The sequence below is a fragment of the Chryseobacillus diguaensis genome, from assembly GCF_049220665.1.
Lineage (GTDB): Bacteria > Bacillota > Bacilli > Bacillales > Bacillaceae > Metabacillus_B.
The window spans coordinates 57,672-113,919 of sequence record NZ_JBMKNV010000012.1 but is presented as its reverse complement, the minus strand read 5'-3'; the positions used below and the strand labels follow the sequence as shown (position 1 = coordinate 113,919).

General features: G+C 41.6%; 64 protein-coding genes and 1 riboswitch (2 of these 65 only partly in view). Of the genes, 17 read left to right on the top strand and 47 right to left on the bottom strand.

Features of this window, described 5'->3' with window-relative positions; genetic code table 11:
- From ACOT8F_RS16890 to acpS, 14 genes are all read right to left on the bottom strand, one after another.
- Positions 1-1,664 carry the 5' portion of a Tex family protein gene (locus ACOT8F_RS16890; protein ID WP_421653087.1) on the bottom strand. Its footprint begins 499 nt before the window's first position, so 1,664 of the gene's 2,163 nt are visible here — the first part of the coding sequence; it begins with the start codon at positions 1,662-1,664; its stop codon lies off the left edge, out of view.
- A gap of 204 nt (positions 1,665-1,868) precedes the next feature.
- Positions 1,869-2,468, bottom strand: a complete 600-nt coding sequence (locus ACOT8F_RS16885; RefSeq protein WP_421653086.1) for a PP2C family serine/threonine-protein phosphatase — start codon at positions 2,466-2,468, stop codon at positions 1,869-1,871.
- Entirely contained in the window at positions 2,465-3,259 is a 795-nt protein-coding gene (sigB, locus tag ACOT8F_RS16880; protein ID WP_421653085.1) for an RNA polymerase sigma factor SigB, read from the bottom strand. The genes ACOT8F_RS16885 and sigB overlap by 4 nt, the downstream gene beginning before the upstream one ends.
- Positions 3,225-3,707 carry an anti-sigma B factor RsbW gene (rsbW, locus tag ACOT8F_RS16875; protein WP_421653084.1) on the bottom strand — a complete coding sequence of 161 codons (483 nt, stop codon included), beginning with the start codon at positions 3,705-3,707 and terminating at the stop codon, positions 3,225-3,227. The genes sigB and rsbW overlap by 35 nt, the downstream gene beginning before the upstream one ends.
- Entirely contained in the window at positions 3,704-4,036 is a 333-nt protein-coding gene (locus ACOT8F_RS16870) for an anti-sigma factor antagonist (protein WP_421653083.1), read from the bottom strand. The genes rsbW and ACOT8F_RS16870 overlap by 4 nt, the downstream gene beginning before the upstream one ends.
- A 68-nt stretch (positions 4,037-4,104) precedes the next feature.
- Positions 4,105-5,112 carry a PP2C family protein-serine/threonine phosphatase gene (locus ACOT8F_RS16865; protein WP_421653082.1) on the bottom strand — a complete coding sequence of 336 codons (1,008 nt, stop codon included), beginning with the start codon at positions 5,110-5,112 and terminating at the stop codon, positions 4,105-4,107.
- A 17-nt stretch (positions 5,113-5,129) separates the two neighbouring features.
- Complete coding sequence (locus ACOT8F_RS16860; protein ID WP_421653081.1) at positions 5,130-5,531, bottom strand: anti-sigma regulatory factor; 402 nt, start codon at positions 5,529-5,531, stop codon at positions 5,130-5,132.
- A gap of 3 nt (positions 5,532-5,534) precedes the next feature.
- Positions 5,535-5,900: an STAS domain-containing protein gene (locus ACOT8F_RS16855; protein ID WP_421653080.1), complete on the bottom strand. Its 366-nt coding sequence runs from the start codon at positions 5,898-5,900 to the stop codon at positions 5,535-5,537.
- Complete coding sequence (locus ACOT8F_RS16850) at positions 5,897-6,736, bottom strand: STAS domain-containing protein (protein ID WP_421653079.1); 840 nt, start codon at positions 6,734-6,736, stop codon at positions 5,897-5,899. The genes ACOT8F_RS16855 and ACOT8F_RS16850 overlap by 4 nt, the downstream gene beginning before the upstream one ends.
- A 265-nt stretch (positions 6,737-7,001) precedes the next feature.
- Entirely contained in the window at positions 7,002-7,352 is a 351-nt protein-coding gene (gene ndoA, locus ACOT8F_RS16845) for a type II toxin-antitoxin system endoribonuclease NdoA (protein WP_035404386.1), read from the bottom strand.
- A gap of 4 nt (positions 7,353-7,356) precedes the next feature.
- Positions 7,357-7,638, bottom strand: a complete 282-nt coding sequence (locus ACOT8F_RS16840; protein WP_421653078.1) for a CopG family ribbon-helix-helix protein — start codon at positions 7,636-7,638, stop codon at positions 7,357-7,359.
- A gap of 159 nt (positions 7,639-7,797) precedes the next feature.
- Positions 7,798-8,952, bottom strand: a complete 1,155-nt coding sequence (alr, locus tag ACOT8F_RS16835) for an alanine racemase (RefSeq protein WP_421653077.1) — start codon at positions 8,950-8,952, stop codon at positions 7,798-7,800.
- A 120-nt stretch (positions 8,953-9,072) separates the two neighbouring features.
- Positions 9,073-10,095 carry a LolA family protein gene (locus ACOT8F_RS16830; RefSeq protein WP_421653076.1) on the bottom strand — a complete coding sequence of 341 codons (1,023 nt, stop codon included), beginning with the start codon at positions 10,093-10,095 and terminating at the stop codon, positions 9,073-9,075.
- A gap of 113 nt (positions 10,096-10,208) precedes the next feature.
- On the bottom strand, positions 10,209-10,577 hold the full coding sequence (gene acpS, locus ACOT8F_RS16825; protein ID WP_421653075.1) for a holo-ACP synthase: 369 nt from the start codon (positions 10,575-10,577) through the stop codon (positions 10,209-10,211).
- Positions 10,578-10,666: 89 nt separating this feature from the next.
- Between acpS and ACOT8F_RS16820 the strand changes: the two genes are divergently transcribed.
- On the top strand, positions 10,667-11,260 hold the full coding sequence (locus ACOT8F_RS16820; RefSeq protein WP_421653074.1) for a rhomboid family intramembrane serine protease: 594 nt from the start codon (positions 10,667-10,669) through the stop codon (positions 11,258-11,260).
- On the opposite strand, the gene ACOT8F_RS16815 is transcribed toward ACOT8F_RS16820, so the two are convergent.
- The 8 genes from ACOT8F_RS16815 to ACOT8F_RS16780 form a co-directional block, all read right to left on the bottom strand.
- Complete coding sequence (locus ACOT8F_RS16815; RefSeq protein ID WP_421653073.1) at positions 11,208-12,725, bottom strand: PH domain-containing protein; 1,518 nt, start codon at positions 12,723-12,725, stop codon at positions 11,208-11,210. The genes ACOT8F_RS16820 and ACOT8F_RS16815 overlap by 53 nt on opposite strands.
- Positions 12,712-13,191, bottom strand: a complete 480-nt coding sequence (locus tag ACOT8F_RS16810; protein ID WP_421653072.1) for a PH domain-containing protein — start codon at positions 13,189-13,191, stop codon at positions 12,712-12,714. Before ACOT8F_RS16810 ends, ACOT8F_RS16815 begins: the two co-directional genes overlap by 14 nt.
- Positions 13,192-13,815: 624 nt before the next feature.
- Entirely contained in the window at positions 13,816-14,313 is a 498-nt protein-coding gene (locus ACOT8F_RS16805; protein ID WP_421653071.1) for a DinB family protein, read from the bottom strand.
- 337 nt (positions 14,314-14,650) lie between these two features.
- Positions 14,651-16,141, bottom strand: a complete 1,491-nt coding sequence (cshA, locus tag ACOT8F_RS16800) for a degradosome RNA helicase CshA (protein ID WP_421653070.1) — start codon at positions 16,139-16,141, stop codon at positions 14,651-14,653.
- A gap of 188 nt (positions 16,142-16,329) precedes the next feature.
- Complete coding sequence (locus ACOT8F_RS16795) at positions 16,330-17,025, bottom strand: alpha/beta hydrolase (RefSeq protein WP_421653069.1); 696 nt, start codon at positions 17,023-17,025, stop codon at positions 16,330-16,332.
- A gap of 91 nt (positions 17,026-17,116) precedes the next feature.
- Positions 17,117-17,218, bottom strand: a complete 102-nt coding sequence (locus ACOT8F_RS16790; protein ID WP_421653068.1) for a YdeI/OmpD-associated family protein — start codon at positions 17,216-17,218, stop codon at positions 17,117-17,119.
- Between the two features lie 185 nt (positions 17,219-17,403).
- Positions 17,404-18,777: a UDP-N-acetylmuramoyl-tripeptide--D-alanyl-D-alanine ligase gene (locus tag ACOT8F_RS16785; RefSeq protein ID WP_421653067.1), complete on the bottom strand. Its 1,374-nt coding sequence runs from the start codon at positions 18,775-18,777 to the stop codon at positions 17,404-17,406.
- Between the two features lie 117 nt (positions 18,778-18,894).
- Positions 18,895-19,980, bottom strand: coding sequence for a D-alanine--D-alanine ligase (locus tag ACOT8F_RS16780; protein ID WP_421653066.1), 1,086 nt, complete (start codon positions 19,978-19,980; stop codon positions 18,895-18,897).
- Positions 19,981-20,168: 188 nt separating this feature from the next.
- Here ACOT8F_RS16780 and ACOT8F_RS16775 point away from each other — a divergent pair, with 188 nt between their 5' ends.
- The 6 genes from ACOT8F_RS16775 (at position 20,169) to ACOT8F_RS16750 (ending at position 24,829) form a co-directional block, all read left to right on the top strand.
- Positions 20,169-20,489, top strand: a complete 321-nt coding sequence (locus tag ACOT8F_RS16775) for a thioredoxin family protein (RefSeq protein WP_421653065.1) — start codon at positions 20,169-20,171, stop codon at positions 20,487-20,489.
- An 85-nt stretch (positions 20,490-20,574) separates the two neighbouring features.
- Positions 20,575-20,681, top strand: a riboswitch (SAM riboswitch).
- Between the two features lie 306 nt (positions 20,682-20,987).
- Entirely contained in the window at positions 20,988-21,521 is a 534-nt protein-coding gene (gene msrA / locus ACOT8F_RS16770) for a peptide-methionine (S)-S-oxide reductase MsrA (protein WP_421653064.1), read from the top strand.
- A gap of 179 nt (positions 21,522-21,700) precedes the next feature.
- Positions 21,701-23,224 (top strand): FAD-dependent oxidoreductase, encoded by a 1,524-nt coding sequence (locus tag ACOT8F_RS16765; RefSeq protein ID WP_421653063.1) that lies wholly within the window; start codon positions 21,701-21,703, stop codon positions 23,222-23,224.
- Positions 23,225-23,289: 65 nt separating this feature from the next.
- Positions 23,290-24,069, top strand: coding sequence for an MBL fold metallo-hydrolase (locus ACOT8F_RS16760; protein ID WP_421653062.1), 780 nt, complete (start codon positions 23,290-23,292; stop codon positions 24,067-24,069).
- Positions 24,070-24,138: 69 nt separating this feature from the next.
- Entirely contained in the window at positions 24,139-24,564 is a 426-nt protein-coding gene (locus tag ACOT8F_RS16755; RefSeq protein WP_421653061.1) for an organic hydroperoxide resistance protein, read from the top strand.
- A gap of 88 nt (positions 24,565-24,652) precedes the next feature.
- On the top strand, positions 24,653-24,829 hold the full coding sequence (locus ACOT8F_RS16750; RefSeq protein WP_421653060.1) for a hypothetical protein: 177 nt from the start codon (positions 24,653-24,655) through the stop codon (positions 24,827-24,829).
- A 9-nt stretch (positions 24,830-24,838) separates the two neighbouring features.
- Here ACOT8F_RS16750 and ACOT8F_RS16745 read toward each other — a convergent pair whose 3' ends face one another.
- The 8 genes from ACOT8F_RS16745 to ACOT8F_RS16710 all read right to left on the bottom strand — a co-directional run bounded on the left by ACOT8F_RS16745 (position 24,839) and on the right by ACOT8F_RS16710 (position 29,938).
- The gene (locus tag ACOT8F_RS16745; RefSeq protein WP_421653059.1) at positions 24,839-25,339 is read right to left on the bottom strand and encodes a class I SAM-dependent methyltransferase; all 501 of its coding nucleotides are present in this window, start codon (positions 25,337-25,339) and stop codon (positions 24,839-24,841) included.
- Complete coding sequence (locus ACOT8F_RS16740; RefSeq protein ID WP_421653058.1) at positions 25,336-25,830, bottom strand: hypothetical protein; 495 nt, start codon at positions 25,828-25,830, stop codon at positions 25,336-25,338. Before ACOT8F_RS16740 ends, ACOT8F_RS16745 begins: the two co-directional genes overlap by 4 nt.
- Entirely contained in the window at positions 25,827-27,137 is a 1,311-nt protein-coding gene (locus ACOT8F_RS16735) for an FAD-dependent oxidoreductase (RefSeq protein ID WP_421653057.1), read from the bottom strand. Before ACOT8F_RS16735 ends, ACOT8F_RS16740 begins: the two co-directional genes overlap by 4 nt.
- A gap of 62 nt (positions 27,138-27,199) precedes the next feature.
- Positions 27,200-27,400: a hypothetical protein gene (locus ACOT8F_RS16730; protein ID WP_421653056.1), complete on the bottom strand. Its 201-nt coding sequence runs from the start codon at positions 27,398-27,400 to the stop codon at positions 27,200-27,202.
- 142 nt (positions 27,401-27,542) lie between these two features.
- Positions 27,543-28,148: a class I SAM-dependent methyltransferase gene (locus tag ACOT8F_RS16725; RefSeq protein WP_421653055.1), complete on the bottom strand. Its 606-nt coding sequence runs from the start codon at positions 28,146-28,148 to the stop codon at positions 27,543-27,545.
- A gap of 157 nt (positions 28,149-28,305) precedes the next feature.
- Positions 28,306-28,443 (bottom strand): hypothetical protein, encoded by a 138-nt coding sequence (locus ACOT8F_RS16720; RefSeq protein WP_421653054.1) that lies wholly within the window; start codon positions 28,441-28,443, stop codon positions 28,306-28,308.
- Positions 28,444-28,785: 342 nt separating this feature from the next.
- Positions 28,786-29,361 (bottom strand): UPF0175 family protein, encoded by a 576-nt coding sequence (locus tag ACOT8F_RS20990; RefSeq protein ID WP_489672232.1) that lies wholly within the window; start codon positions 29,359-29,361, stop codon positions 28,786-28,788.
- Between the two features lie 31 nt (positions 29,362-29,392).
- The gene (locus ACOT8F_RS16710) at positions 29,393-29,938 is read right to left on the bottom strand and encodes a DUF6155 family protein (protein ID WP_421653053.1); all 546 of its coding nucleotides are present in this window, start codon (positions 29,936-29,938) and stop codon (positions 29,393-29,395) included.
- A gap of 228 nt (positions 29,939-30,166) precedes the next feature.
- Between ACOT8F_RS16710 and ACOT8F_RS16705 the strand changes: the two genes are divergently transcribed.
- On the top strand, positions 30,167-30,496 hold the full coding sequence (locus ACOT8F_RS16705; protein ID WP_421653052.1) for a hypothetical protein: 330 nt from the start codon (positions 30,167-30,169) through the stop codon (positions 30,494-30,496).
- Between the two features lie 144 nt (positions 30,497-30,640).
- Here the strand turns inward: ACOT8F_RS16705 and lepB are convergent, their stop codons facing one another.
- The gene (lepB, locus tag ACOT8F_RS16700) at positions 30,641-31,195 is read right to left on the bottom strand and encodes a signal peptidase I (RefSeq protein WP_421653051.1); all 555 of its coding nucleotides are present in this window, start codon (positions 31,193-31,195) and stop codon (positions 30,641-30,643) included.
- A gap of 209 nt (positions 31,196-31,404) precedes the next feature.
- Here lepB and ACOT8F_RS16695 point away from each other — a divergent pair, with 209 nt between their 5' ends.
- The 4 genes from ACOT8F_RS16695 to ACOT8F_RS16680 all read left to right on the top strand — a co-directional run bounded on the left by ACOT8F_RS16695 (position 31,405) and on the right by ACOT8F_RS16680 (position 35,303).
- Positions 31,405-32,154 carry a YqcI/YcgG family protein gene (locus ACOT8F_RS16695; RefSeq protein WP_421653050.1) on the top strand — a complete coding sequence of 250 codons (750 nt, stop codon included), beginning with the start codon at positions 31,405-31,407 and terminating at the stop codon, positions 32,152-32,154.
- Between the two features lie 652 nt (positions 32,155-32,806).
- Positions 32,807-33,457: an FMN-binding protein gene (locus ACOT8F_RS16690; protein ID WP_421653049.1), complete on the top strand. Its 651-nt coding sequence runs from the start codon at positions 32,807-32,809 to the stop codon at positions 33,455-33,457.
- A 15-nt stretch (positions 33,458-33,472) separates the two neighbouring features.
- Entirely contained in the window at positions 33,473-34,411 is a 939-nt protein-coding gene (locus ACOT8F_RS16685) for an FAD:protein FMN transferase (RefSeq protein WP_421653048.1), read from the top strand.
- Positions 34,398-35,303, top strand: coding sequence for an RnfABCDGE type electron transport complex subunit D (locus ACOT8F_RS16680; protein WP_421653047.1), 906 nt, complete (start codon positions 34,398-34,400; stop codon positions 35,301-35,303). Before ACOT8F_RS16685 ends, ACOT8F_RS16680 begins: the two co-directional genes overlap by 14 nt.
- A 119-nt stretch (positions 35,304-35,422) precedes the next feature.
- On the opposite strand, the gene ACOT8F_RS16675 is transcribed toward ACOT8F_RS16680, so the two are convergent.
- The 7 genes from ACOT8F_RS16675 to hpaI all read right to left on the bottom strand — a co-directional run bounded on the left by ACOT8F_RS16675 (position 35,423) and on the right by hpaI (position 44,167).
- Positions 35,423-36,772 (bottom strand): MFS transporter, encoded by a 1,350-nt coding sequence (locus ACOT8F_RS16675; protein WP_421653046.1) that lies wholly within the window; start codon positions 36,770-36,772, stop codon positions 35,423-35,425.
- Positions 36,773-37,089: 317 nt separating this feature from the next.
- Entirely contained in the window at positions 37,090-38,337 is a 1,248-nt protein-coding gene (locus ACOT8F_RS16670; protein WP_421653045.1) for a sensor histidine kinase, read from the bottom strand.
- Complete coding sequence (locus tag ACOT8F_RS16665; RefSeq protein ID WP_421653044.1) at positions 38,330-39,013, bottom strand: response regulator transcription factor; 684 nt, start codon at positions 39,011-39,013, stop codon at positions 38,330-38,332. Before ACOT8F_RS16665 ends, ACOT8F_RS16670 begins: the two co-directional genes overlap by 8 nt.
- A gap of 191 nt (positions 39,014-39,204) precedes the next feature.
- Positions 39,205-40,188 (bottom strand): 3,4-dihydroxyphenylacetate 2,3-dioxygenase, encoded by a 984-nt coding sequence (hpaD, locus tag ACOT8F_RS16660; RefSeq protein WP_421653043.1) that lies wholly within the window; start codon positions 40,186-40,188, stop codon positions 39,205-39,207.
- A 15-nt stretch (positions 40,189-40,203) separates the two neighbouring features.
- Positions 40,204-41,679: a 4-hydroxyphenylacetate 3-monooxygenase, oxygenase component gene (gene hpaB / locus ACOT8F_RS16655; protein WP_421653042.1), complete on the bottom strand. Its 1,476-nt coding sequence runs from the start codon at positions 41,677-41,679 to the stop codon at positions 40,204-40,206.
- Positions 41,680-41,700: 21 nt separating this feature from the next.
- Positions 41,701-43,218 carry a 5-carboxymethyl-2-hydroxymuconate semialdehyde dehydrogenase gene (hpaE, locus tag ACOT8F_RS16650; protein WP_421653041.1) on the bottom strand — a complete coding sequence of 506 codons (1,518 nt, stop codon included), beginning with the start codon at positions 43,216-43,218 and terminating at the stop codon, positions 41,701-41,703.
- 25 nt (positions 43,219-43,243) lie between these two features.
- Positions 43,244-44,167, bottom strand: a complete 924-nt coding sequence (gene hpaI / locus ACOT8F_RS16645; RefSeq protein ID WP_421653040.1) for a 2,4-dihydroxyhept-2-ene-1,7-dioic acid aldolase — start codon at positions 44,165-44,167, stop codon at positions 43,244-43,246.
- A 152-nt stretch (positions 44,168-44,319) separates the two neighbouring features.
- Here hpaI and ACOT8F_RS16640 point away from each other — a divergent pair, with 152 nt between their 5' ends.
- The 4 genes from ACOT8F_RS16640 (at position 44,320) to ACOT8F_RS16625 (ending at position 47,226) form a co-directional block, all read left to right on the top strand.
- Entirely contained in the window at positions 44,320-45,210 is an 891-nt protein-coding gene (locus tag ACOT8F_RS16640; RefSeq protein ID WP_421653039.1) for a LysR family transcriptional regulator, read from the top strand.
- A gap of 100 nt (positions 45,211-45,310) precedes the next feature.
- Positions 45,311-46,081 (top strand): fumarylacetoacetate hydrolase family protein, encoded by a 771-nt coding sequence (locus ACOT8F_RS16635; protein ID WP_421653038.1) that lies wholly within the window; start codon positions 45,311-45,313, stop codon positions 46,079-46,081.
- Complete coding sequence (locus tag ACOT8F_RS16630) at positions 46,081-46,827, top strand: fumarylacetoacetate hydrolase family protein (protein ID WP_421653037.1); 747 nt, start codon at positions 46,081-46,083, stop codon at positions 46,825-46,827. The genes ACOT8F_RS16635 and ACOT8F_RS16630 overlap by 1 nt, the downstream gene beginning before the upstream one ends.
- A gap of 12 nt (positions 46,828-46,839) precedes the next feature.
- Positions 46,840-47,226 carry a 5-carboxymethyl-2-hydroxymuconate Delta-isomerase gene (locus tag ACOT8F_RS16625; protein WP_421653036.1) on the top strand — a complete coding sequence of 129 codons (387 nt, stop codon included), beginning with the start codon at positions 46,840-46,842 and terminating at the stop codon, positions 47,224-47,226.
- A gap of 164 nt (positions 47,227-47,390) precedes the next feature.
- Here ACOT8F_RS16625 and ACOT8F_RS16620 read toward each other — a convergent pair whose 3' ends face one another.
- Both ACOT8F_RS16620 and ACOT8F_RS16615 read right to left on the bottom strand, forming a co-directional pair.
- The gene (locus ACOT8F_RS16620; protein WP_421653035.1) at positions 47,391-48,290 is read right to left on the bottom strand and encodes an EamA family transporter; all 900 of its coding nucleotides are present in this window, start codon (positions 48,288-48,290) and stop codon (positions 47,391-47,393) included.
- A gap of 108 nt (positions 48,291-48,398) precedes the next feature.
- Complete coding sequence (locus tag ACOT8F_RS16615) at positions 48,399-49,088, bottom strand: helix-turn-helix transcriptional regulator (RefSeq protein WP_421653034.1); 690 nt, start codon at positions 49,086-49,088, stop codon at positions 48,399-48,401.
- A 286-nt stretch (positions 49,089-49,374) separates the two neighbouring features.
- Between ACOT8F_RS16615 and ACOT8F_RS16610 the strand changes: the two genes are divergently transcribed.
- Complete coding sequence (locus ACOT8F_RS16610; protein WP_421653033.1) at positions 49,375-50,262, top strand: LysR family transcriptional regulator; 888 nt, start codon at positions 49,375-49,377, stop codon at positions 50,260-50,262.
- A gap of 181 nt (positions 50,263-50,443) precedes the next feature.
- On the opposite strand, the gene ACOT8F_RS16605 is transcribed toward ACOT8F_RS16610, so the two are convergent.
- The 7 genes from ACOT8F_RS16605 to ACOT8F_RS16575 all read right to left on the bottom strand — a co-directional run.
- A complete protein-coding gene (locus ACOT8F_RS16605; protein WP_421653032.1) occupies positions 50,444-51,280 on the bottom strand; it encodes an MBL fold metallo-hydrolase in 837 nt (278 codons plus the stop codon).
- Between the two features lie 34 nt (positions 51,281-51,314).
- Entirely contained in the window at positions 51,315-51,608 is a 294-nt protein-coding gene (locus ACOT8F_RS16600) for a putative quinol monooxygenase (protein ID WP_421653031.1), read from the bottom strand.
- A gap of 467 nt (positions 51,609-52,075) precedes the next feature.
- Positions 52,076-52,822 (bottom strand): polyphosphate kinase 2 family protein, encoded by a 747-nt coding sequence (locus tag ACOT8F_RS16595; protein ID WP_421653030.1) that lies wholly within the window; start codon positions 52,820-52,822, stop codon positions 52,076-52,078.
- 364 nt (positions 52,823-53,186) lie between these two features.
- Entirely contained in the window at positions 53,187-53,675 is a 489-nt protein-coding gene (locus tag ACOT8F_RS16590) for a metal-dependent hydrolase (RefSeq protein ID WP_421653029.1), read from the bottom strand.
- A gap of 105 nt (positions 53,676-53,780) precedes the next feature.
- Positions 53,781-54,008, bottom strand: a complete 228-nt coding sequence (locus tag ACOT8F_RS16585) for a hypothetical protein (protein WP_421653028.1) — start codon at positions 54,006-54,008, stop codon at positions 53,781-53,783.
- A 44-nt stretch (positions 54,009-54,052) separates the two neighbouring features.
- Entirely contained in the window at positions 54,053-55,195 is a 1,143-nt protein-coding gene (locus tag ACOT8F_RS16580; RefSeq protein ID WP_421653027.1) for a mannitol-1-phosphate 5-dehydrogenase, read from the bottom strand.
- Positions 55,196-55,200: 5 nt separating this feature from the next.
- Positions 55,201-56,248 carry the 3' portion of a BglG family transcription antiterminator gene (locus ACOT8F_RS16575; RefSeq protein WP_421653026.1) on the bottom strand. Its footprint extends 1,043 nt past the window's final position, so 1,048 of the gene's 2,091 nt are visible here — the last part of the coding sequence; the start codon falls outside the window, past its right edge — the gene reads right to left on this strand; the stop codon is at positions 55,201-55,203.

Sequence of the window (56,248 nt, the reverse complement as noted above, 5' to 3'; positions counted from 1 at the left end):
TTACCATCTATAACCCTTAAGAACCCAATGCACTGTTCGTATGTTTTTGCTCCAAGGCGGGGAATCCCCTTCAATTGTTTTCTGTCACTGAATTTCCCCAGTTCTTCCCGTTTTTTCACTATATTGTTGGCAACTGTTTTGCTGAGTCCAGCTACATATTGGAGAAGTGCAGAAGATGCAGTATTCACATTAACCCCAACCTGGTTGACAACTGTTTCAACAACAAATGTTAATGAATTATTTAAATTTTTTTGGCTGACATCATGCTGATATTGTCCCACACCGACTGATTTAGGATCAATTTTAACTAGTTCTGCAAGCGGATCCTGCAGCCGCCTGGCTATGGAAACAGCACTCCTTTCTTCCACTTTAAAGTCTGGGAACTCTTCTCTGGCAATATCAGAAGCAGAATAAACACTGGCACCCGCTTCATTGACGATGAGATAAAACAACTCATTATCAACTTCCTTTATCGTATCAGCAATAAATTGCTCCGTTTCCCTGGATGCCGTTCCATTTCCTATAGCAATGACTTCAATCTTATATTTCACCAGTATGTCCTTAACAATTTGTTTTGCTTCAGACGATTTGTTAACAGGCGGGTGAGGATAGATAACTCCTATATGCAGGACCTTGCCTGTCTCATCGACTACAGCAAGCTTACAGCCTGTTCTATATGCAGGATCCACGCCGAGTACAATCTTTCCTTTAAGAGGGGGCTGCTGGAGCAAATTTCTCAGGTTTTCAGAGAAAATATGAATGGCCTGATTATCTGCTTTTTCTGTTAGTTCTTTGCGGATTTCTCTTTCTGCAGCTGGCTCAATCAATCGTTTATAAGCATCTTCAATTGCTTCAAGTATTCGGTCTTTTACAATGGTTTCCTTATGTTTTAATTCATTTCTTTCAAGGTAAGAAATAATCCTGTCAACAGGCGCCTGGATCGATACTTTGATGATTTCTTCTTTTTCTCCCCTGTTCATCGCAAGGATTCTGTGCGGAACTACTTTTTGAATCGGTTCTTCATATTCATAATACATCTCATAAACTTGCTTCTCATCTTTTTCTTTATTCTTTACAGAGGTTGCAATTTTACCATGTTTTCCTGTTTCCTCACGTATCCACTGACGGTACTTTGGAACATCAGAAATTTTTTCTGCAATGATCTCTTTAGCCCCCTGTATGGCTTCTTCTGCTGTATGAATTTCTTTTTCTTCGTTTATAAACTCTTCAGCTTTTTCTTGAAGGGAACCTGACTTAGGAAGAGAATGAATCCATTCTGCAAGCGGTTCAAGGCCTCTTTCTTTTGCGATTGTTGCTTTCGTTCTTCTCTTTTGTCTATATGGTCTGTATAAATCCTCAATCTGCTGCAGTTTCACAGCGCCAGAAATTTGGGCAGCCAACTCATCTGTCAGCTTTCCTTGTTCTTCAATGAGTCGCAGCACCTCTTCTTTTCTAGCCTTCAAATTTAGCTGATATTGCCATTTTTCTGATATATCTCTTATTTGAACTTCATCAAGAGCTCCTGTTTGCTCTTTGCGGTACCGGGCGATAAAAGGGACCGTGTTCCCCTCTTCCAAGAGGTGAATGACGTTTTTCACCTGTTTTAAACCGATTTTCATCTCTTCGGTTATTTGCTTCAAGATTAAAGCGTTTTGATCTTCCATTACAAAGCCTCCAGTCTCAGTTCCCTAACCTCCATTTTAACAGATATTGCACCTCTGTATTCAAGAAGGACCATTTAGAGGTGCGTGGCTTTGGATATTATCTGCAAAATTAATGGAAACATGGCACCTTTAGCTCCGTTTGTTGCTTTTTTCAAGAAGTTATTTTCAGGGCAGCCTAAAAATAAAAAGCCGCTCAACTTTTATTTATAAAAGCTGACCGACTATATAAGTTAAATCATCATATCTAGTGTGAGTGTAAATTTCCAGATGTTCTGATATGTCTTCAATTGTTTGGAAATCCCTTAAGATGGATTTAACTCCCGGGACCTGCAATCCATCTGTATAAAGGATGAACTTTGAGCCTTTCTCATATGGATAGGTATGGACTCTATATGTTTGAGGCTTACCTGACATATATCCCAAAACAGGCAAAGGATAAATAAATTTACCAGAAGGGCTATAAAGAACAAATTTGACATTACCGACTGAGGAGTAAGTAAATTGCTTTTTATTAAAATCTACTTTAAAAAGCGATACAGTGGCACCCCGTTTGTTTTTAAGCACTTCGTTTCCCCTTTGCATCAGGGAAGCTATATCTTCATGGTGATATTCATTTACGATCTGACTGATTGCCTCAGATGATTCGTTGGCAAGTTCACCGCTTCCTAACCCATCAGATAGTGCACACATAAAATATTCATCCGTTGTAACCATTGTAAAACTGTCTCCGCAAAGCGATTTCCCCAGCTTCTGCAGCTGAAATGCTAAGGCGTGCACGTGACTATTCGACTCAATATCGATCATTGGTAAAGCTCCATCGATTTATTATCAGCAGCCAAAGCTTCTCTCAGCTTATGAATGGCTCTTCTCTGCAATCTGGAAACATGCATTTGAGAAATCTCCAATTCTTCACCTGTTTCTTTTTGACTTTTGTTTTCAATGAATGTTAAATGAATGATCTGTTTTTCTCTTTCTGTAAGAACATGCAATACACTTTCCAGCATCATACGCTGATTAACTTTCTCATATCCTTCTTCTCTGGAACCAACAATATCCAGAATAGTTACAGTGCTTCCATCTGAATCAGCTTCAATGGAGTGGTCAACCGATAACGCTTGGTAACTCTTGCCCATTTCCATCGTTTCCAGAACTTCCTCTTCACTCACCTCAAGAAAATCCGCTATTTCGTATACTAACGGCGAGCGCTGAAGGCTATTTGTCAGTTCATCCACTGCTGCTTTAATTTTCGGTCCCAGTTCCTTAATCCTTCTTGGAACATGGACACTCCAGGTTTTATCCCTCAAGAAACGCTTGATTTCTCCAATAATCGTAGGAATTGCAAAAGCTTCAAATGATTTGCCGACAGTTGGGTCAAACCTGCGAATAGCTCCAAGCAAGCCGATCATGCCGACCTGCATGAGATCTTCATGAAAGCTCTTTCCTTTAGAATATTTTTTGGCCAGCGTCTCAACCAGGCTTGCATAATGTTTAACAAGTGAAGTTTGAGCGGCTTCATCTTGATGTAGCTGGAAATCCTGAATCAGATCATTTACTTCTTCTTTAGTTAGCTTCGTAGTTTGTGACAGCCGTGTCATTATTCACCCGCTCCCCGTTTAAAAGCTTAGTCAGATAGACTGTAACTCCTGAGTCTATTTGAACCCTAACCTCATCCATGAGTGCTTCCATCAAATATAAACCCAGCCCTCCTTCCGAGAGAGAGTCAACTGAGGAATTGGACGAATATGGTCCAAGCTCGCTTTTCTTTTGCTCGAAGTTAAAGCTTTCTCCTTTATCGGATACAATTACTTCGAGACGGTCCGGATATAGGCCAAAGCCAATTGTTACTTCTCCATTTTGAACATTTTTATATGCATGCTGTACCGCGTTGGTACACGCTTCGCTTGTCGCAATTTTTAAATCTTCAATCTCGTCATAGGAATAACCCATGCGGCTCGCAATGCCAGAAAGGGTCAAACGAACAATGCCAACATATTCCGGTTTGGCCGGAATTTTCATTTCAATATAGTCAACTAATTGATTCATTGTACACCATCCTCTGCTTTTGAAGAAATATCAATGATGTCATTTAGCCCTGTAATGCTGAACAGTCTGGCAAGCCTATCAGAAAGTTCCACCAGCTTCAGCTTGCCGCCATTTTTTCGCACAGCCTTCAAAAGTCCGACAAACACACCCAGGCCTGTACTATCCATATATGAAACATCTTTCAGATTGATGACCAAATTAGCATTTTCCTTTTCCGCAAGAGGCATGAGCTCTTCACGAAGCTTCGGAGCAGTAAAGGCATCTATTTCACCGGAAACATTAACAGTTATTTGTTCTTTATTCTCATTAGTAATGGTTTGTAAATTCATCTTTTCCTCACCTCAAAACGTTAAAATACGAAATAAGCTATTGGTTTCCTTCCCGCTTAGGGCAAAACCTAAACCTTTCTGCGGATTATTATAAAGGTAAAATCATCCCTTAATTGAAAATCCTGCATTTGAAGAAATTCCTGATAAATCTTTTCAACAATTTGCTGTGCAGGCAAATCAATATAGTCTTTAATCAGCTTTGTTATATATGAACGTTCAATAAATCCGTCCTGAGAGCGGGTTTCGGAAACGCCGTCAGAAAAAAGCACAACCATATCACCGCATTCGATTCTTTTCTCATACTGCTGATATTTGATGTTCTGGTCAATTCCAAGAACCAGTCCTTTTGCATCAAGATCTGAAAAACGATCCTCTTTATGCGAATAATAAAACCCTGGTTCATGGCCTGCAGATGCATAATTAAAAATGTGGCTTTCTGTATCGTATTTCCCATAGAACATCGTAATAAACATACTTGGGTCAACATTTTGCTCTACAACACTGTTTAAATTTTCCAGAACTTGATTCGGATACTTTCTCGACTCAGGCAAACTGTCCATTGCATACTTAATCATGGACATACATAGTGCAGCAGGGATTCCTTTTCCTATCACATCTGCAAGGGCAATGCTAATTCCATTGCTATCCTGAACAAAATGATAATAATCTCCGTTCATTTGCTTGGAAGGAATGCTGATTGCCCCTATATCAACTTCAGCAGAATCAGGAACAGAAGTCTCCAAGAGCGTTTGCTGAACGTTCGCTGCAATCTCAATCTCAGACTTGATCTCCCGCTGCTTATCCCTTAATATCTGATGCTCCTGATAAGCCAATCCGTATCCAATCATAACTTCTAGGAGAAAATCAAGGGAGTGAAGGATATCATCCTTTATATCAGGAAACAAGTCCTGAAGAACTTTTCTGTGAATACTGACGATTTCTTCTGGCGGAATTTGCTGCTCAATTGTTTTGCGGCTGAATTTTTGCCCTTGGTAAAGAGCCGTCTCAGTCAGCTCATTTATATAATTACTAACTAATTCCCTGTATTTTCGTTCGAAGATTTCTTGGAATTCCATTAAGCTTCCCCTTCCTCCTAGCGAAGCCATTTAACCGCTTGGATATCAGTACCCTCTCCTATTCCTGAATGAATATTAAATTCATCCATTAAGCGTTTTACTCCGGGTAGTCCTGCTCCAAGGCCTCCGGAAGTTGAAAATCCATCTTCCATCACCTTTCGAATATCCGGTATGCCCGGTCCGTTATCTATGGCTATAATTTTTAAACCCTGTTTTCCAAATTCGGTAATTCTTTCAATGCATATCTGGCCTTGTCCAGCATATAAATAGATGTTCCTTGCGAGTTCTGATATGGCTGTCGTAATTCTTGCCTGGTCAACGGTGCCAAACCCGAGCTCCTTTGCAACATTGCGCCCCAGCTGCCTGGCTGCTACAATGTCCCATTCAGTGACTATCTTTACACAGGATTGGTTATCCATAAGTTAGTCCCCCAATTCCTGCTGTAGTGACTCAAGCCCTTTTTCAAGATCTAGTGCAGTTTCAACTTCTTCCAGCTGTATACCAAGTTCAATCAATGTGATCGCTACTGCCGGTTGTATCCCAGTTAGTACAACCTTTGCCCCCATAAGCTTGGACATGCTGATCACATCACCTATAACTTTAGCAATAAACGAATCTATTACGTCTACTGATGTCAAATCGATAACAACCCCATATGCACCTGTTTCATGGATTTTCTGAAGTAGGTCTTCCTGGAATTGCAATGCTGTTTGATCATCAAGCTCCCATTGAATGGAAACGAGCAGACAGTTTTTTAATTTTAATATTGGTATTCTCGGAGTTCTCACCGGTATTCCCCCATAGATACAATTTTCCTATTAGTCATTTCCAAAGCACTTTCTATCCCTTTTTGCAGTGTATTCTTTGTTGTTACTTTATTCAGGTTAATTCCCAAGTTAACAATAGTCTGGGCAATCTCCGGACGGATGCCGACAAGCAGGCACTTTGCTCCTACCATCCTGACCGCTTCCGAGGCTTGAATAATGTGATGAGCGACCATTGTATCTACTACCGGTACACCTGTGATGTCAATTAAAACTACTTCCGCTCTATGCTTGACAACACCATGAAGCAGATTTTCCATTATTCTTTTTGCCCGTTCTGTGTCTATCGTACCAACGAGAGGCATAACCGTAATATTATCAAATACCGGGATAAGCGGTGCGGATAACTCCTGCAGCGCCATCTTCTGAATAGATACCGTTCTCTCCCATGAAGAACCGTAGTGGTGAATTACCTCATAGCTCATAGGCGATACACATTCTTCAAATAGAAAAACAAGTTCAACCTTTTCCTGATCGGTCGATTCTTCAGTCATTTTTTCAAAAATGATTTTGCTCAGTTCCTTCATTCCAGAAATGATGAAGTGAAGCGTCCAGCCGATCTGCACAATTTTCAGAGAGAAATCATTCAGCCTTTCTTCCTGCTTGTCTTCCGGATTACTCAAGTGATGCATCAGGATTCCAATAAATTCACGGCATACCTGGTCATAAACCGAGGACGAAATGACATTGGAAACCTTTCGATCATCTGTATCTTTTAATATACGGGTCCACTCTTGTATAAGATCTTCCTGATGTTTCACTAAAAAATCCAGAATAGGATTTCTGGATGACCGGCTCATGGCGGTTACCCCCTTAAACTGCGATAATAATATCTGCTTACTATTATACCTATTAATGTAAACAAAAAAAAGAATTCTGGTGTTATTCCTTGCTTCCTTATACTGGACGTAAAAAGGGGGTTGCATCGTGCAACCCCCGCTTTATTATCTAATATTTTTTTAAAAATGGCCTTCCGCACGCACGAAAGTTGTATTCGTAACAGCTAAAAGAATGCAAGCCTGCGCATTACAAACTCTACAGCAGTAGGCAAAAAGAAATGAGCTTTTAAAAATCAATAAGGCCCAAGCTTATTTGTAACGCTTCATCGACTTTATCCATCATTTCATCATCGAGATGAGTGATTTTATCAGTCAATCTTTGTTTGTCAATTGTTCGAATCTGTTCCAGTAAGATAACGGAGTCTCTTTCAAATCCGTATCGCTTAGCGTCAATTTCTACATGTGTAGGCAGCTTTGCTTTCTGAATTTGAGCGGTTATCGCAGCAACAATGACAGTCGGACTGAACCTGTTACCTATATCATTTTGAATGATTAAAACCGGACGTACGCCTCCTTGTTCAGAGCCGACAACAGGAGATAAATCTGCAAAATAAACGTCGCCGCGCTTAACTATCAACGGATTACCCCCCGCTGACTAAGCGGTCAACAGTGTGGTCAGCCTCGGATTCTGCCAAAAAAGCTTCGGAAGCAATGTTAAGATTAATCTTGGACATTTCCATGTATCCTCTTCTCATGGATTCACGAATCTGTCGCTTTTTTCGCTCACGAATATACATTTTGGTTGCTTGATAAATTAGCTCGCTTCGATTTCCGTTTTCTTGTTTCACAAGACCGTCCAATTCTGAGACTAATGTCTGCGGTAAGCGGATCAAAATTTCAGTAGTTGCGCTGGATTCAGACACAAACATACACCTCCAACAAACTTGCACACCCGTTATTCATTCCTGTTTAATCATAACATTTATAAAACAAGAAGCAAAGCCATTTTTCGCAATAATTCTTCAATATTATAGACATGTTGGTGTCTTTTTTATTCAATAATTTATATGGTTGCGCAGATACTAACTCAAAAGGGAATTTTTCACTTTCACAATTCTGCCGTTTTCCATATATATTCGGGGCACTCTCGTCCCTATTATGCATGTGACTTCATAGTTAATGGTTTCAAGCCTTGAAGCCACTTCATCTACAGGAATTTCCGAATTCTCCTGCTTTCCGATCAGTGTAACTTCCGTGCCCGAAGACATTTCTTCAGGCAATAAAACCATACATTGATCCATGCAGATCCGTCCAATAATTGGCACTCTTTTGCCTTCTATTAGCACATCGGAATTTTTCAATTTCCTGATCCAGCCATCAGCATATCCAATAGGAAGCGTGCCGACCCACTCATCTTTCTCAGCTTTGAAAGTGGCCCCATAGCTGACACTGTCTCCTTTATGAATTTTTTTGACTTGGACAAGCTTTGTACGAAGAGAGAATGCTTCTTCGAGCTTATACGGAAGTTCCTTCTTCATTTCTTCTGATGGCGACAAACCGTACATGGAAATCCCCAGCCTTACTGCATTAAAAAGCTTTTCCGGAAAACGGAGGCCTGTTGCACTGTTCCCGCAGTGAACCATCCAATCCTCCGAAGGAAGACCTTCAATCATCTCATTAAAACGTTTGAATTGCTTTTCAAAGTAGCCTGTTTCAAGCTCGTCAGCTGTCGCAAAATGAGTATAGATCCCTTTAATGGCAACTTTCTCTTCTGAATTTGAATAAGAAATAAACTCCATGAGCTTCTCTTTCTCTGTAAAACCGAGACGGCCCATTCCTGTATCCACTTTAATATGGCAGAAAAGTGTCCCTTTCTCCAATTCATTCATTGCTTCTTTTAGCCAATCCAGTGAAAATACCGTCAGTGTAATATGATGGTCGACCGCTGTCTGCACATCGGCCGCTCTTGATCCCCCAAGCACCAAAATGGGTGCAGTAATTCCTTTTTCACGCAAAGAAAGGGCTTCATCCAGAAAGGCAACGGCAAGCATGCTTGCTCCAGAGGAGAGCGCTGCCTCAGCTGTTTCGGAATCACCATGGCCATATGCATTCGCTTTAACAACCGCAATGACCTTCGTTTGCTCTCCCACATGCTTTTTCATGTTTCTCACGTTTTGTTTTATCGCATCCAGGTTAATTTCTACCCACGTGTCCCGGTAAAATGATCCCTGATTCATAGTGACACTTCCTCGCTAAAGTTTATACAAATATGATTATCAAACTTTACTGCAAGAATTGTCAAATGTTCCAGGATACCGAGCAAAAAAATTCCGGATGGCGCCGCCATCCGGTTTGGTCTACTTGGCAGACTGCCCTTGAACAGAACGTGCAACCGAAATCATTTCATCGGGGCTCAAATCGTCAGAGGCAATCATATAATCAACATCGTTATTCGTCCATGAAATGGACTTCTTTGTCAGCGCTCCAATGGTGAATCCAAGATCTGCCGGAACCCCGCTGACAGGTGTGGCGGTATCTGAAGGAGGCGACTGAGTAGCCCGTTCCTGGATCATTGTGAACGATTTTTTCCCGCCAAAGGTCATGATAATCCTTTTGCCGTTAGCCGTTTTCACTTCTTTTTGATTCTTCAGCTTCACTTTATCCGGAACATCCAATGGATATTTCACAGCGAATGGCTCTTTGCTGGCAGGTGCATTTGCAGGAACATCCAAAAGGGCAAAGGACATGTTTTTATGCATATCAAAAGAATCCTTGTCAAAAGAAGTATTAAACTGGAATTTCTTAAATTCTACTGTAACGAGAGGATTGCGGTCTGGATCCATAACCTTCACAACAGATGGAGAAAGATCATTTTTGTTAAATGAAATTTCCTGAAAAGGAAGCATCTTGTTGTTTTGATAATTGGTTTTTGTTTCGAATACATAATGGGTATTCGTTGATTTAAACACTGATTTTTTGTCGTCCATGATGTCTTTTACCAATGATTCAAATAAATAGGCCTGACTGCTGTTTTTTGGCCAGTCGCTTTGAAAGCGGAAGCTCTTGTTCAAAGCAGGAGTCAGCACATAAACTCCTTCGTCATTCCGAAGAATCATCTGGCTTTGATCTTTATTTTGGCTTTTCAGGCTGACACGGTAATAGGAAGGCTGCTTGTGCCAGATTTCCACATCATAAACCTGCGGTTCGCTTCCGGTCTGGAGGGTCATTTTGGCTTCTGCCTTATAGCCGTTTAAATCTTCTACTTTTTTATCGAGCCCTTTTACCACATCCGTCTGGGATTTATTCCCGCATGCTGCCATTACCAGTACTGCAATCAGCACTGTCACAATCAGAGCGAAGCTTTTTTTCAACCTTTCCAACCCCTTTGTCTCATACTGACCTAAAAAAGAGAGATGATGAACAAAGCCTTCAAAATGACTTGTCTCCCTTATCGCTCTACAAATATATGAGACAGGGTTTTATAATATGCAGACTAGCTTGACGAGCTTTCGATCAGCACTTGTGCAGCTGCATATTCTTTTGTATGGGTAATGGAAAGGTGAAGCTTATCTTCTTCATTGCTTGTTTTGCAGATGATGGCCGGCTTCCCTGCTGAATCATTAAATATCTCTAGATCCTGAAAGCTTAGAAAAGTGCCTATTCCCAACCCGCACGCCTTCGCATAAGCCTCCTTTGCCGCAAAACGGCCTGAAAGGTATTCATCCTGCCTTCTTCCTGATAATCGCAAATATTTTTCTTGTTCTTTCACAGTCAATATTCTTTTATAAAATCGCGGCTGCCTTGCTGCTGTTCTTTTGATCCGATCAACTTCCACCAGATCAAGCCCTATTCCTTTTATCATTTGACCACCTGCTTTTTTAAACTTGTACTAATTTGGAGTGTACAGCCGTAGGATGAACTATTCCTATTAATCATAAAGGAGGAACCCATTTGTTTACCAGAACAGAGAGCCTCGGCGTTTACATCTCACGCTATCCAATTGTTTCAGCACTATGTGCTGTTCATCTCTTACTATGGCTGTTATTTCTGATTCCGGTTCAATCCATTATGTTTTTGTTTACATGGCTCGACGGATATAACTTAGGGATTGCAGAGGGAGAGTGGTGGCGCCTCATAACACCTATTTTTCTTCATGCCAGCTTTAGCCATCTGTTTTTCAACACTATATCACTGATTTTATTTACTCCTCCTCTTGAAAAGCTTTTAAAGAAAGGCAAATTTTTATTGATTTACTTTCTTTGCGGATTCCTTGCGAATGCGGCAACCTTTTTTCTCGAGCCGCTTGAGTATTCTCACATTGGAGCATCCGGAGCCATTTTCGGCTTGTTCGGCGTTTATTTATATATGTCCTTTTTTAGAAAAGATCTGATCAGCAGGGCAAATTCCCAAATCATTCTTATCATACTGATCGTCGGCTTTCTTACTTCCTTTATGTCAGATGATATTAATATCATTGCCCACTTGTTCGGTTTTATGGTTGGGATGGGAACTGCTCCTCTTCTATTGAAGAAGGTTTATCCATAGGCCTTCTGGGAGGAATGGTTCTTCTGGAAAACCAGTTTTCGATTTTCAGGGCTTGCTTGGCGTCCAAGCCTATTAAAGAAATATGAGCCCCTGTAAATCCTGAAATGATCGACGTGTTAATTGTTGTCAGGTCCCTTCTCTTTTGAAAAAACGATTGGTCCACTCTGAAAGTCTGCATATGCTGCTTAAGAACGAGAACAGTTGTTTTTGAAAATACCCGTGATGACAGTGAGAGCTGTTTACCTTTAAGGCTCCATCCAGCATCCTTATGAGCCTGAAGCCCAAGGAACACCGCTGCAATGAAAAAAACAAGTGACAAATAACCCCACGGGCGCAGGAATATACACAAGGGAATGATCAGAATAAGAGCTGGCAGCACTTGGCCAAAAATGTATCTTGCGCGCGCCTTAGGCGACACCTTGATTAACTCTGACGACAGTGTATAGCTTGGAGCAAATTCCATCAGCAGAGAAGGTATTTGCGATTTTTTTACAAAAGGAAAAAGCGTTGCTGAAAACTTCTCTCCTTTTGTTCCTCCTCCCGCAATGAACAGGTGAACCGAAGCGTAACCAAATGGCTGTCTAAGAATGCCTTCTGAAATTTTGACTGCCTGGATTCGGGCAAGCGGAATGGTTAATTGGTTTTTCTCAAGGAGACCTCTTGAAATGATTAGTTCCTTCTCGTTCTTTACGATAGTAAAAGAGGCGTATTTCAAAATAACTCCGAGCATACTTACAATCCATGCTAATACAAAGCCAATAAATACGGCAAAGGCATAGAGGGCCAGGCTCGCATTTGAAAGGAATTCAAATTTAGAAAATATGCTTTGCCAGGGAATAATGTCATCAATCTGTGAAGCAAAAGCAGCGGCTGCAGATAATACAACGCCTATTCCGCTTGAAGTTGCAGCGCCAAATAATAAATCTCTCCCGCTTAATTTGTATATTGCTTCCTTTTTGGACAGAGACAATCTATCAGCTGGCTTCTCTAAAACAAGTTCTGCATTTTCAATCTCTTGCTTTTTCCTGTAAAGCACTGCCCAGATTTCCTCTGCCTTTTTTTTATGAATAGCCTCAAGCACCACTTCTGCTTCCTTGCCGCCGCCTGCAGTTTCCGCCTGCAGCCGGACGAGGCCAAATGCTTGTTGAACAAGGCCCGCATTTACATGGACGGTTTGGATCCTCTCAACAGGTATGTATCTTTTCTTATTAACGAAAATTCCGTTTTCGACTCTTAATTCTCCGTTCTCGATTCGATAGGTGAATTTCAGCCATGACAGCACACTAAAGATTACCAAGATCAGAATAAATACGCCAACACCGGCATATTTCCAGCCAGCTGGCATACTTCTTGCCCCATTAAAAAATAAGAAAACGACAAGCGGAATGATCATATCCTTTACTCTTTTAATAAAGTTTAATATAACAACGACCGGATGAAGCCGATTTGGTTCACTCATCATCATCTGTCACCCTTGCAAGCCTTGATATGTAATCACGGAGCTGATCTGCTTCATGAACATCAAGAGCAGGAATATGATGCTTTGTGGCAGCAGTGGTAATTTCAATGGTTGCGAGCTGATATTTCCTTAAAAGCGGTCCCTGCTGGGTATCCACATGCTGCACACGCACCATTGGAATTAAAACCCGCCTCACTGTAAACATCCCATATTGCAGATCAATTTCTTGTTCATGAATTTCGTATCTCCACACCCTGTGACGGAGCATGGGCTTTAACCAGGCTGAGTAAATCAAATGGATGATCCATGAGCAAAAAAGTGCAATAACAATCCATATTGGCCATTCTTTAAAATAAAATAATACACTTACTCCAATAAGCACAAATAAATAGAACAGGCTCGAAAGCAGTGCAGAAATCCTCCACATTGTCAGAGCTTTTCCGCTGATTCGATTTTCAGGTGCTTCTCTCAAGTTGTTTCCCCTCCCCAAAATACCACGCTTTTCAAAAAAAGCCTTTATGTATGGTGAAGCGGGCGAAAATGCCCCGCCAGCCTTCGTTTTCCAGTATATACAAATAAGAGGTATATGAATAGGTTGTGTTAAAGGTTCGTCGAATGACCTTTTTTTCAAATAAGTCTGTTTTCGCAAAAGTTGTTGCTATTCGTATATGTAAACTAATTTGGTTTGGAAATTACTTATTTCGATGAAGAAAGAAAGGCTGTTTTCGCAGAGCTTGTTGTTTTTCGTACATGCATTTATCACGCATTTAGACTAGCATCGGGGCATCTTTTCTTAAAGGTTTTTGCCATCCCATTGGTTTCGAGGACTATATATAGGGTCATGAGCAACAAAGTTTAAGAAAAGAGCATTAAATAAAAAAAGCTGTTCAAAAGCTCATTGGCAAGAGAACAGCTTTTCCTCTATTTATTTTTTCCCGGCAGGAAGCTCAAGCTTCTTAAAGCGCATGCTTATAACAATCCCCGAGCCGATGGCGCGTGAAGACAGATTCAGTGCGTGCAAACTGAGGTAAGAAATGCTTTAAATTTCGATATTAAAAAACCGGCAGGCGGCCGGCTTTTTTGCATCACGTCGATATCAGCTCTTTTGAGCGTTAATCGCTTCCCATTCTTCTTTGCTCGGACCATATACACCAGGAACTGTCAAATCAGCTTGTCTCATAAGGACAGTCAACTGCCCGCGATGATGTGCCTGATGCTGAATAAGCAGACGGAATACGGCCTGAACAGGCATGTCCCTTCCGAATAAATTCACCATTTCATTCATTTTCTGATCTGAAACCTGTTCAGTGAATGCTTCTGTTAAGCGCTGGCTTACTATTTTGTATGTCTCGCTGATTTCAGCAGCTGATTTAGGCGCAGCTTTTTGAAGATAAGGAATTTCAAATTTCACTCCAATCTGTGAAGGAAAGTAGTAAACTGCTCCAGTAATATGCCAAGCCAGGCTTCCGATGCTGTATAACCCTGGGGACACTTCCTGATTCAACGATTCATCCGTCAGCACATCCATAACCTTTTGCGTGTCTGCTGCTTCCTGTTTCCACTCGTTTAAAAAATCATTCACTGATGTAAACATTCCATTCCCTCCTCAATTTAGCAAATCGTTTCATTTTTTGAATGATTGGTGTTTTTTCATGGCGGTTATAAATTAAGACTGTTTTCGCAAAACGGTTATAGATAGGCTTCGTGGCATCTTTTCCTAAAATTAGCAGCTGTATAAATGTCCAGATATTTATATAGATGGAAAAGCAACAAAGTTTAAGAAAATAGCCTAAATTAAACAACTTTTTCAAATTCATTGTATCATGATCAGCTAATCATCTGCTTGTTTCAGGAAAATATTTGCTGGAGATTTATTTCATCCATAAAAAAACCTCTTTCCGCAAAGGAAAGAGGTTTTTTTGCTCATATCATTAAGATTGAGAAGAAGAAGAATATTGTTTTTTCCGTCTTTGTTGAGAAGAACGGTTTTTGTCGTTGTAAGAGCGGTTATGATTGCTGCTCTTTTTGCCTGAGCGCTGATTGTATTGTCCGCCTCCGCCGCCTTCACGTTTGCCTCGGTAGCCGCCGCTCTTTTTGAAAGGAGCAGGTGCTTCCTCTGTCAAACGGACAGGAGATTGGCTTGGTTCTTTTGTCATCAGCTTGATTGCTGCAGAAATGATTTTTTCGGAATCAAACTCTTCAAGCAATTGCTCAGCAGCTTTTGCGTAGAACGCAAGGTTTTCATTTTCAATCGCGCTGCGAAGTTTCTCAAGAGTAACGGATTGCTGGCTTTCAAGTGCTTCATCAAGAGTTGGCGGCTTCATGCGATCCATTTTGCGTTTTGTTGTACGCTCAATGTTTTTCAGAATTTCCATTTCTCTTGGTGTAACAAATGTCATTGCCATACCTGTTTTACCGGCACGGCCAGTACGGCCAATACGGTGAACATAGCTTTCCGGATCTTGCGGCACATCAAAGTTGTAAACATGCGTAACACCTGAAATATCAAGTCCGCGGGCAGCTACGTCAGTTGCTACAAGCACTTCAATGCTTCCATCTTTGAATTTACGAAGAGCTGACATTCTTCGTGCCTGGCTCAAATCTCCATGAATTCCTTCAGCTGCATAGCCTCGTAGTGTCAATGCTTCAGAAAGCTCATCAACACGGCGCTTTGTACGGCCGAATACGATCGCAAGTTCAGGAGACTGGCTGTCAAGCAAACGAGTCAGCACGTCAAATTTCTTTTTCTCCTGGATGTCGATGTAGAATTGCTGAATGTTTGGAACAGTCACTTCTTTTGACTTTACTTTGACAAGTTCAGGATTAGACATGAATCGTTCTGCAATTCGGCGGATCGGGTCTGGCATCGTTGCTGAGAATAGAAGAGTCTGATGGCTTTCAGGAACATTGGAAAGGATGGATTCGATATCTTCGATGAATCCCATGTTCAGCATTTCATCTGCTTCATCAAGTACAACTGTGTGTACATTTTGAAGTTTAAGCGTTCTGCGGTTAATGTGATCAAGAAGACGGCCAGGAGTTCCGACAATGATGTGCGGATTTTTCTTCAAGGCGCGAATTTGGCGGTTAATGTCTTGTCCGCCGTAAATCGGAAGTACACGTGCACGCTTGTAGTAAGCAATTTTATAAAGCTCTTCCGAAACTTGAATTGCTAATTCCCTTGTTGGTGCAATAATAATTCCCTGAATAGATTGGCTTTCCGGATCAATTTTTTCTGTTAAAGGAACACCAAAAGCAGCAGTTTTTCCTGTTCCAGTCTGGGCTTGACCAATAATGTCCTTGCCTGCTAATCCTAGAGGAATGGTTTGCGCCTGAATCGGTGTTGCTTCCTCAAAACCCATTTTTTTAATTGCCTTCATCAGGCTTTCGCTAATACCTAATTCTTGAAACATAGTAGTCAATGTATCATACTCCTTTATATTATCTGCTAGTCTTCACAGACTCATATGCAATAAATAATAAACCTTTTCAGGGAAATTTTCATAAACAAGCCCGTAAACACTTTACATTTAATCATAGCACTAACTTTAGAATTACACAATAAGGCTTCTTTCATGCCTTTTGCTCAATTAATGGAAACTCACCAACCTTAGAGAGAATCCTTTACCAGGAAAGAAGTGACTTCTTCTGTCAGCGTATTAAATTCACAATCATGGCAAATTAGATGTTTGGATAACGGAAGAAAGCAGAGTTTTTTTTCTTCTGAGCCGATATGGTTGTACAAATAATGGGCGCTTTTGACTGGTACGATCCCATCGGACTCTCCCTGGACGATTAGAACAGGAATCTGAATATTCTGCAGATGGGGCCTTACATATCGTACAAGTTTCCGAAACTCATAAGCTGCGCTCAGCGGTGTGCCTAAAAATTTCTTTTTATATCTTGTATAAAGCTCATTTTCCGCAAGCCTTCTATGATACAGATCAACAGCCATCACTCGTGCATCCTGAAGAACCTGTTTCGGGTTAATGTAATAAGCCGCTGCACTCAGAAGAACCAGTTTGTTAACAGGATAATTCACAGCCAGGTAGGAAGCGATCATTCCTCCCATTGAAAAGCCGATGACGTATACCTCTGAATGCTCATTTAGCAGCTTCTTCAATTCATTCTCAGCATGCTGTATCCAAGCCTTAAATTTAATTCCCTTCAGCTCAGGAGTCTCACCATGTCCAGGCAAAGCCGGCACCTGAATTTCCCAGCCGAATGTTTGCTGCAAATGCTTGGCTAGCGGCTCCACCTCATATGGCCCTCCTGTAAACCCATGAATACATAAACAGCCAGTCATGGATCTCACCATCCTTCATTGCTTGCTGTTAACCTATACCCATTCGCCAGAAATCACAAAGCACCTTTCCAGTCACTTTAGTCCCTGGCTTTTAGTATGGCCCCTTCTGCTTTTCATTAAGCTTTCGAAGCATTTTTTCCAATCTTTTTTCTTTCGTTTCCTGTCGTTTAGCACTCACAATCCACTCACTCATGCCGCCGCACTCTCAACAAAATGCTGCACGAAAGAATACGAACCATGTGGGATGGTATCAACCAGATGTTTTCCATGAATATCAGCAAAATGCTTCATTCTTCAGGAGCATTCATCACAAGCACACGTTCACCTTTTGGAACCCGTATTTTTTTGAGGATGTCTTCCATATTGAACAATCTCTCCTTAAATCAGGGCAGTAACAACTTCTTCTAGTTTCATTCCCCTGGAGGCTTTAACAAGAATCAGGTCATTCTTCTCCAAATGGTTTTTCAGATCCTGAATCATCGCTTCTTTATCCGTAAAGCTTTTAATTCTGTCTGAAGGAAAAGCCGTTTTAGCGCCTTTTGCTATTTCTTCTCCTAGCGCCCCGTAGGTATAAACAAAGCCAACTTTATCCGGGTTTATTTTTTCGCCGACCTCTTGGTGAAACTGCTTCTCCATGCTTCCAAGCTCCAGCATATCCCCAAGAACGACAAACTTACGCCTGTATCCTTCCAGATCCTCGACAAGCTTAACTGCAGCATGCATAGATGTTGGGCTTGCGTTATACGCATCATTAATTATGGACCAGCCGTTTTCGCTTTTTGAAAGCTCTAGCCGCATTGCTGTCATTTCAAGACTTGCAAGGCCCTTTTTTATTTGCTCCTCTGTCAAGCCGAAATATTTGCCTGCAGCCGCCGCAGCGAGTGCATTCCAAACATTATGCTCCCCGAGTACAGGGATAAAAAAGCTATCTTCAAAAGGGTGTGCTTTAAAAGTGACTCCCTTGTCATTCTGCTCTACTTCAGTTGGGTAGTAATCATTATTTTGGCTTTTGCCAAAGGTTACCGGTTTTCTTGAAAAGCTATTTTGATTCACCCGTTCTTTTAATAAAAGTTCATCACCAAAATAGATGAATTGGCCGTTTGGTGAGAGTCCTTTAATGATCTCCATCTTTGCATCGGCAATTCCTTCCCGTGAACCGAGCTCAGCCATATGGGATTCACCGATATTTGTGATAATGGCCGCGTCAGGATTTGCGATTTCTGAAAGCAGTTCAATTTCTCCCCTCGCACTCATTCCCATTTCAAGAACAGCAACATCTGTCGTTTGCGGCATGCTGAGGAGAGTTAGAGGAAGACCGATATGATTATTAAAATTCCCTTTAGTTTTATGTACAGAATAAGCTTCTGATAAGACGGAAGCTACAAGATCTTTCGTTGTTGTTTTCCCATTGCTGCCGGTTATTCCTATTACTTTTACCCCGATTTTTTCCTTGTAGCTTTTTGCAAGCTGCTGTAAAGCTATAAGCGTATCATCCACATAGATGACAGGAATGTTTTGGGGCGGATTGGGTTCGCTTTCCTCCCATAATACTGCAGCAGCCCCAAGTGATATGGCCTTTTCTGCAAAATGGTGGCCATTAAACTTATCACCCTTAATAGGAATGAATAATGCATCTCCCTCAACATTTCTGGAGTCTGTTGTTACGCCATTAATGGCCATATCAGAAAACTTTTTGTCAAGCCCCCTGCCAAATGCCATTTCCTGAATTTCGCCTAATGTGTTTTGGATCATTTCAGGTCGCTCCTTTCTTATTAAAAGCTTCTTAAGCTCATGTAAGACCTATAGAAGAAACACTATTCACTGCTGAATAGTGTTCTCTGATTTTCACGCGCCTATTTTTTATCCAGCTTAAAAGGTATGTTTAATCTGCTGCTTTTCTTCATGACGTTCAAGAGCCAGATTAACAAGCTTTTCAATCAGCTGCGGGTATTCAAGTCCGCTTTCATTCCATAGAAGCGGGAACATGCTGAATGGGGTAAAGCCAGGCATCGTATTGACTTCATTGATAAGGGCATTGCCTTCTTTTGTTAAAAAGAAATCAGCCCTTACAAGCCCGGAACCGTCAATGGCTTTAAATGCTTTGATTGCCATTTCCTTAATTTGCTGATATTCTTCTTCAGAAATTTCAGCTGGAATGATCAAATCTGTATCAGCATCTTCATACTTAGCTTTATAGTCATAAAATTCTTTTTTAGGAGCAATTTCGCCTGTAACCGAGCATTCAGGCTCATCATTGCCGATAACGCCTATTTCGATCTCTCGGCCGATAACAGCTTCCTCTATAATAATTTTCCGGTCATAATCAAATGCTTCTGCAAATGCTGCAGCCAGCTCTTCGCGGTCTTTGCATTTGCTTATCCCTACGCTTGAACCAAGGTTTGCCGGTTTGACAAAGCAAGGATATCCAAGCGTTTTTTCCACCATGCTGTAGGCTGCTTCCGGATCTTTTCTCCAGTCATTTCTGATAAACCAAACATAGTTTGCCTGCGCAAGCTCTGCCTGGGCAAATAGCTGCTTCATGACAACTTTATCCATACCTCCGGCAGACGCCAAAACTCCATTGCCGACATAAGGTATATTCAAAAGCTCCAGCATTCCTTGAATGGTTCCATCTTCTCCGTTCGGTCCGTGAAGAAGCGGGAATACAACATCAATGGCTTCACTGCTGTTTTCGTTTCCCGCAGGGAAAAGCTCACCGTTTAACTCCATTGGGGAAACAGCGGTTCCTTCTCTTTCAAGCTTTAGCGCGGAGACATTGGAAACAGGTCCTTCCAGCTGCTTGGCACGGATCCATTCGCCTTTTTCCGTAATATATATTGGATGTATATCAAATTTATTGGTATCCAGTGCATTGATAACGGCCAGTGCAGTTTGCATGGAAACATTGTGTTCTGCAGATTTGCCGCCGTATACTAGCCCAAGTTTGGTTTTCATTCGATTTCCTCCTAAGAAAAATTCATCTTACCTATTTTATCACTTTCAAGTCTCTTGTTATAGATAACCAAGCAAATCTTTATAACATTCGTTTTAGAAGATCTTTTTTGGACAGAAAGACGAAAAAGCGGATAATTAGCCATATTTATATTAAAATAGAGAAACCGAGAATCAAGGAGGGTCATTTAATGGAAAAAATTACATCTGCAGAACAATTTGGGAGCATCATCAGCCAGGACATAGAGGTTATGATCAAATTTTTCGCTGACTGGTGCCCTGATTGCACAAGAATGAATCTCTTCATAGGTGATATTCTTGAAGAATACAATCAATATAAATGGTATGAAATTAATAAGGATGAGTTCCCTGAAATCGCTGAGAACTATCAGGTAATGGGTATTCCGAGCATTTTAATCTTCAAAAACGGCGAAAAGCTCGGCCATCTTCACAGTGCAAACGCCAAATCACCTGAGCAGGTTCAGGAGTTTTTGTCAGAGAAACTGGCATAAGCCGAGCAAGGACAAATCGTTGACAAAAAATCAAAAACCTTTTACCATTTGCTTAACTAAAGTTTTTAAGGAAATAAATATATAGCTCTTATCGTGAGAGGTGGAGGGACATGGCCCTGCGAAACCTCGGCAGCGGATCTTTGTGACACCGTGCCAATTCCTGCAAGCAATTAAATGCTTGAGAGATAAGAGGAGAGCCGCCCTATGGACGAATTAAAAACCCTCTCTTCTTATTTAAGAAGAGAGGGTTTTTCAGTTTAGGCACTTTCACTTGCCGTTTAATGAGCATAGGCAATAATAATGGCTGTTTCTGCAGAGATTGTTGCTATTCGTAATATCTTATAGAAAACGTATTAAGACTAACTTCATGGCATCTTTTCTTAAAATTCACAACGGTATATTGGCCCGCAATCATCTAATATAGATGAGAAAGCACAAAGTTTAAGAAAAGAGCCATAATAAAAGACTTTTTCACAATGAAAGCTTGGAGGAATAGAAATGAACAACAAGAATGAAGCACTAGCAACCTTTGCTGGAGGCTGCTTCTGGTGCATGGTAAAACCCTTTGATGAACTTCCCGGAATCCTGGGCATTGTATCAGGATATACCGGCGGCCATAAAGATAATCCAACTTATGAAGAAGTAAAGGAAGGCGGCACAGGACACGCAGAAGCTGTTCAGATCCGCTACAATCCGAAAGTTTTCCCCTACGAAAAATTATTGGAGTTATACTGGCAGCAGATTGATCCGACAGATGCTGGCGGCCAGTTTATAGATAGAGGCGATTCTTACCGAACAGTCATCTATTATCATACAGAGGAGCAAAAGGCTCAAGCTGAAGCTTCAAAGGAAGCCTTAGCTGCAAGCAGCCGCTTTAGAAAACCGATCGTTACACCGATCGAAAAAGCAGAGCCTTTTTATGAAGCAGAGGAATATCATCAGGATTTCTATAAAAAGAATCCGGAAAAATACAAAGCGGAACGCGTTGAATCAGGACGGGAAGCATTCCTGAAAGAAAACTGGGAAAAATAAATGAATAAGAGCTTATTCAGAAAGCATGGAGCCGTTCTCCATGCTTTTTTGTTTTCCTGTATTATCCCGCATCGTTCTTAAATCTGTTTGAGCTCATTTATGAAAGGGAAATTCCCATACATGTATTCTCTTTATTTGGAAAAATTACCAAGGAGAGATTTTTATTAGGAGGAGAATTCGTGACAGCTAACAGCAATCTGCCCCATAGTCCTGAGCCTTATTGGAGAGTGAATGTTCAGCCCCCATCCTTCCCTGCTTTGTCTGACGATATTGAAGTTGACGCTGCAGTAATCGGCGGAGGAATTACCGGTATTACAACAGCTTACCTTCTAGCAAAAGAAGGGCTGAAAGTTGCCCTGCTTGAATCGGATGTTGTCGTAAATGGAACGACCGGGCACACAACGGCTAAAATTACAGCTCAGCATGATCTCATTTATGATGAGTTGATTCATCACTTCGGAACGGAAAAAGCGCGTGCGTATTATCAGGCAAACGATGAAGCGCTGCAGGTAATGAGACAGCTCGTACAAGAGTTATCAATTGAATGTGATTTTTCGGATGAGGATGCATTTGTTTATACGACTGAAGAGAAAAACGCAAGCAAAATTGAAAAAGAACTTCACGCCTATGAAAAGCTCGGCATACCGGGCGGGTATGTCAGCGAACTGCCGATCGGCCTTCCGATTCACAGCGGAATAGTGATGAAAAACCAGGCGCAGTTCAACCCTGTTAAATACCTGATCCCGCTTGTTGGAAAGATCCAATCGATGGGCGGCCAAATTTATGAACATACAAGAGCAGTGGATGTTGAGGATGGTTCTCCTGCCAAAGTGATCACTGGAGATGGCCATAAAATCACATGCAAATATGCCGTTTCCTGCTCACATTTTCCTTTCTACGAGGGCAATGGCTTTTATTTTGCCAGAATGCACCCGGAACGCTCTTATACGGTTGCTGCGAAAATAGCTAAACCATTTCCTGGCGGCATGTATTTAAGTGCCGACAGCCCGAAGCGTTCGATCCGATATACGCCAATGAATGGTGAAAAACTGATCCTCATTGGCGGGGAAGGCCATAAAACGGGACAAAGCAAAGATACGATGAAGCATTATGAAGCTCTGAAAACCTTTGGCCAGACAGACCTTGGATTAACGGAAACGTTATACAGGTGGTCGGCGCAGGATTTATTTACCCTAGATAAAGTTCCGTATATCGGCAGGCTGACAGAGAGCCATCCGAATATCCTGGTTGCCACCGGATTCCGTAAATGGGGTATGGCATTTGGCACAGTTGCTGCCCAAATGATCAGGGACTCAATTCTTGAAAAAGAAAACCCTTATTCAGAGCTGTTTACTCCTTCCCGTTTTAAAGCTGATCCCGGCATTAAAACATTTGTCGCGGAAAACACAAATGTTGCAGGGCATCTAATTGGCGGCAAGCTCAGCACAGCGAGCAAGAAAATAGAAGAACTTCATCCAGACGAAGGAGCTATTGTTTCGTATAACGGCCAAAAAGGAGCTGCCTACAAGGATGAGAACGGGCAAGTGACCGTTGTTGACGCTACCTGTACCCATCTTGGCTGTGAAGTGGCCTGGAATAATGGAGACAGAACATGGGATTGCCCTTGTCACGGCTCCCGTTATTCAGTGAATGGAGACGTTGTGGAAGGACCTGCTGACAAACCATTGAAGAAACTCGAATGAGGCTGATTTCACAGCAGTAATAGTTGAAAGACAGTCCTGACTTAAAAAGGAGCTGAAGAAAAGCAATGGCAAAAACAAAAGTGACTGAAAATGTTTATTACCTTCGAACCCTCATTGCCAATGTCATCTTTGTTTCCTCTAACGACCGAAAAGATTGGGTTTTGGTTGATGCCGGAGTTGGTGATGCTTCTTCCGCCATTTTACGGACAGCCAGAAAATGGTTTAACACTAAGCCAAAAGCTATTCTATTAACACACGGTCATTTTGATCATATAGGAGCTTTAAAAAAGCTTGTGGAAATTTGGGATGTGCCTGTTTATTCTCATCCGCTCGAAATGCCTTATCTTACTGGCAGAAAAAACTACAGTCCGCCTGATCCATCGGTCGGAAAAGGTCTTATGTCCCTCTTATCTCCTCTTTATCCGAGGAAAAGCATTGATCTTGGAAATAAGGGAAAACCCCTTCCTGAAGATGGGTCTGTGCCCTTTTTGGAAGACTTTCAATGGATTCATACACCAGGTCATACACATGGACATGTTTCTTTTTATCGAAAAACGGATAAAGTTCTTATAGCAGGTGATGCTTTTACGACAGTTAAACAAGAATCATTTTTTGCTGTTGCCTCTCAAGCGACAAAAGTACATGGCCCGCCTGCTTATTTCACAACTGATTGGATCCAGGCAGAAAACTCCGTCAGGAAGCTTTGTGCTTTGGAACCAGAAACGGTTATTACAGGGCACGGTAAGCCAATGTATGGCGAAAAGCTTCAGTCTGAACTGGAGGAAATGAAAACCCATTTCCGGACAGAAGTGGTGCCTAAGCACGGGAAGTATGTGAATAGTTAGTATTTGTGGAAAAAACAGCCCTAATGCTGTTTGATTCAATAAAACCTATTTTAGAGGAGGAAATGAATCATGAAAGCAATGTATACTGCACAAGCAACAGCACAAGGCGGACGTGAAGGACATGTAAAATCTTCAGATGGTTTCTTGGAATTTACTCTTGTTAAACCAAAAGGAATGGGCGGTAAAGGAGAAGAAGGCACAAATCCTGAGCAGCTATTTGCAGCCGGCTACTCCGCTTGCTTTGATGGCGCATTAAACCTTGTTATTGAAAACAAAAAGGAGCATGTGGAAGGAACAGAAGTTACAGCAAATGTTTCCATCGGCAAAGACGAAGAGGATGGCGGCTTTAAGCTTGCGGTTCAGCTTGATGTAACGGTAAAAGGCGTAGATGATCAAAAAGCTCAAGAACTAGTTGAAGCAGCCCATCAGGTTTGCCCTTATTCCAAAGCAACACGCGGGAATGTAGAAGTAACGCTTAATGCCAAAGGCGCATAATTTTTCTTCATCATTTTAGGCATAATAACAGAAAGAAAAGACGGAATTGCACACTCGCATTTCCGTCTTTTCTTTGGAGGGATAAACGTTGAAGGGCATTGAAAAAGCCATGTATATTCTTATCCTTATATTCACAGCTGCAAATGCAGCCATTAACTTTTCGTTAAAGGGCGGAAGAACGGTCGGCACCCTCTCCGTTATTGCATTTAGCGTTGTGCTGATCATGTTTATTCTTACGGTTATTTACAGAAGGAAGAAAAAGTGAAGATTCAGTCTATTTCCGCTTCATTGTAAGAAAGTACCAGCTTCCTTCTTTCACCACTGGTCTGAAATCGGTCATCTTCATATGAATCAAATCAGCAATTTCCTTTAAATCGGATTTTTCCGGGACAGGATACAGGTTATCAAAGGCAGCAAAAAAACTGTTAAAAGCACTGGAGAATTGTTTGCCATGACGGGAATTCTGAATAGGTGTTATAATTGAGATTATTCCTTCCTTTCCAAGCCACTGAGTCATTTGAATAAACAGTGCTTTTCTCATTTCTGGAGAAAGATAATGGAGTAAATTGTTCATCATGACATAGTCTGTTTTTTCTTTTGGGTGATATTCAATAGCATCTGCACATTCAACCCGTATATTCGTACACTCTCTGCACCGGCTGCCTGCTTCTTTTGCTACTTCTTCATTCACTTCTATTCCAAGCATTTGTAAATCAGGATAGACAGCTGATAGTTTTTGCAAATAGCCTCCATGACCGCAGCCGACATCAATCATGTGGGAAACATTGTGTTTTTTAATGAGATAGGATATTTTTGGGAATGCAAGATGCTCAAGAAAGGAAGACGTTTGGGCGACAACTGTGCCATGCTGTAATGATCAAACGTTTGTTTAACTTTTGTTTGCATAATATCGGGAAAACTCAGAAGCGTTGGGATATGCAGCTCCATCATTTCTTTCAGAAGAACGCCTGTTGACCTTGGGTCCTTTTTGCTTGAAGGAAGCATAAAGCTTTTTGCTGTTTTGAAACGTTCTTTTGATGCCTTTTTTAAGTAGTGAATGGTAATCCCGACATCCACCCACCTCTCCAGAAGATCTTCTTTTAGAGAAAGCTCCATAGCAGCCTCTTTAATGGTTTTAGGCTTCTTGAAAGCTTCATATAAATCCAGCTCATACCCTACATATGCATGCCAGCAGTATAAAAACGGCATGTTACGCTTCATCCATTCCCTTGCCTTTAAGACACGGACATAATCGCTGATGATCATCTGGCTCTCCCTCCTTCTTCCCAAGGATAATCTGTTTCTTCTGTAAACATATAGCCGTTATAGCTGAGGCTTGGATTTGACCTTATTGGAAATAGTCCGATTTGAACCATACGGTCAAAAATAGACTCTTTCCAAAAACCGAGACCTGAAGCATTCAGCATCTGTTTTGTATGAAGCTTTTCATCCAATGTCATCTGACGGATCGCTTTCTTTCGCACATTCGGAAAATAGCGAAAAGGACTGGAATAGGCGAGAGCGGACATGTGGCTCAGATGCAAGACGTGATGAACCCTTGGTTTTCTTACCTTCTCATACCACTTCAAACAGGATAAATCAGCGTGCTCGCGAATTATCCAGCACAAAAGCTCTCCAAGCACGTCACCGTCCTGTATAGCGAGGTTCATCCCTTCTCCTGCCATCGGATGGACACTGTGAGCGGCATCCCCCATGATCACTACATTGTCCTTCACATACTGATCTGCGTTAAAGTGGACCGGGATCATCAGCTGAATTTCCCTCCAGCTTTTAATATGCTTTACGTAATCAGCCAGCTCAGGATAAAGCTCCGAGTAGGCCTCATAAAAAACACTGATTCCCTTTTCCTTCATCCCTTTATAGGCGCCTTGAGGGATCAGATATACCGTTCGCACCATGTTATTGGGAAGAGGGAAAAGACCAAGAAACGTGTGAGGAGTAGAAATCATTTTTCCTTCTTTTAAGTCTTCGGGCCTCGGAAAAGAAACCGTCAGAAAATGATGGTCATATTTATGCTCCTTCACTTTAATGTTCATTGCTTCCCGCGTTTTTGATTTCCTTCCCTCCGCCGCAACAAACACATCCGCCTCAATTTCCACTTCCTTCTCTTCAAGGTCAACAACAGCTTTTTCATTGCGAAACGCTTTGAAACGGCTTGGCTGAATATAAGTAAAGGAAGCGTGTTTTTTTGCTTCTTCAAGCAGTAAAGCCTTCAGTTTTTCATGCGGAATCATAAGAGCATAATCAAAGGGACTGTTTAAAATATTGTAATTCATCGAAGAGCAGCCAATCGTTTCATAAACTGTGTTCTTTTCCCGTTTCTCGATCACCTGAATTTCATTGATCTTATGGCCGGCTGCTTCTACCTGTTTTTTAAGATTCAGGTCTTGAAGGATTTGAATGCTTTTTGGCTGCAGCAGCTCACCCTTGTACATCGCAGCATTTCCTTTTAGCATCTCAATAACGCAAACATCGATGCCGCATCTGGCAAGCTTAAGAGCAACCGTAAGGCCTCCAACTCCTCCGCCTATTACAAGCACCTGAGTTTTCATCCTCTCCCTCCTTTTTAGATAAAGGCAGTTTTCGCATAGATTGCTGCTATTCGTAAAAGAAATTACTTCTCCTCAAGGGGCACGTTTTTGCACTCCACCCGGTCAAACCCGAATCGGTCTAAAAAATCATTATAAGCTTCTAGCTTACCAAGAAGCTTGCCTGTTTCCATATCAGAAAGAGATTCATCACTAAGCTTTTTGCAATTTTTCTCTGCCATAGAAGTTATATAGGAAGCAATCGCTGATTCATTAAAGGTATTCATCTTATTTTCCCTCCAATTCCTATTTATGGAACTTTTCCCAAGTCCTCATGAAAACAAACCTTTTCTATGGCCCCGGTGTTCTTTCGGCAGCACAAAAAAGCAGCTCTATTCAAAAGAGCTGCTGCAAAAGAAATGCATCGATTTACAAAGGTTTCACGGCTGTTACGCACACCGTCAGCTCCGGGCGCACTTTCTTGTATCTGGGCTGAATTTCTTTAAAGCCGACTGCCAGCATATCCCTTTGAATCATTTCACAAAATTCACGTGTGCGTTCCGCGCTTGCCCCCTCTTCCCTAGGCTGCATTGTTATGGCAATCCTGCCTCCAGGCTTAAGAGCCTGATACAGGATTCTTAAGCCTTTCTCCGGATTGCTCCAGATCGTATAATTGTTCACAGACAAAATCTTATGATAATGGTTGGGGTCGAGCTTTGCTTTCTCCACATCACTCACGATAAGCTTGACTGTTCCCTCTTCCACATAATTTTGCAGCCTCTTTTCAGCCTGCTCCTTCATTGTTTCAGAGACATCTACCCCGACTAATTTAACCGCTGGATAGTTTTTTAAAATGTGTTCCATTCCAAATCCCGGGCCAAATCCAACCTCAAGTACGAAATCACCCGGCTTAATTCCAAGCCTGTCTATTGTCCACTTATTAATCGTATGATTTTCCCAGGCCATGATCCTCCCAGCAATATTGCCAAAAAGCCCCTTCGGCTTGGAAAAACTCCGTTTAATAATGCCCAGCATATTCGCACCTCATCCACAAAATAGTTTTACTATTAAGTATCACCAATATGTGGATGGTAAACATTTTTCTTTGTTTTTATAGGAAGGAAGGCACTGAACGTTCTTCCCGGCATCCAAAAAAACATAAGCTGTCCTATGACAGCCTATGCTTTTCTCCTTAGTAAGGTCCGTACAATCCTCTTCGTGTACGGGGTCCGTATAGTCCTCTTCTGAATCCCGGCCCTCTTCTTCCTGCTCTGAAACCAGGGCGGAAAACAACTCCAGGTCTGTTAAAACCAAAAAATCCAAATGCCATCGTAACACCTCCATTGCCTTTGACTATTCCGCACTTCATCATATGCTTCGTACAGGATTTGCGAACGGGCTTTTGGTATCGGATCATTTTTTTTGAGGCTCTATTCATAAACCTTGTTGTTTTTTCATCCATTTAAGTGATTATAGAGCAAGGATACACTTGCGAATTTTAAGAAAAGATGCCACGAAGCTAATCTTTATGCGTGTTCTAAGACTTTACGAATAGCAACAATCTTTGCGATGATAGATGTTCTTTTGGACCTTCTTTCCTTCATAACCGCTTTATCTTTCTGCTGTCATTAAATATACTCAAATATTTCTCCTTCAGCTCGTTATTGTTGTTTCATATCAAAAAAACTTCCTTTTCTTCATTTTCTAAAATATTGTCAACAAAGTCTATCAAATGATCCACGCTTTTTTGATAATCTTCCGAACCGTCTTTTAAACCAATAGACCAAGGAACATTGTGAAGATCTAAAAAATAAATAAAATCAGTAAATATCATGTCTGCTAAATGGGCTCCTTCTTCTAGTGATATCTGATTAGATATAAATAAAGAAACAGCAATGGAGGTATAAATGGATTGCTCTACAGCTTGCCCATTACTGAAATTTTTAAGTTTTTCCCTTATCATTTCCGGAATAGTAACATCTACTTTATTGCTGTAGTTCTCTTCAGCTTCTAAAAGTACCCACTCTTCATGTTCAACCCCATATGGTACTCCAGAATCCGTATATCCCGCTATGAAAGCAAACGTTTCATCTGAATGATAGAGGTCCTCATCATTTATATTTCCTCTATTTCTCCTTTTTTTGCATTCTTTGCAAAGATGCTGATGATGGCCTTTTCCGGAAAATTTTTCATTTGCTTTATATCGGCCACATCCTTTACAGAAGTGCCCTCTGTATTTTTTTCCCATAGTAACGACTCCAATTTATAGATACTTTCAGTTAATCTTCTATATCAGCTACCCATCCAATAGAAAGGTAAATCTCCCAAAGGCCATCGTTATATCCCCAGCCAACTCCATTTGACATTACTGTTACTCGATATAGCCGCTCCTTAAACTGAGCATACCGTTCTTCACTTTGATCGCATTCAAGGGCAACTTTACTATACATTGATAACATACTGTTATAAAATGCAGGATCTATATCGCCGAAGGTGCATGTAAATTCAGTTCCCAGTTCTACATAATACAGCATCAAATCTACCGTTTTCGCTTGATCTTTTGTTATTTTTTTGAAATTGCTGATCGCTTTTTTAGCATCTGATAATCGCAGCTTTCCAAATCCTTTGTCAGGAAAAAATTCATTTTTCACTTGCCTTTTTGTCTTTTCATACAAATCTTGTATAGCTTCTTCTCCTTTAAATTTGCTGTATAAGTAAGCTTTAACATCCTCATTAAGTTTATATAATTCCGAAATCAATTGAATGAGTTCTTTTTGATCGTATTCTCTTAGAGATTTTTTTAGCTCAGTCATTTTAATAGCCATGTATTTAATCATCTCCTTCTGAATTTACTGCTTGTAAGATTAATCTTATTTTAATTTTGAATGCTTCTAACGAAAGGTTATATAAATTTGCCTTTACCGGCAAGTATAATAGCGAATTGAACAATGAGAGGATAACAGCGAAATATCATTTACAAAAAAATCCACCTAGTTTATCATTCTTAATAGTGAACTTAATTGTTCTATATAAAGTAAAGGGAGGTAATAAATTTGAAAAAGCTGTTACAAGTTCTATGTATCGCATTGCTTCTAAGCATCTTCCTTATCCCTGCTCCTGCGCATGCATCATCCAATTACACGAATGGTACATCATCGAAAAGCGGATTCACGCTCAACTTCTCTAGGTCTGACTTATTCTCTCTTTTTAAGGGGGATGGCAGGGAAGAAACTATTCCTAAAGATGAAAAAGATCTTCATAGCTGGTGGGATTGCTGGGATTGGACAAGCTGGTGGACGAAATGGTGCAAAGACCATGACGGAGGCCATTGGGATGATCACGACAGCTCCTATAATATTTGGAAAAAGTACTACTGCGGCTAAAAAAAGAAGTATATAAAACTGCAAAGCTGGCAATTCTTTTAATGTATTCCCCTATCGCATTTTTAGCATCTGCCTATTGCAGGTGCTATTTTTTTCGTCCAAAATAAAAACAGCCACGATCTGCAGCTGTTCTTTCATTTCCTATTAAAATCCTCTAGTAGGACCAATTTCATTTAAAGGCCAAATGCGCGCTTCTACTTTCCCTACAACAGAATCCTTTTTAATAAACCCGAACGCACGGCCGTCATGGCTGTTTGGACGGTTATCACCCATTACAAAAAGAGAGCCTTCAGGCACCACCTTTTTATCCGTCAGTTCCTGCAGGGTAAAGTCTTCTGTCAGAAGCTGTCCAGCCATCAGGCTTTTGCGGCTTTCCTTCAGATAAGGCTCCTTATAAGCTTTTCCATTCACATATAATGTATCATTTTTCATTTCCACGGAATCTCCAGGCAGACCGATAATCCTTTTGACATAATCCTTCGGTGCATCAGGAGCATGGAATACAATTTCATCAAACCTGTTCAGCTTGCCAATTTTGCTTACAATGACGCGGTTTCCATCTTGTAGTGTCGGCATCATTGAAACGCCTTCTACCACTGTAGGAACAAATAAAAATTGCCTTACTATAAATACTATGACCAATGCCAGCAAAATAGATTTAATCCATGATGCTGCCTCATTCTTCTTCTTATTCGCCATTTGAAATATCCCACCTAATCGATTTTACCTAAAATCTATTATACCAACAATTTTACACACAAGTTAATAATATACAAGGCACTTAGAAAATGAAACATATATTTTAACGTTTGAAATACTAGTGGTTTATTTTTCCAAAATGCACCTTCCAACCGGGACAGTCACCCAATTTCCGCTCCTTCAATATCGTATAGAGAGGAGGAGATGCAATGCCCCAGTTATACGATAAAAATCAGCTGATTGAAAACCCCGCTTCTTTTCAACAGTGGCAGATTACAGCCTTTCATGAATTTGCTGAAAAGCTGACGAATAAAGATCATCCATTCCCTTGTATACCGGCTGTCATAGGCTGCAGACTGGGTCATCTTCGATATGCTTTTTGTGAAGATCCTAGAAAATCCAAAAGCCGTGAAATGCTCGCCTCTGCCTTAAAGACTTTCAGGGAACACTCACGTATATACGGAAACTATACCTCCCTCATTGTTTTTTTCGAAAACCATGAGGATTTATTGGAAACTTATACTATAAGAGAATACGAGACCCTCTTCTGGTCACTTTTAATGGATGTCTGCAAATATGACTTGAAAAATTGGCCTGAGCACATTCCGGAAGACCCCATGCACCACGTATGGGAGTATTGCTTTGAAGAGGAGCAATATTTTGTGTACTGCGCCACGCCTTGCCACATAAAAAGAAAAAGCAGGCACTCGCCCTTTATGACGCTTGCCATTACCCCAAGATGGGTGCTGAATATTTTTAATTCAGAGTCTCTGGCAGCTGATAAAATTAAAATGAAAATTCGCGAACGGCTTGCTGAGTATGACTCGATCCCTGCCCATCCTGATTTGAATCTATATGGAAGCGATGATAACTTCGAGTGGAAGCAGTATTTCTTAAGAGATGATCAATCCTCTGCACCAATTTGTCCATTTGCACATCTGCATAAGGCGAAAAATTAGTTTTAGCAGGATTCATTCTTTTAGGCTCTTTTCTTAAACTTTGTTGTTTTTAATCCATTTAAGTGTATATAGAGCAAGAAGAATACAGTTGCTAATTTTATGAATAGATGTCCCGAAACAAGTCTGAATACGTGATAAAGGCATTTACGAATAGCAACAATTTTTGCGAAAACAGCCTTTAAAAACATCCGGCAGGGAGCTGTGCAGAACATATAGAAGTTTGCAGATGGTTCCTCCCTCGAACGGTATCAGCCGCAAAAACGGTACTTATCCATTCTTTCGATTGGTGAAGACATCTGGCAAAGAAGCATGGAAGCAAAAGCAATTTATCGACCGGCTTTTTTTCGATTGCTTTGAACAACCCCCGCTTAGCAGGATTTGAGCAGGGGTTTTTTCGCTATGACTTTTTTAAAATCACCTATTCTTATAGGTTTAGAACAGGTATAAAAATATGCTTCGTGTTATCTTTCCTTAAAATTCTGCAGCTGTATTCTTGTTCATAATCCATTTATTTCATTGAAAAACAACAAAGTTTAAGAAAAGAGCATTAAAAATAATGGTTTTTAAAAGTTTTTTAAAAAACGTTTTGTAAAGTACAAGATATCTCATCAGTGAGCGAACAAAAAACTCACGAAATTGGAGGAATAAAATCATGGCAAAAATGAACAAGAAAATGATTACGTTATGTACAGCTGCAGTGGGAGCTATTTATATAAGCGGATATACATTAACGCAGCCTCTTCAGGCAGAAAGGAAACAGCCAGATACTGCGATTAGCGCAAAGCTCCCGGCTTCAGATTCACAACAATCACCAGATTCCCGATCGATGCCTGAAAGCAAACACTATCGCGGACATGAATTCGCCTTTTCAGATAATAACCAGGATCAAAATCAGGATCAAAATTTCCAATCTTCTTTTGATGACCGCAGCAGCAATCAAGACAACAGCTCAAGTTTCAGCCAGGACCAAAACAGCTCAAGTTCAAGCTCCTCAAAAAACAACCAGGCGTCAGGCAGCTCAAGTGAGGCAAAACAAACGTATAAAGACGGCACCTATACTGGCCAAGGATCCAATCACATTGGATCAGTTGAAGTTGCTGTAACCATTAAAAAAGGGAAAATCGAGAATGTCGAGATTACAAATTGCGATACCCATTACTCTGAGTCATATATCGAGAACTTCCCAGCAGAAGTTGTCAAAAACCAAAGCTCTAAAGTGAATGCTGTGAGCGGTGCAACACTTAGTGCAGAAGATTTTGAGGCAGCTGTCGACGAAGCTCTTGTTCAAGCACAGCAGGCGTAAATGGAGGTAAAGCATATGAGGAATAGAATAAACCGCGAAACCTTTACCAAAATGGCGCTTTATATGGATACAACTGTATCCATAAAGGTAGTATCGGAAGCCATTTCTCCTAAAAAAGCAGGACAGGCCATTCAGCGTGCATTTAAGGCTTTCCGCCACGTTGAGCAAATCTGCAGTCGCTTTACGTCAGATAGTGAAGTGATGAGCTTAATTCAACGCATAGGAGAACCGGTGCGAGTAAGTGATACGCTTTTCGAAGCTGTTCGGTTTTCGCTGGAAGTGGCTTCTGTATCATCGGGGGCTTTCGACCCTACTGTCGGGGCAGTGATGGAATCCTATGGATTTAACCGTCACTATATGCTTAGAACTAGACAGGAAACCGGACTGCCAAGAGAGCCTGTTTCCTACAAAGACGTTCTTCTAGATGAAGAAAACAGAACCATAACACTTCAAAAACCATTAATACTAGACTTGGGAGCTGTGGCGAAAGGACTTGCCATTGACCTTGCAGCAATGGAATTGCATGATTTTGAAGGCTTTTTAATTGATGCCGGAGGAGATCTGTATGCTGGAGGGTTCAATGAGCGGGGAGAAAAGTGGAAGGTCGGCATTCGTCATCCACAGAGGAAACAAGAAATCATAGGAACCGTTGAACTATCGAATGAAGCAATCTGCACCTCAGGAAACTATGAGCGGCGAAGTCCCTCTGATCCCTCTGTTCATCACCTTTTTGATCCAAAGAACCAAAAGCAGGCAGACGGTTTAGTCAGCTGTACAGCGACAGCTCCTTTTGCCATGATGGCCGATGCTTTTTCTACTGCAGCATTTATCCTTGGAGCAGAAAAAGGAATGGTGCTTATAAAAGAAGCAGAGCTCGAGGGTGTTTTAATTACTCCCTCTCTTACAATCTTATCAACAGAAAGAATGGAGGCCTTTCTTAATGAATACATCTAATTCAAGAGTCTCAAAGCTTGAAAACCGCCGTTCTAGATATTCAGATATCTCGTCAAAGGCGGCACAAAATGCTAAGGCAGAAAAAGAAACACCTAACTCTCTTGAAAAATTTTTGAGAACACCAAAAGGGTACCTACTTGCCGTTTTACTTGTTCTTGCCTTAATTGGAGACTTGAACACTAACGCCATTACTGGTTTAAAAAGTACTGGCATAGCTGTCGGTACAGCTGTTCTGCTCGATTTTATCCTTTCACTCCGATACAAAAAAAAGCTCCGCTTACCTGATGGAGGCATTTTAACCGGTTTGATTATTGCCCTTGTTTTAAATATTGCGGAACAATGGTATGTACCCGCAATTGCTTCAGCAGCTGCCATTCTATCCAAACATATTCTTAAAATGAAGAAAAAACCCATTTTCAATCCGGCAGCTTTCGGCCTGCTCGCTGTGCTTCTTATCTTTTCAAGCGGCCAAAGCTGGTGGGGAAGCTTATCACTTCTGCCCTCATGGTTTGTGATTTTAGTCTTGATCGGCGGATACATGGTAACGAATAAAGTGAATAAATTCCCTCAGGTGTTTGCCTTTATAGGCACCTATTGTTTGATCATCCTCATCATGGCATATTTCGGTACGGGTGATGTAACAAATGCCCTTCGGAATCCATTTGTTAATTCAGCTTTGTTCCTGGCTTTCTTTATGGTGACAGATCCGCCTACATCTCCTGCAAAATATAAGGATCAGGTGCTGTTCGGATTTATTGCTGCAACTATAAGCTGTGCGGATTACCTCATTTTTGGCGGCCTTTCCTACCTTCTTATCGGATTACTCGCTGCAAATGCATGGAAGGCATGGGGTACGAAAAAGAAACTTCCTGTCGCTGTGAAAAGAGCCTAATAAAAAAAGCGGAGCACTCATTTCACCCGGAGTTTGACGGGTAAATGAGGTCCGCTTTTTTTATTGTATAAAAGAGAAAGACAAACTGCTTATCCTGCTTTTACCAATGCCTGAATTATCTAGTTTTCATGAATGACTCTGCTGCTGATCCCTTTTGAATCCTTAGCTGCTTCCTCAAGCGAAACATCACTTGTTTCAGGAGCCCAAGCTATGGAGACAATCACACCAACGAGGAGAACTGCTGACAGCCAAAGCATGGATGGACCCAGACCATATGAGCTCATGCTGATTGGCAAAAAGAAGGTCCCGATTGCCGCTCCAATTCGGCTCAATGCATTGGCAAGCCCGATGCCGGAGCCCCTGATTTCCGTTGGAAACAGCTCCGCTGGATAAACCTGAGTGATATTTGAAAACCCTGACATAACAAATGTAAATAATAAAAACAGCGCCATAATGTAGAAAAACGGTCCATTTGGCCATATGCTCATCAAAAATAAGCTAATGGCCAGGATCGCAAATGACCCAATGGTAAATTTCCTTCGAGAGAGCTTATTTAGGAACCACAAGCCGATAATCCCGCCAAGCAAAAGAAAGCTGTTCAAAAGAATATTTCCAAGAAATTCATCCTTAATTTTCATTTTCTCAAGAATGAGCGGCAAGAATGTATAAATCGCAAAATAAGGAAGGACGTTGCAAATATAAAACAATCCGGCAAATGCTGTCCGGACGCGGTATTTTTTTCTGAAAAGGTCATAAAACCCTAGCGCTGGTTTCTTTTCAGCAGCTTGCTCTCGGACGCTTACATCTGCTCCAATGTATTTTTTTATAATGACACGCGCTTCTTCCATACGGTCTTTGCTGATAAGCCATCTTGGAGATTCCGGAGTGCCGATTCTAAGAAGAAGAACGATAACAGCCGGAATCGTACTGCTTGCCAAAAGCCAGCGCCATGAATCAGGCCCGAGCTGAGCCATAAACGTTCCGGCAAAGTAAGCTACTACATAACCTACTGTCCACATAACCGTCAGTGAACCAAGCAGGCTTCCACGGTGCTTTTTAGGCACAAACTCTGAAACAAGCGCCGGTCCTATAGCGTAATCGGCTCCGATCGTAAATCCTATCACAACCCTCAGCAAAAACAATTCCATCGGTCCTTGGACGAAAAATTGAAGAACGGAAGCAATGGCTAAAAGTAAAAAATCATAAAGATATAATTTCTGTCTGCCGATAGCATCACCCAGTCTGCCAAGAAGGATGGAACCGAGGAAAATTCCAATCAAGGCTGAACTCCCAAGGAGCCCCATCCACGCTGAACCCAGTTTCATTTGCGGGCCGATTAAGGCAAGCGCAGTTCCAATAGTGCCAAGGTTATACCCATCTGAAAAATTCGCCCCAAATGTGAGGGCTGTGATTCTGAGGTGAAACCTGTTTAAAGGGGCCTCATCTATTTCCTTTGAATGCTGGCTCAATTTTGTGCTCGCTCCTTTACTTCTATGTATCTAATTTGTCCTATTAGCAATACCCTTATTTTCATGTTTAAAATCTTCTTTATTATTTGTTTGGTTAAATTTGACTGTTGATTTCCGCTTCAAGCACTCATCTTAAGCGGGAGGTCAGGGAGCCGCCTCGGCGCTTCTTTACCATGCGGGGTCTCCCTTACTAAGCAGGAGTCTCAGCACCCGCTCCAATCAACATATTGCTAAAAAATCTTTATGTTATGCATTAGAGATTTCAATACATAGAAAAAATGCACGTTTTATAAACAGCGCGTTTTTAAAAAGAATATTTATATTGGTAGTTTTACGGTCATTTTCGTCCCTTTTCCAGGTGAACTGGCTGCCTTAATCTCACCATTGTGGGCCTTTACAATCCATTCGGCAATGGACAAACCAAGCCCTGTACCTCCTTCTGATCTCGTTCTGCTTTTATCACTTCGGTAAAACCGGTCAAAAATATAAGGAAGGTCTTTATGCGGGATGCCAATCCCAGTGTCCTCCGCAGTAATCTGAATAGAATGAGCATCTTTTTTACAGGTTAGACGTACTTTCCCGCTATCTCCTGTATACTTGATCGCATTATCCAGCAATATCATGAGCAGCTGGTGGAGGCGGTCTTTATCACCATTCATCGAAACATCTTCCGTATGGCAAGTCAGTTCAATGCCTTTTAATTCAGCAACTGGCTGAAATTGTTCCGCAACAAAGGAAACTAGCTTTCCAATCTCGAAAGGATTTTTATCAATCTGCTTTTCATTGGAATCCGCTCTGGAGAGGGTAAGCAGATCGGAGACCAATTTATTCATTCTTTTTACTTCGTTCAAGCTTTTGTAAACCCCTTCGCTCTCCTGTTCAATCGTATGGCTTGGGTGGCGGAACAGCAATTCAAGGTGTGTCTGAATAACAGCAAGCGGTGTCCTTAGTTCATGAGAGGCATCTGCTGCAAATTGTGTTTGCTTGACCCATGATTTCTGAATGGGCTTTAAAGAAAGGCTTGCTAAAAAAGATCCGGCAATGAGCGAGATAACAAGACCTGCGATAGAACCAGCAATAATTATCTTCAGCAGCTGCTGGAGAGTGGTCATTTCAGGATCAATATTAAGGACAAGCATCACTTTGTCTGCTTTATCATCTGTATCCCTGTCCATATCGCCCGGCACATGCGGAGGTGCATCAACTGTTAGAACCCTCCAGGATTTCTCTCCGATCACCCTTGTTTCAATCGAACTTCCATTCGGTTTAAAATCATCTACATCCGTACTGAAAAGGGCGTCTTTCGGCAGCATTCCAATAAAGCGGTTATCCTTATTCCAAAAAAGATAGGCAACCCGGCGTTCCGTCTCCCGCTCATGCTCTCCTCTTATCTCTTTAAACCCTCCAGCCTGTATGTGATCAGCAATCCCGTTCAGCTTATCATCAGTCCCTCTGAGCAGCTGCTGATTCATAAAGTAATACAGTAAGGCCCCTAATGCGAGCAGGATAAAAAAGAATACGGTAGTATTCCATAAAACGAGCCTTATTCTCGTTTTCTTAAACATTCCCTTCTTCTCCTTTCAGCATGAACCCAACGCCCCGGACAGTTCTGAGGTAGTGGTCACACTGAAACTGAGCCAGTTTTTTCCGCAAATGATGGACATAAACATCCACCACTCCGACACCTGCTTCTGAAGAAAATCCCCAAACTCTATTGAAAATCTGCTCTCTTATCAAAATCTGTTCTTTATTTCTCATAAAGTACTCAAGAAGCTGGTACTCTTTAACGGTTAAGTTTAAGTTGTTTTCTCCTGCAAACCCTTCGTGTTCACTCTCATTGATTTTGAGCAGCCCATAGGAAAGCAAACCATCAGAATCGTTTTCTTTTTGTCTGAGAAGAACACGCAGTCTGGCAAGAAGCTCCGGCACAGCAAACGGTTTAATTAAATAATCATTTGCGCCAGAGTCTAGCCCCTTCACACGATCCTCAACACTGTCTTTTGCTGTCAAAAAAAGAACAGGCGTCTTGATTTGATTCTTACGCATCTCTTTTACAATCTCAAGACCATTCTTTTCCGGAAGCATGATATCCAGAATAATCGCATCATATATACCCTGAGACGCCATATATAAGCCGTCCTCTCCAGTTAAAGATGTATCAACCTGATAATTTCCTTCTTTTAAAACCGCGACAATCCCTTCCAATAGAGGCTTGTCGTCTTCTACGACTAATATTCTCATCGTTTCCATTCACCTCTAGTACAGACCTGTACCTAGTATACCGCCTATTTTTTAAAATTGATTTAAAATATCCGGCCTTCATCTGGAATTTTCTATATCGTTCTTTCTGCAGAAAAGACTGAAAACGGAAGACAAACCTTTTAAAAATATCCACGACAAAAAAAGACCCATTTCAGGGCCCTATAAAAAACTTACGTAATAAAAGTAGGTTTGTGCTGCTTTAAAATAGCAGCCGCTGTCTCAAGTGGTTCTCCCGTATGCACATCAAGCACTACAGAGGCCTCATTGAACCAGCAATCCGGTGCTTCTGCTCCCCAGAAAGTCTGGCGCCTTTTATCATTAATATCCCATTTAATCGGCTTAAAGTCCGGATCAATTGTCAGATAATCGCCATTGTACAATTCAATCCGATGTCCATCAGGATCTCTTACATAGAGAAAAAAGGCGTTTGACAGACCATGTCTTCCCGGACCTCGCTCAATGTGACTGCTGTAGCCGAGAGAAGCCAGCACATCACAGCCTTGAATGAGTGCCATCGGATCGCTCAGCCAAAAAGCTGTATGGTGAAGCCTTGGACCTGCACCGTTCATAAAGGCCACATCATGTACGCCTGGCTTTCTGAACAGCCAGGCTGCCCAGATTTTTTCCTCCTCTGTTGAGGTGTACTCCGAGCACCGGAAGCCAAGTTCATCAATATAAAATTGATAGGCCTTTTCCACATCTGTTACCATGCAGTTAAAGTGGTCGATCCGCTGAACCTTTGCCCCCTGATAAAGATCATAGCGCTGAAGCATTCTTTCTGCTTGTTCCATCTTGGCATAAAACTCAATCGGCATGCCTGTTACATCATTCACTCTTAAGGCTCTCCCGACTGCATGCTGCGTACCTGCTTCAAGCCATTTCGTTTTCATGCCCTTTTGTTCAAACAATGCCTGCAGCCGATCAAGATCAGCTTCCTCTGCCACTTTATAGCTGATCACTTCGACGCACGGCTTTTCTGCTTTTTTCAACAAAAGACTGTGATGATTATGCTCCTCAAGCCCTCTTAAATACAGATGGATGCCGTCGGATTCCGTGACGATAAAACCGAGCCCTTTCACATAAAATTCCTTTGATGCTTCAAGATCTGTGACATGCAGAATGGCTCTAGCCGACCGGAGAATATTCCCATTCATTTGCTTTTCTCCCCTTTATACTTGAGTAAACAAAGATTTGGAATTGCCTGTGCTGCCCAGAAAATCCTTAATCCGGTCTTTAAAGACATCTTTTTCATAATTATCAAAGTATGTCATGCCCATCCTGATCGGATCTCCGAAAAAATAATACTCATAATGCATCTGTCTGCTGCCGAATGCACTCATTGTGACATCCCATGCAAGGCGGAAAAGCTGAACCCGCTCATAGCCTTCAAGATTTTTCCCCTGCAGGCCTCGATGAATGATCTGTCCGATTTCATCGTTTTCAAAATCGGCTTGTGTAGGAATTCCCATTAGGCCTGATGCGCCAAGCACCCTGATGATTTCCACAAGTCCCGGATAAATTTTTGGATACCAGTTTCTCGCAGCATCAAGGGCTGCATAATCCGGCGTCATCGTTCCCCATTTATCAGATTTTGCGTTATGTTCTGCTCGGTAAAGATGCGATTTCATCGCTTCAAGAGTCAGCATGATTTCAGTTCCTTTATCCTTTACATGCTGAAAGCCGTCAATTCCAATGGCATCCATAACAGAAAGAGCAATCCCAAGCAAAAATTCCGTTTTAACAATATTCTTTGAAACAACCTGGTGGGACATGTGAACAACGGCATTCGTTTCCCTGAAAGTGCGATTGCAGATAGATGAATTCCCGCATACAAAAACTCTCTCCCAAGGCACAAAAACATTTTCAAAAGAAACAATTGCGTCCCCTTCTTCAAAACGGGAGGAAAGCGGATGATCCCACTCATTTCTGCCAGTGTCAAAGGATTCCCTTGAAATAAACTTTAAGCCTTCAGTATTGTTTGGAATAGCAAATGCCAATGAATACGGATCGTCTTCTTCACCTGCTTTTTTCACGGTTGAAGGGAACACAAGGATTTCATCCGTAATGCCGCCCTGTGTTGCCAGAAGCCTGATGCCGTCAACAATAATTCCTTTTTCATTTTTCTCTACAAGATGGAGTGCCACGTTGGCATCCTTTTGTTCAAATTGTGCCTTCGCTCGATTCACTTGGGGATGAATCAATGTATGGGTAAGGCTGATATCGTTGTCTCTCGCATAGTCATAATAGTTTTTTGCATTGTCGGCGTACATACTGCCTGCTTCTTCGAAAAAACTTGCTGACGCGCCCATTGCCATGACCTCTGCATTCAAATAATCAGGAGAACGGCCCATCATGCCGCCTGATGTCATTGCCCATTCCTGAATAGCTTCCCGTCTTGCAATCAAATCCTCTATCGTTTTCGGCTGCAGAAATGTTATCCCGGCCTTTTCCCCGGTTACAGGAGATTGATAAAGCATTTTGTCCGGTTTTTCGTATTGCAGGTCATACAGGCGGGCCATCGACTGAATAACCCCTTTAAAAGCAGGATGCTCCGTTACATCTCCCACTCTTTCTCCGTGAATGTATATATTGTTATTCGCTGCTTTCAAACGCGCTATATATTCTTTGCCTGTTTTTGCCGGCATACCTAACTCCCCCTTCTTCCTTTACTTTCCGAACTGCGGTATGTGATGGTCACCGAGTGCTACGTGAATGACTTTAGGTTCTGTATAAAATTCAAGCATTGCGTAATGCCCGCCTTCTCTTCCAATCCCGCTCTTTTTCATTCCGCCGAAAGGAATTCTGAGGTCCCTTACGTTCTGCGAATTAATCCAGATCATACCTGCATCGACTGCCTGCGCAACGCGGTGGCCGCGTTTCAGGTCATTTGTCCAGACGTATCCGGCAAGGCCGTATTTAACATCATTGGCAGTTTGAATCGCTTCTTCCTCTGTTTCAAATTCGATAACAGCCATCACAGGACCGAATATTTCCTCCTGGCAAACCTTCATCTCATTTTTCGCATTCAGAAAAACCGTCGGAGGAACAAAATTTCCGGCTCTCACTTCATCCGGCACAGTTCCCTGGATGACCTCGCAGCCTTCTTCTTTTGCCAGTTCTATATAAGAAGCAACCTTGCTGTAATGCTCTTTTTCGATCAGCGGGCCCAGCTCTGTTGCAGGGTCCATCGGGTCGCCCATTTTTATATTGGCTACCCGCTCCTTTAGTGCAGCCACAAATCGCTCTTTGATCTTTTTATGGACAAAAACCCTGGAATTCGCTGTGCACCTCTCTCCATTGAAGGAAAAAATACCCCAAACTGCTGCATCCAGCGCTCTTTCAAAATCTGCATCCTCAAAAATGATCAGCGGTGATTTTCCGCCGAGCTCCATAGATGTTTTCTTTAAGGAGTCGGCAGCATTTTTTATGATTTCAGTCCCTGTTGAAGTTTCACCTGTAAAAGAAATCGCTTCAACATCAGGATGTGCGACAAGCGCTGCTCCAGCTGATTCTCCGTAACCGTGCACTACATTGAAAACACCTTTCGGGAGACCGGCTTTATCAATGACCTTTGCGAGGATATGGGCGCTGATCGGTGAGAGCTCTGCAGGCTTTAATACCACTGTGTTTCCAGTTGCAAGCGCCGGTGCCACTTTCCACGTTTCAAGCATAAATGGTGCATTCCAAGGAGTGATGAGCCCGACTACTCCAAGCGGTTTATAGATCGTGTAATTAATAAAGTCATCATCTGCCTGGTAGGCATCCCCGTGAAGCCTTGATTCCACCATGCGTGCATAGAACCGGAAATTTTCAGCAGAACGCGCTGTCATGTTTCTTGTCTGACTTACTGGCAGTCCTGTATCGAATGCTTCTAAAATAGCAATCTTTTCAATTTCTTCATCAATCACATCTGCAATGCGGTTAATATATTTCATCCGTTCTGAAATCTTCATTGAGCTCCAAGGTCCTTTTTCAAAAGCATCCTTCGCAGCCGCTACCGCCTTTTTAATATCTTCTGCCCGTCCTTCTGCTACTTGATTAATTTTTTCATTTGTAAAGGGATTGATGTTTTGAAAAGAAGAACCCGACTCTGATGAAATAAATTCTCCATTTATATATAGCTGAATGTCTTCAACGCTTGCAGTCACTTCGCTGATCAATTTTTCGGACACTTTAACGGTCATCCATCTCACGCTCCTTTTTCAGTATTTAAGGGGTCACCGTGTCAGGCAGTGAAACGTACTTTTTCAAAACCTTTTTTACTTCCTCCTGAAGCTGTGGTGAAGGAAGATCCATTGGAAGCCTTAAAATGGGTTTTATTTTCCCCATCATGCCAAGGGCTGCTTTCAAAGGAGCAGGATTCGTGTCTTTAAAAAGAACATCATTCAGCTCCATCAGCTCATAATGGAGATTTAATGCCCCTTCTACATCCTTCTCAGTCCAAGCATCATAAATTCCCGCAACCTTTTCAGGAACGATGTTCGCTGTTGCGCTGATATGGCCTGCTCCTCCAATCGCAAGCATTGGATAGCAAAGAAGTTCAATTCCTGAATAAAGAAGAAAATCACGGCCGCATTTGGAGAGAACTCTGTTTACATGCTCAAAATCCTTATTTGATTCTTTAATGCCAATGACATTCGGGCAATCTTCTTTAATCCGGGCAAGAGTTTCAACGTGAAGGTTCACTGCTGTTCTTCCTGGGATATTGTATATAATGAGCGGAATATCAACTGAACCCGCTACTGCCTTGAAGTGTTTATATAAAGCGTGCTGAGAAGGCTTGTTGTAGTAAGGGACAATAACCAGGGCAGCATCCGCCCCTATTTCCTGAGCTTTTTTTGTTAAGTAAATCGTTTCTTTGTGATTAACAGATCCTGTACCAGGTACAAAAGGAACCCGTCCATTCACTTCAGCTGCCGCAGCTTCCATTAGCTGAACCCGCTCACCTGCCGTTAAGGAACCTGGTTCACCAGTCGTACCCGTAACAGAAATACCATGAGTGCCGCTCTGAATATGCCAGCTGATCAGATTTTTAAAAGATTCATAGTCGATCGATTCATCCTCATGAAAAGGGGTCACTACAGGGGCAATTGAACCCCTAAGCTTTTGCTTTGCTTCAAGATATCGGTCCATCTTTTTCACTCCTCAGAGAATCTTGTGCTTTTCATTCTATCAACCTAATGAAAGCCCTTTCAAAATGAATGTACCATGTGGTATCCTATATGAAAAATATGTATTTTATTGGTTTTTCATATGAAATAAATATATGAATTGGGGTTCTAGAGATGGATATGAAACAGCTTCTTTATTTCTGCACCATCGTCGAAGAGGGCCAGATCACACGAGCTGCCCAAAAGCTTCATATGGCCCAGCCCCCTTTAAGCCAGCAGCTCAGACAGCTCGAGGAGGAATTCGGGGTGAAGCTTTTTGACCGTCATGGCAGAAAGCTAGAACTCACAAGTCCTGGAAAAATTCTCTATAAACGAGCCAAAGATCTTTTGTCTCAAGCCTCAGATACAATCGAAGAAGTCAAAGAGACAGCTAAAGGGTTTAAAGGGGTGCTTGCCGTTGGGGCCAATAAGTCCTGTTTTTCCCACCTGTCTGAAAAAATACGGCTATTTCGGAGACAGTATCCTCTTATTACTTTTAAGCTTCGGGAAGGAGACACTTATTATGTTACCGAGCTTCTTAAGGAAAGAGAAATTGACCTTGGCATTGTCCGATTGCCCCTTGCCAATGAAGGGTTTTCGATGCTTCCCCTTCCTCCTGAACCTTATATTTTTGTTTTGCCAAGAGAGTGGGAGAGTAAGATCGGCTCATCAAGATCCATTTCTCTCCAGCACATCATAGAATTCCCCCTTCTTTTACTTCATAGAATCAATGGTACAGGTCAGTTCGAACTTATCGTAAATGAGCTTAAGAGAAAGGGCCTTGTTCCTGAAATAGTCTGTGAATGTCCAGATCCGTCCATGCTTCTTTCCCTTGTCGCAAATGGAGTTGGTGCTACCATCGTCCCGAAATCAACCCTTCAGTCTCTTCAGATGACCCATATGCTTTCTCTCGAAATAAAAGGAACACCGCTCATATCAGAATCAGCGCTGATCTGGCTTTCGGACCGCTATTTATCAAAAAGTGCCCTAAGGCTTATTCAAACCTTTGAACAGCAGCCTGTTTAAATGGAAATAAATCTTTGAAAAGCCTGATTTGATTCGATTAGCTAGCCCTATCAACCTACTGAGAAACCTTTCAAAAACTCAAGCAAAGGAGCTGTGACGAATGGCTAAAGCTGCAATAAGGTATAACGGAGCTAGTAAAATCATTGAAGCAAATGCGGAAAAAGGAACTGTTCTGCTTGCTGGAAAAGAGATTACTGTAACTGACAGTCCTGTTACTGGCACCATTTATGGAACATTGCTTAATTTTAAGAGTGAGCTTCGTGCACTCGGAAGCAAAATGAATGAAGCTCCTTATCTGCATCCGCCAAAAGCTCCGGTTCTCTACATTAAACCGTCCAATACAATCATTGGCACACATTCTCCTATTCCTTTTCCGAAAGAGTCATCTGTTCTTCAAACAGGGGCAGGGCTTGGCATAGTGATCGGCAAAAAAACGGCAAAAATCAAGGAAGAAGAAGCTTATCATTATATAGCAGGCTACACGATCGTCAATGATATCAGCATTCCGCACGACAGCTTTTACAGGCCCGCTGTGAAAGAAAAAGTCCGGGATGGATTTTGTCCAATCGGACCATGGGTAATTGAACGTGACGCTGTTCCAAATCCAGACTCTCTAAGCATTAACGTTTACGTGAATGAGGAACTGAAACAAACAAGCAGCACGACAGATTTAATTCGCCCTATATCGGTTCTCCTCACAGAAGTGAGCCAGTTTATGACCCTTTATGAAGGAGATGTGCTGATAGCAGGAACCAAAGAAAACCCTCCACTCTTGAAAGAGCACGATACGGTAAAAATTGAGATTGAACATGTCGGTGTACTCGAGAATACCCTCGTCCCAGAGCATGAAGTGGTAAAGGAGCTGTCTTGATGAAGTATGCACGCATTGTTTACAACGGTTCGGTACATGAAGCCATGGAGAAAAATGGGCGCCTTCAGCTTGAAGAAGGCTTGATTGTTTCTGAAGAGGATGTGACGTTTCTTCCGCCTGTTGAGCCTGGGACGGTATTTGCCCTTGGCCTTAATTATGCGGATCATGCGAAAGAGCTTGATTTTCAAGCACCAGCAGAGCCGCTTGTTTTTCTAAAAGGCCCCAATACCTTTGTAGGCCATAGAGGAACAACACCCCGGCCGGCGGATGTTACCTATATGCATTATGAATGCGAACTCGCGGTTATCATCGGCAAGCCTGGCAAGCATATTTCCCGAGAGCATGCCTATGATCATGTAATGGGTTATACGATTGCTAACGACTATGCTTTTCGGGATTATCTTGAAAATTATTACCGCCCGAACCTTGTTGTAAAAAACAGGGATTCTTCTACCCCTATCGGACCCTGGCTGGTGGAAGCTAATGTTATATCTGATCCTATGAACCTCACTTTGCGCACCTTTGTCAACGGTAAGCTAACACAGGAAGGGTCTACGAAGGACATGATTTTTGACATTCCTGCTCTTATTGAATATTTAAGCAGCTTCATGACACTGAATACGGGAGATATTATTTTAACAGGCACACCAAAAGGATCAGTTGATACAAAGCCGGGAGATGAAGTGATTACAGAAATCGTGGGAATTGGCAGTCTGATTAATACGGTTGTCAGCGAGACCGTATAGGGGAGGATTTTTATGCCGCATTTTATTGTTGAATACACAGATAACATTAAGGAAGAATCCAACATTCCGCTTCTTCTCGAAAAAATCAATACTGTGCTTATCTCTAAATCCCCCCTTTTTCCTGTTGGAGGAATCCGTTCAAGAGCCATGGAACTGCATGATTACCGGATTGCCGACGGACAAGAAGAGGATGCTTTCGTTCACGGAACCTTAAAAATAGGTGCTGGCCGCTCGGAAGCAGACAAAAAAGCTGTTTGTGATGAACTGTTTGATGTAATGAAGGATCATTTTGCCGACCTGTACGCGAGGCGGTATCTCGCTTTGTCTATGGAGCTGTATGAATTCGATGAAGCGGGGACTTATAAGCAGAATAATATTCATAAAAGGTTTAAAAAGTGATACACAAAGAGCCTCTAAGAAGAAAATTCTTCTTAAAGGCCCTTGGCCAATGCACGGGAGAGAGGTTCCGTAAGCTAATGACTGTCCGTTTTTCTAATACATTTTTTATTTCGGAAAGTTTCTTTTCATTATATGTAAGCTAATATTAATCAGTCCTTTCATATCTACAGGGTCTTTGTTTCCACACCATTTTTCTGCGCCTGCTCTTTTCCTTTTGGCATTGTCAGCATAACAATTCCCATAAAGATGAGAAGGAATCCTGCCCACGAATTGGCCGTAAACGTTTCACCGATTACGAATACCCCAAGCAAGGAGGCTGTTAAAGGCTCCCCTAAGGACAGCGTTACAGCGGTTGATGCAGGAACTGCTGAAAGGCCTTTTGAAAACAAATAATACGGAATGGCAGTGGCAAGAATGCCAAGATGCAAGCCTACAGCTGCTCCTCTTACACTCAAAAACCAAGACGAATCAAATAGAAACAAGAATGGAAGAAGAAGGATTGCCCCCGTTATAAAATTGAGCGCAGCTACCTGATCTGAAGGATGCTTCTGCAGCAGTTCCTTAGAAAGAATTGTATAAATTGCAAAGGAAAATCCTGCTCCCAGCGCCAAAACAATTCCTTCTGGCTTAAAAGTGATTTGCCCGTTAACAAAAAGCAGGCAGCAGCCGAAAATGGATAATAGCGTTGCACTCCACCATAGTTTGGAAATTTGATTTCTGCGAATTCCCCATTCAATCAGTCCGGTAAAAACAGGAGCACTCCCAATAGCAATCACTGTTCCGATCGCAATGCCTGTCAGCTTAACTCCTGAAAAAAATAATAGCTGATATCCGGCCATCCCAAGTCCTGCACCCAAAACTTGTTTTAGCTTTACCCCTTTTAAAGAAAAGTTTCCCCTAAAAAGAGAAATAAAAAACAAGGCGATTCCCCCTATCAACAAGCGGATCGTTCCAATCGATATTGGATGGGCCTCGGCTGGGGCAAAGGTTTGTGCCGTACCTGTTGTCCCCCACAGTACAGCGGCAAATAATATATAGACAAAAGGGAGTTTTCCTTTTATCATAGCTTTTCACCCCTTAAAAAACTTAAAAATAAGAACCTTTCATAAGAAAAAGCATAATCTCTTTTTGAGAAAATTCCTTTTCCAATTTAAAGGTTCTCTTATCCATGTTTAATATTTTCTATAATCTTGCGGTGTTATGCCCTCTGTCCGAACAAACCATCTTGAAAAAGAGGAGGGTTTTTCAAAGCCGATTTCTTCGCTTATTCTTGTCATTGAAAAAGAGGACTCTCTCAAAAGCCTTTTCGCCTCATTCAGTCTGATAGTAGAGATATAGTCCTTAGGCGTCTTTCCTGTCTGTTTTTTAAACCACGCAGTAAAGTAGGCTGGATGATAATGTTCGATCGCAGCCAGTTTCTCAATGCTGATGCGCTCACGAAAATTTTCATGAATGTATTGGATAGACAAAGGCTTTCTCTTGCCAATTTTTTGTGCTGCAAATCTAGCTAAATGCGATAGAGCTGAAGAAGTGTTTTTCTTGCTGCTCTGGCATTCCTCAAGAAGCAGGAACCGGATGGAGGACCAGGCTTCATCCATCTCCAAATATTCTTCGCCGTTTATCGTTTGAGAAAATGCATCAGGAATATCAAGCACTAAAAATTCATTTCTCTCATTTGAACGAAAGGTATGATTGCAGCCTTCAGGCAAAAACAGACAATGATCGGGCTTTAAATGGATTTCTTTATTGTCTGTTTTGATCTCCATCGACCCCAAAAGAGGAAACAGAAATTGAGCATAGCTATGTTTATGAAAGTGATAGTCTCTTTCATACGTTCTCTTTTCACAAATCAGCTGATTCATTGTTAAATCCCCTTTGTATGACTTTTGCTTTCATCCATATTAAAATAAGCTGCTTTTTATTTCCACTTCTCTTTTTTAAATGAGGTGAAAAGAATGCACGAGCCAAAAACCAAGGAGAGAGAGAATAATCGATCCAAAGAGACCTGCACCGAAGGTTTTACCCATGCTGCTTCAATTTTAGAAAATCCACATTAAGTTATATCATAAGTAAAATAGATATATAAAATACTATAAATAAGTTATCTTTATGATAAAATAACTATCAAATGAAATGGAGGGTTTTCTTATGCTTGAAGTCTTTACGATATTTGTAACAGTTGCCGAGCAGCGGCATTTTTCTAAAGCAGCTGAGCTTCTTCATTTATCTCAGCCAGCAGTCAGCATGCAAATCAGAAATCTTGAAGAGGAAATTGGAACAAAGCTTGTTAAACGATCACCCAAAATGGTCCAGCTTACTCCCTCAGGTGAGATTTTTTATAAACATGCAAAGCGGATTCTGCAGGAATATGAAATTGCCAGGCAGGAGCTTGATGAACTATCCCACACCGTTACTGGAAAACTCCATATCGGATCAAGCTTTACCATCGGCGAATATCTTCTCCCCGTTATTTTGGCGGAATATGCGAAGCAATATCCTCAAGTGGAGGTAGAAGTAACAATTTCCAATACCGAGGAAGTGACAAGGGGCATTCAATCGAATGTTTTTGAAATCGGTTTGATAGAAGGACATGCACAGGGGAAACAGCTGCAGATCGAACCTTTTATGAATGATGAACTGATCATTGTCGTGCCTCCTGATCATCCGCTTTCTGAGAAAGATACGGCAGATAAGGAGGCATTGCAAGATCAAACATGGATTTTCAGAGAGCATGGATCTGGTACTAGAACCTACAATGACCAGCTTATTAACGATCTCGGATTAACCGTGAAGCGGAGCTTTACCTTCAGCAGCACCCAAGGTGTCAAAACCGCTGTATCAGCAGGTCTTGGAATTTCTCAGCTATCCAGATGGACTGTTAGAAAAGAATTGCAGGCAGGCGAGCTGAAAACATTGAACATCACAAATCACTCATCAAACCGTCCATTTTCCATCGTAAGAAACAATCAAGCTGGAGCCCCGAAAGCGGTTGAGGCGTTCATTAGGCAAATACAGCATTTCTCTGAGACCTTTTAGGCAAGAGCTTATGCTGAATCATGCTTCTTTCGTTTCCGTATAACGAAAAGGGAGCATCAATATAAAAATGGGCGGACAATCAACTCAGGATTGTCCGCCCATTTTAGTAAATTTATAGTTTCAGTGTATTAAGATACTTGCCATTTTATATCCTGTTAGGAAAACTTTACTTAAGCTTTCACTATTTTGATGCTACTATTCCTGCTGCCAACTCTTTTCTCGTTATTTCTATGTTTTTTTGATGGCATTCTTTCGTAAAAGAAGATGGAAACGCCATCTGGTTTTCTAAATTATTCAGCTCTTCATTGTCATTGTTTGCAGTTGCTTCAATTAATGTATGTATATACCGTTCCGCCATTTCAATTCGTGTTTCTGCATCTTCCTTAATGGCTGTTGCATGGCCATGCCCGGGAATTAGCAGGTTGACCTCATATTTCTCTAAAAGTTTTCTGAATTTACCAAGGGTATCTAAGTAAGCTTTTGTGCTGTCATAGATGAACGGCAGTTCAAAATCAGACAGATAATCCCCGGCTATCCAAATCCCCATCGGTTCCACTATAGTTAGAAGACCATCCTGTGAATGACCCGGTGCAAGATAAAAGTGCAGAGTTGTGCTGCCGACTGTATGTTGCTGCCCGTCATTCTCAGCAACAATATCAATGACGGGAAATTCAGCAGGGTATTCCCTCCTGATATAATTTTGCTGATCAAAGGATAGAATCATTTCTACCTTTTTCTCCTTTTCTGGATGTTTTGCAAGGCCCTTGCTCCCAATTACCTTTGCATCCGGAAAAGCTTTATAGGCAATGATGTGATCAAAATCACCATGTGTAAACAATAGATAAAGCGGCAAATCATCTCGAATTTCCTGGACATAAGCCTGAATTTCTTTAACTTCGTTCGGAAGCCATGTTGGATCAACGATAAGAATCAAATCGTTTGTCCTCACAACAGTGGATGTTGTCTGATACAATGCACTTTGGAAAACAGTCACAATTTCGGTTTGAAACTGTATCATCTTTCGGTTTCTCCTTTACCCTCTGCTCTCTGTATTAGAGGGATATTTTATCGAGCAAATAAACTTCTCTCTTTGCAACTAAAGGTTCGGTCGCTTCACGATATGATTTGTAATGAGCTAAACTTGAATGGGAATCCAGTGCGGCTTGATCTTTCCACGTTTCATAGAATATAAACAAACCTTCATCCTCTTTAGACTGATGCAAATCATATTGAATACATCCCGCTTCTTTTCTTGATGGTTCTAGTACCTTTTTCAGTTCATTTAACAGCGCTTCCTCTTTTCCGGGCTTAGCTGTTAAGAATGCAGTAATGGAAATGTTAGCCAATATAATACCTCCAATAGAGATCAGAATGTCAAACCATTATTTTCAACCTATCTATAATGATACTATACCTAATTGTTCTTTGTATAAAATGAAGTCTCCAAAGCAGGACACTCTTTAAGTGGGCTCACTTTGAAAATCATACACTGATACCAGAGACCTTCTCTTGTTATCTATTAAACTTGACTGATGATTGCAGCTAGCAGGCACTCAAGCTTTAGCGGGCTTACCTTAGAGCCTCCTTGTCGCTTTGCTCCTGCGGGGTCTCCATTGACACGCTTTTCTAAGCAGGAGTCTCAGCACCCGCTCCAATCAAAATGGTGTAAAAATCTACATTAAGCTTTACTGAACCTACTTAAAAATTTCGGTATGCTCTGTCTTTTCAGCATGTAAAAGGGCCAGCTTAACAATAGTTTTAAAATAGAAGCTCATTGAAAGAGCTTCTATTTTAACTCCATTTTTTGACGGGATTAATTAGAAAAATAGCTTTTCAGATCAAGATCTTTGGCTTTACAATGCTTTTCTATAGCTTTTATGATCACTTTCAAAGTTTTGATTCTGGCATATTTCTTATCTTCACCCTCAATTATATGCCAAGGAGCATATTTTTTATCCGTTTCATTAATCATATCTTCTACTGCCAATTTATAATCATTCCATTTTTCGCGGTTTCGCCAGTCTTCATCGGTAATCTTCCAGTTTTTCAGAGGATCTTTTTCACGGTCCTTAAACCGTTTCAGCTGCTCTTCCTTAGAAACGTGGAACCAAAATTTCAATACAATAAAATTTTCCTGGGAAAGAATCTTTTCAAAGTGATTGATTTCTCCATATGCTCTTTCCCATTCCTCTTTTGCTGCGAATTTTTCAACTCTCTCTACAAGGACCCTACCGTACCAAGAGCGGTCGAATATCCCGATCTTGCCGTACTTCGGTATGTTCATCCAGAATCTGTGCAAGTAATGGTGAGACTTCTCCTCTCCTGTTGGAGCTGCAGTCGGATGCACTTCAAATCCCCGCGGGTCAAGGGTTTCTGTTACCCGTTTTATGGCGCCGCCTTTTCCAGCAGCATCCCATCCTTCAAAAACAAAAACACTGCCGATTTTATGGTCTACCAAAGCACGCTGCAGACCAAGCAGTCTTAGCTGAAGTTCTTTCAGTTTTGTTTCATATTCTTTTTTATCTTTTATTTTTAAAGACAAGTCTACTTTATCAAGCATTGAAACCCCTCCGCTCTATTTTTCTCTTTTATTCCCTTTTGCTGCTCAGACAAACCTTTAGACCAATGTGTTTTTATTCCTTTTCGGGTGACATTTTTTATTCTCTTTTTAAAGATTGGCTCTGTTAATTTGACTGTTGATTTCCGCTTCAGGCGCTCATCTTAAGCAGGCGGTCCGGGAGCCTCCTCGGCGCTTCTTTAGCCTGCGGGGTCTCCCTTAACCACTTTTTCCTCAGGAGTCTCGCGCCTTCCGCTCGGGAATCAACATATTGCCAAAATCAACATTTAGCTTTTACTAAGCCTATAGATTATAAAAGCCGCATTCAAAAATGGGGCTCACCTCAATAGTTAAGCCCCTTCCCTTTTCAAAAGAGATCCGTATATCCTGCAAATGCTTCATATCCAAAATAAACGGCTATTACACTAATTACTGCAAAAACCGCATGTTCAACAGCACTTCCGGTTCTTGTTGTGAACGGCAGCCTTACAGAAATTTTAATAGGATAGAAAAGCTTTATCCCTTTTTTTGTTCCCGCATCAAGAATGATGTGGCTCACCATGCCGGCTAAAATCCCCGCTCTAATGGAGTCATTTGGAAGAAATGCTGCAATAAGACTGTTTACAATAATAAGAAACAGCAAGCTATGAGTAAAGGTTCTGTGTCCAAAAAGGACGTTAATGATCTTAGCTAATAGAGGCGCCATTCTCCCAATTTTGCTTCCGCTGTGGCAAATATCCGGAATCAGTCCTCCGAGTGCGCCCGCTGCTGTCAGAAGCACAGGATCATAGTGAGTAAAATGAGCCAAAGCAAGCCCGGATGCTACCCCGCCCATTATGTGTGTTTTTCCTGTCATGATCTTTCGTCCTCTTTCTATTTCAAGTTCAGGATCATATTATATAACAGAACATACATTCCTTTCTATCCTGCTGATGTCCCAGTTAGCCTCCCATTGAATCATTTATACGGAAACCAGGCTGCCTTCAAGCTTGGAGATTCTCTGAATAATTTCCTGGTAAAAGGCTTCCTTGTTCTCTCCCCTCTTCAGCTCGCTCTGAAGTCTGCCATCTTTAATAAAAAGAACCCGGTCACAATAGCTTGCTGCAAGTGCATCATGAGTGACCATCATTAGAGTGGAGCGAGCTTCTTTGTGAAGGGTTTCAAGAATTCCGAGTACTTCTCTAGCCACAAAAAAACCCCTTCAGGCATTAGCCTAAAGAGGTTTTATCAGCATCATTTTTTCATTGCATTGTAATGATTGAGAATCTCCTTTGTCAGTTCGCTGTTCTCATCCAATTTGCTGACACTTTCGAGAACTTCCACAACACTTTCGTTTGCAATTCTTTCTTGCAATTCCACTGCTTCAGGGTCATCCTTGCTGTCAAATAGAAGGGCTGCAGCGATTGCTCTTGCCAAATTGGAGAACGGAAGCCCCAATTTGCCCGCCTCCAATGCAGGACGGACAAGCCTGTCTTCATGACCAAGTTTGCGGAGTGGAGATCGCCCTACTCGTGTTACCCCATCACGAAGATAAGGATTTTTGAAACGGCCAATAATTTTTTCAATGTAATGCTGGTGTTCTGCTTCATCCAATTCATACCGCTTCACAAGGTAAGCTCCTGTTTCTTCAAGGGTCTCTTTTACCTTAGTGTAAATCGCTTCATCCTTCAGCGACTCATCGATTGTTTCCTTTCCTGCAAGGTAACCGAAGTAGGCTGTTACGGCATGGCCGGTATTAACAGTAAACAGCTTTCTTTCAATAAACGGAGCTAAATCGGGAACGATTGTCATTCCGTTCACTTCCGGTACATCAAGATCTGTCTCAACTACCCACTCATAATAAGACTCAACAAGCACATCAAGCGAGCCTTTATTATCCTGGATCGGCACGATACGGTCTACAGCTGAATTAAAGAAAAAGACACGGCCGGAAAGCTTGGATTTTGACTCTTCATCAAGGTTATTTAAAATGTGTTCCTTCAAAATATCTGTCGCAGAAATTTGATTTTCGCAAGCAATCACATAAAGCTTTTCATCATTATTTTTAACTCTCTCTGCAATCCCCTTTGCAATTAAAGGAGCAATGCGAGGCAAAATGTTCGGTCCGATTGCTGTTGTCACATAAACAGCCTCGCCGATCGCCTGGATCACTTCATCTTCCTGCTTAAGATTGTTTAAACCAGATACGTTATGAATCTCTGTGATTTCCTCTGGATCTTGAGCTGTTTTGACTTTATAGCCTTTTTCCTCATTTAGTTTTTGGATCAATTCATCCGCAATATCAACGAAAGTTACATGATAACCTGATTGAGAGAACAAGGATCCGATAAAGCCTCTTCCGATATTTCCTGCACCAAAATGAACTGCATTCTTCATTATTATCATTCCTTTACGAGAGTATTTTGCAAAAATTCATAAAAGGTTTCTTCCAGCTTTTTTCGAATAATCAGCTCATTCGAAGACGAGAAAACAAGCATATTTTCCGGGCTTTCTACAATTGCTGTACTGATCATGCTCAGAATTTCAAGCTGTTTGACCCGAAGTGTTTCAGGGGCAATAAGCAGCAGAATGTTTCTGACCTTCATCTCTTTTCTGTCCATGCCCATCAGTGTATAAGGCACGTGAAGGTGAACAATGCGAAAAACCATCTCTTTTACATTTTCATGCCTGCAGTGAAAAAGAGCCATGCTCGTCCCAGGGATTCCAAGACCTGCCTGCTTCTCCCTGTAAAGAAGCTGCTCATAAACGCTGTCCTCGTCAGCAACAAGACCTTCCTCCAGACATTCACTAACCATCTCTTTTAATAATACCCGATAATCCCCGCTATTCTCCTTAACAGATACCCTTAAGTTCCGAAGGATCGCCTTCATGCTTGTCTGAATATCATCCATGTTTTGGAGGATATTTGCAAGCGAGGGCCTCTCCCCTTCAGGCTCGTTTTTTTCTTTTTCTCCTTGAGCTGTGTACTGATGATTTTTCGTCAGCTGCTGAATGCTTTCACTCAATTGAATCCGGATGGACGTAATATCCTCGTCCCTCAAAAGCGGGTTAACGAGCACATAATCCTGAATGATCAGCGGCAATCGGACAGTGGAAATAATTAAATCAAAGCTTTTAATATTCATTTCCTGTATTTCTCTCAAGGAGGCAATCTGTACGGAGGATATCTCTGCTATCTCTTTTTTGATCCTGCTTGCAAGCATTTTTGATGTGCCGATACCAGTCGGGCACACCACAAGGGCTTTTATCGGAACGGCTTCTTTCATCAGCTCAAGAGCCGACCCAAAATGCAGAACAATGTAAGCAGTCTCTTCATCAGGAAACGATATATCTTCAAACTCACTCTCAAGACCTTGCTTAACCGCCATAAAAAGGACAGGGTATTTCTTTTTAATATCCTCTGTTAGAGGGTTAAAGGAGCTTAGCCCC

Coding starts and splice junctions, on each gene's coding strand:
- ACOT8F_RS16735 (WP_421653057.1), bottom strand. CDS start 27,137: ATGAAAACTCAGGTGCTTGTAATAGGCGGAGGAGTTGGAGGCCTTACG.
- ACOT8F_RS16795 (WP_421653069.1), bottom strand. CDS start 17,025: ATGACTGGCTGTTTATGTATTCATGGGTTTACAGGAGGGCCATATGAG.
- ACOT8F_RS16615 (WP_421653034.1), bottom strand. CDS start 49,088: ATGAATCAGCTGATTTGTGAAAAGAGAACGTATGAAAGAGACTATCAC.
- alr (WP_421653077.1), bottom strand. CDS start 8,952: ATGAATCAGGGATCATTTTACCGGGACACGTGGGTAGAAATTAACCTG.
- ACOT8F_RS16635 (WP_421653038.1), top strand. CDS start 45,311: ATGGCTAAAGCTGCAATAAGGTATAACGGAGCTAGTAAAATCATTGAA.
- ACOT8F_RS16670 (WP_421653045.1), bottom strand. CDS start 38,337: ATGTTTAAGAAAACGAGAATAAGGCTCGTTTTATGGAATACTACCGTA.
- hpaD (WP_421653043.1), bottom strand. CDS start 40,188: ATGAATGGGAATATTCTCCGGTCGGCTAGAGCCATTCTGCATGTCACA.
- ACOT8F_RS16740 (WP_421653058.1), bottom strand. CDS start 25,830: ATGATCATCAGCGATTATGTCCGTGTCTTAAAGGCAAGGGAATGGATG.
- ACOT8F_RS20990 (WP_489672232.1), bottom strand. CDS start 29,361: ATGGGAAAAAAATACAGAGGGCACTTCTGTAAAGGATGTGGCCGATAT.
- ACOT8F_RS16665 (WP_421653044.1), bottom strand. CDS start 39,013: ATGAGAATATTAGTCGTAGAAGACGACAAGCCTCTATTGGAAGGGATT.
- ACOT8F_RS16725 (WP_421653055.1), bottom strand. CDS start 28,148: ATGCTGGGCATTATTAAACGGAGTTTTTCCAAGCCGAAGGGGCTTTTT.
- ACOT8F_RS16695 (WP_421653050.1), top strand. CDS start 31,405: ATGCCCCAGTTATACGATAAAAATCAGCTGATTGAAAACCCCGCTTCT.
- sigB (WP_421653085.1), bottom strand. CDS start 3,259: ATGACACGGCTGTCACAAACTACGAAGCTAACTAAAGAAGAAGTAAAT.
- ACOT8F_RS16590 (WP_421653029.1), bottom strand. CDS start 53,675: ATGACAGGAAAAACACACATAATGGGCGGGGTAGCATCCGGGCTTGCT.
- ACOT8F_RS16620 (WP_421653035.1), bottom strand. CDS start 48,290: ATGATAAAAGGAAAACTCCCTTTTGTCTATATATTATTTGCCGCTGTA.
- msrA (WP_421653064.1), top strand. CDS start 20,988: ATGAACAACAAGAATGAAGCACTAGCAACCTTTGCTGGAGGCTGCTTC.
- ACOT8F_RS16860 (WP_421653081.1), bottom strand. CDS start 5,531: ATGGATAACCAATCCTGTGTAAAGATAGTCACTGAATGGGACATTGTA.
- ACOT8F_RS16710 (WP_421653053.1), bottom strand. CDS start 29,938: ATGGCTATTAAAATGACTGAGCTAAAAAAATCTCTAAGAGAATACGAT.
- ACOT8F_RS16760 (WP_421653062.1), top strand. CDS start 23,290: ATGGCAAAAACAAAAGTGACTGAAAATGTTTATTACCTTCGAACCCTC.
- ACOT8F_RS16850 (WP_421653079.1), bottom strand. CDS start 6,736: ATGAGCCGGTCATCCAGAAATCCTATTCTGGATTTTTTAGTGAAACAT.
- ACOT8F_RS16630 (WP_421653037.1), top strand. CDS start 46,081: ATGAAGTATGCACGCATTGTTTACAACGGTTCGGTACATGAAGCCATG.
- rsbW (WP_421653084.1), bottom strand. CDS start 3,707: ATGAATCAATTAGTTGACTATATTGAAATGAAAATTCCGGCCAAACCG.
- ACOT8F_RS16720 (WP_421653054.1), bottom strand. CDS start 28,443: ATGGCATTTGGATTTTTTGGTTTTAACAGACCTGGAGTTGTTTTCCGC.
- ACOT8F_RS16625 (WP_421653036.1), top strand. CDS start 46,840: ATGCCGCATTTTATTGTTGAATACACAGATAACATTAAGGAAGAATCC.
- ACOT8F_RS16790 (WP_421653068.1), bottom strand. CDS start 17,218: ATGAGTGAGTGGATTGTGAGTGCTAAACGACAGGAAACGAAAGAAAAA.
- lepB (WP_421653051.1), bottom strand. CDS start 31,195: ATGGCGAATAAGAAGAAGAATGAGGCAGCATCATGGATTAAATCTATT.
- ACOT8F_RS16595 (WP_421653030.1), bottom strand. CDS start 52,822: ATGCTTGATAAAGTAGACTTGTCTTTAAAAATAAAAGATAAAAAAGAA.
- acpS (WP_421653075.1), bottom strand. CDS start 10,577: ATGATAAAAGGAATAGGGCTTGATCTGGTGGAAGTTGATCGGATCAAA.
- ACOT8F_RS16780 (WP_421653066.1), bottom strand. CDS start 19,980: ATGAAAACCAAACTTGGGCTAGTATACGGCGGCAAATCTGCAGAACAC.
- ACOT8F_RS16610 (WP_421653033.1), top strand. CDS start 49,375: ATGCTTGAAGTCTTTACGATATTTGTAACAGTTGCCGAGCAGCGGCAT.
- ACOT8F_RS16680 (WP_421653047.1), top strand. CDS start 34,398: ATGAATACATCTAATTCAAGAGTCTCAAAGCTTGAAAACCGCCGTTCT.
- ACOT8F_RS16870 (WP_421653083.1), bottom strand. CDS start 4,036: ATGAATTTACAAACCATTACTAATGAGAATAAAGAACAAATAACTGTT.
- hpaI (WP_421653040.1), bottom strand. CDS start 44,167: ATGGACCGATATCTTGAAGCAAAGCAAAAGCTTAGGGGTTCAATTGCC.
- ACOT8F_RS16640 (WP_421653039.1), top strand. CDS start 44,320: ATGGATATGAAACAGCTTCTTTATTTCTGCACCATCGTCGAAGAGGGC.
- ACOT8F_RS16755 (WP_421653061.1), top strand. CDS start 24,139: ATGAAAGCAATGTATACTGCACAAGCAACAGCACAAGGCGGACGTGAA.
- ACOT8F_RS16745 (WP_421653059.1), bottom strand. CDS start 25,339: ATGATTGATGTCGGCTGCGGTCATGGAGGCTATTTGCAAAAACTATCA.
- ACOT8F_RS16690 (WP_421653049.1), top strand. CDS start 32,807: ATGGCAAAAATGAACAAGAAAATGATTACGTTATGTACAGCTGCAGTG.
- ACOT8F_RS16805 (WP_421653071.1), bottom strand. CDS start 14,313: ATGTTTACATCAGTGAATGATTTTTTAAACGAGTGGAAACAGGAAGCA.
- hpaB (WP_421653042.1), bottom strand. CDS start 41,679: ATGCCGGCAAAAACAGGCAAAGAATATATAGCGCGTTTGAAAGCAGCG.
- ACOT8F_RS16815 (WP_421653073.1), bottom strand. CDS start 12,725: ATGATGATGAGTGAACCAAATCGGCTTCATCCGGTCGTTGTTATATTA.
- ACOT8F_RS16605 (WP_421653032.1), bottom strand. CDS start 51,280: ATGATACAGTTTCAAACCGAAATTGTGACTGTTTTCCAAAGTGCATTG.
- ACOT8F_RS16865 (WP_421653082.1), bottom strand. CDS start 5,112: ATGGAATTCCAAGAAATCTTCGAACGAAAATACAGGGAATTAGTTAGT.
- ACOT8F_RS16730 (WP_421653056.1), bottom strand. CDS start 27,400: ATGAATACCTTTAATGAATCAGCGATTGCTTCCTATATAACTTCTATG.
- ACOT8F_RS16775 (WP_421653065.1), top strand. CDS start 20,169: ATGGAAAAAATTACATCTGCAGAACAATTTGGGAGCATCATCAGCCAG.
- ACOT8F_RS16885 (WP_421653086.1), bottom strand. CDS start 2,468: ATGATCGATATTGAGTCGAATAGTCACGTGCACGCCTTAGCATTTCAG.
- hpaE (WP_421653041.1), bottom strand. CDS start 43,218: ATGACCGTTAAAGTGTCCGAAAAATTGATCAGCGAAGTGACTGCAAGC.
- ACOT8F_RS16580 (WP_421653027.1), bottom strand. CDS start 55,195: ATGAAGAATGCAGTTCATTTTGGTGCAGGAAATATCGGAAGAGGCTTT.
- ACOT8F_RS16785 (WP_421653067.1), bottom strand. CDS start 18,777: ATGATCCAAAACACATTAGGCGAAATTCAGGAAATGGCATTTGGCAGG.
- ACOT8F_RS16685 (WP_421653048.1), top strand. CDS start 33,473: ATGAGGAATAGAATAAACCGCGAAACCTTTACCAAAATGGCGCTTTAT.